The sequence below is a fragment of the Falsirhodobacter sp. 1013 genome (assembly GCF_051195255.1).
GTDB lineage: Bacteria > Pseudomonadota > Alphaproteobacteria > Rhodobacterales > Rhodobacteraceae > Falsirhodobacter.
This window is the reverse complement of the sequence record NZ_JBNJLK010000022.1, coordinates 1-41,438: the sequence shown is the minus strand read 5'-3', so window position 1 is coordinate 41,438 and position 41,438 is coordinate 1. Positions and strand designations below refer to the sequence as shown.

The following is a 41,438-nucleotide window of genomic DNA, read 5'->3' as shown; positions in this document are numbered from 1 at the left end:
GGAGCCGGAGCAGCCGTAAAGGGTCTTGTTGATCAGAGTGTAGGTGGCGCCGCCGCCGCACTTGATCAGGCCGGACAGCAGGAACTTCGGGCGGCGTGCGAGATCGCGGCGCAGGGGAGCATCCTCCGGCGCGGCGAAGTTCATCATCTCCCGCACGGCATCCTGCCGCGCCTTCACGCGTTGCCAGAGGTCATCGTCGATGATCCGCAGGTGCTCGACATACTCAATCACCCATCGAGGGCTATCCGGATACACCCGGTCCGCAGTTCGAGGCACAAGACCAACGGGCGCGGCAGGCGGAAGCGGCGGGTTTTGGCGCGCTCTGGCTACGCGACGTTCCATTCGAGGATCCCACCTTCGGCGATCTGGGACAGATCCATGATCCGATGGTCTACGCAGGTTGGCTTGCCGCTCATACGAAAGAAATTGCGATCGGGACCGCCGGTATCGTTGCCCCCCTTCGCAACCCCGTTGAAGTCGCCAAGCAGGCCGCAAGCCTTGATGGCTTGACGGGTGGACGGTTCCTTCTTGGGCTGTCGAGCGGCGACCGGCCTACCGAGTATCCGGCATTCGGCGTCCGTTCGAGGACCGCGCAGACCGGCTGCGTGAGGCGCGGACGCTGATCGGCGTTCTGACCGAAAGGTCTTATCCCTCGTTCGAAACACGGCATTTCGGCAGGTTGACGGGAAATCTCGATCTCGTCCCGAAACCCGTTTCAGGCTCCAGGTTGCCCATCCTCGCCATCGGGCGTGGCGGGCAGACCATCGATTGGATCGCCGAAAACATGGACGGCTGGATCTGGCATTACAGCGACCCGCGCCGTCTAGCGGAGGTGATTGCCCTTTGGCGCGAGGCGGCAGGCCCCGCAAAGCCTTATGGCTATGGGACGTTCTTCCATCTCGACCGGGACGCCGACGCTCCTTTGCAACCGGGTCGCTGGCTGGCCGGAGGCCGGAAGGCACTTACCGACTTTTGGCTGCGGCAACGGGACGAGGGGGTCGCTCATGTCGCCCTCAATCTCAAGCCCATGCGACGGGCTGCGTCCGAAATGCTCGACGAGTTCGGCGATCATATCATTCCCCGGCTGCTGCATTAAAGCCGCCCATCTCAAAAAGGAACACCCATGTCCCGCAAGTATGTTTTCAACCGCACCGGCGGTCCTGACGTCCTCGAACTCGTTGATGTGGACGTGCCGCAACCTGCCACGGGCGAGGTGCGCATTCGTGTGAAGGCGATTGGTCTGAACCGCGCCGAAATCATGTATCGCACCGGCGCCTATGTCATCGAACCCACTTATCCGGCACAGCTTGGATATGAGGCGGCAGGCATCGTTGATGCGGTCGGTGCAGGCGTCAGCCATCTTGCACCAGGTGATACGGTCAGCGTGATCCCCGGCTTTGCCTTCACGGATTACGGCATGTATGGCGAACTGGTGAATGCGCCCGCCCGTGTCGTGGTCAAGCATCCCGATGCGATCGGCTTCGAGCAGGCGGCGGCAAGCTGGATGATGTTCGTCACGGCTTATGGCGCACTGATCGAATACGGTTCGCTGGCCGCAGGCGATACAGTGCTGGTCCGTGCCGCATCCAGCAGCGTGGGCCTTGCCGCCATTCAGATTGCCAACATGGTGGGCGCACGCCCTATCGCGATCACCCGGGGCACATCGAAGCGCGACGCTTTGCTGGAGGCTGGCGCGTCGGCGGTCATCTGCACGGAAGAGCAGGACATCGTCGCGGAAGTTGCCCGCCTCACCGACGGCAAGGGTGCGAAGATCGCGTTCGATCCCGCAGGTGGCGCCGAGGCCAGTAAGCTCATCCGCTCGCTCCACCAGGACGGTATTTTCTTCCAGTATGGCGCTCTGGAACATGGCGACATCCCGGTTCCGGTGATGGACCTGCTGGGCAAGCACCTGACGATCCGCGGCTACGAACTGTTCGAGATCACTACTGATGACGAGAAGCTCGAACGTGCCAAGGAGTTTGTCACGGCGGGGCTCGCCTCTGGGAAGCTTTCGGCGAAGATCGACCGCGTGTTCGAGTTCACGGAAATGGCTGCGGCCCATGCCCATCTCGAAAGCAACACGCAGGTCGGCAAGGTCGTCGTGCGAGTTTGATAGAAGACAGGCCGCCCTGAATTCAAGGGTGGCTTGTCAGCTCATGAGCGGCTTTGGCGGAGGACTGCCCCCGATCGACATTCTGTTGCGGTCGCTTCATATGGCCGAAAAGGCAATCGGTTTCCGCGAGAACATCGAGGCTCTGATAGCCGCCATGGCGCTGCACGAGGTCCATCCGGTCATCGAAAAGGTGCATTCCCCGGCGGACTAGCGGGACGCCTACCGCTGGCTCGCCAGCGGTAATCATGTCAGCCAGGTCGTGATCGACGTCGCCAACTTATCGTCCGCCGTCGGGTCGCGGTGGAGTTTCTGGGAGGCACGAATGGCAGCATAGGACTCGAGCGCCGATACTGCCCTAACTGTGTCTGGTGTCGGCCGTGCGTTGAGGACAGGACTAGCGGACTCTCAGGACCGGGAGCGCTTACCGGCCGTCTCACATCGCAGGAACGCCCAATCCACCAGCGCCTCGATGGAGGGGCCGAGCGCCTTTCCCATGTCGGTCAGGGCATATTCCACGCGCGGGGGCACCTCCGGATAGGCGGTCCGGATCACAATGCCGTCCTTTTCCAGCTCCTTAAGCTGCTGGATGAGCATCTTTTGGTTCACGCCGTCGATGCGGCGCTCCAGTTGAGAGAACCGCAGCGGGGCCCTGGCCGCGAAGAGCTGGACGATGATGACGATCTTCCACTTGCCTTCGAGCACCCGCAGCGTCTCGCTGGTGGCGGCCGCCCAGACGAGCTGCTGTTTCGGATCATCGCATCGCCAGTCGCGTTCCATGACTTACCTTTGAGTGTGTTACCGACTTTTTAGTGGGTTCTTGCCGATATCTTACCTGTTGCTCAAATAGCGGTCATGACGCGGCCTTGTAAGGCCGCCTGAACATTGCAAAGGGCATGACATGAAAATCGGCATCCTCGGCACCGGCCATATCGGCAAGACGCTGGTGAAGGAACTGAGCGCAGCAGGACATGACGTCAAAGTGGCCAACTCGCGCGGGCCGGAAACGATTGATGCCGAACTCCTGACTGCCGGAGCGCGGGCCGTCACGACGCAGGAGGCGCTGCGCGATGTCGAGGTGGTTATCCTCTCCATCCCCCTCAACGCCATTCCGAAGATCGCACCCCTTGTTGCAGACCTGCCCGACGAGACGGTGGTGATCGACACGTCGAACTACTACCCATTCCGTGACACCAAGATTGATGCGATCGAAGCGGGTCAGGTGGAAAGCCTGTGGGTCGCGGAACAGCTCGGTCGTCCCATCGCCAAGGCATGGAATGCGATCGGTTCGGCGTCGCTGGGACGTAAGGGAAAGCCGAAAGGGGATGCTGGACGCATTGCAATTCCGGTCGCGGCCGACCGGAATCGCGACCGCGAGGTGGCGATGGCCTTGGTTGAGGACACCGGTCTGGACGCCGTCCATTCCGGCACGCTTGCGGACTCGTGGCGCCAACAACCCGGTGCGCCGGTCTATTGCACCGACCTGATGCACGACGAGATCGAGGGGGCTCTGTCCGCAGCCGAACGCGCTCGGCTGCCCGCTCGCAGGGATTTGGGCGTCGCCGTGATGCAGGAGCGGCTAGGGGATGGCACGACCAATCCCGATGAGGAATGGGGCGTCCGGCTGGTCCGCGCCATCAACATGTAAGCGATCTTCGCACCCACACAGACAACAGAAGGCGACACGACATGAAAGCTGTAAGATGGACCTCCGGCGACAAGCCGGACCTTGAACTGCATGACGAGGCGACCCCAACACCGGGTGCCTACGACGTCCTGATCCGCGTCGAAGCGGCCTCGCTGAATTTCCGCGATCAGGCGATCCTGGACGGGGCCTATGGCGGCCCGACACAGCCCAATGGCGTTCCGCTCTCAGATGGTGCGGGCGAGGTTGTCGCCGTCGGGGACAGGGTGACCCGCGCCAAGGTCGGGGATCGCGTAGCGGCCTCCTGTCACCCGCATTGGATCGGCGGCCCCCCGCGTCCCGAATACCAGATGGACAGCCTCGGGATGACCACGGACGGCATGCTGGCCGAGAATATTCTGGTTCACGAGAACGCGGTCGTGCATATCCCCGCCTACATGTCCTACATTGAAGCGGCCTCGCTGCCCTGCGCTGCCGTGACCGCATGGACTGCCCTCAACCTGTCCTCTCCGCTTCAACCGGGCCAGACCGTGCTGGTGCAGGGCACGGGCGGAGTGGCGCTCTTCGCATTGCAGGTGGCCCGCATGTTCGGTGCCCGTGTCTTCGCCATCACGTCCACCGAGGCGAAGGCTGAAAAGCTCAAGGAGCTGGGGGCGGAGGCGGTCGTCAACTACCGCGCCTTCCCTGACTGGGAGAAAGAGATCCTCGAGCTGACCGGCGGCAAGGGCGTGGACAAGGTGATCGACATCGCTGGCGAGAAGACCATCGTGAAATCCGCCGCCGCGACCCGGAAGGGCGGTGACATCTCTATCGTCGGCTTCACAAGCGGCTTTGGCGGAGGGCTGCCCCCGATTGACATCCTGTCTCGGTCGCTGCACGTGGCCGGAACGGCGATTGGCCCCCGCGAGAACTTCGAGGCCCTGCTGGCCGCCATGGCACAGCACGACGTCCATCCCGTCATCGACAAGGTGTATCCGTTTGCGGACTACCGCGACGCCTACCGACGTCTCGCCAGCGGTGATCATGTCGGCAAGGTCGTGATCGACGTAGCCCACTAAGCGCCCGCCGTCACCTGAGGATGGGAGCGCGATCCTGTCTTCAGGCACGAACGCCGGCTCAGGGCTCTTCATGTCAATTCTGGGAAAAAACCGACATTCGCCGTGAAAAGTAATTTCTCTGAGCAGGTGCCGACAGTCTACCTCCGCAATGAGACATCGGTCATTGGACGCAGATAGGCACGTCGCTTCCTCAATCAGCCAGCACTCTTCCATTCGACCGGCGTGACGTAGATGATACTGCCGTCTACGCTGACCATCACATCACCGTCCTGAACGTTGACCTGCACCTTCATGGAGCGGCTGGCGTGTTTTCCAAGTGCAGCGGACTCCTCCTCGGATATCTTCACGACCTGAAGGTTGGCAAACCGAGTGGTGCTGCTCCTGATCTTCTCCCACCAGATCTCGGTCGTTCGTCCACCGTAGCAATAGACGATGACCTCTTTGGATTTGCTGCAGGACTGCCGGACGACTTTTTCGCTTGGAAGCCCCAGGGCAACCCAGAGTTCAAGTTCTCCGCTCAGGGTCTTCTGCCAGATGTCCGGCTCGTCATCCGTCGAGAGGCCTTTGGTCATCTCCAACTGCTCGTGGGCGTTCAGGGCAAAAGCGAGAACGCGCACCATCAACCGCTCGTCCGTCTCCGAGGGATGTTTGGCAACGGTCAGCTTATGGGTCGCATAGTAGTGGCGATCCATGTCGGACACGGAAAGTTCGACTTTGTGGATGGTGGATTTCTGCGCCATGATCTGGCCCTGTATGATGAAGATCGGATGCTTAAGACGTGCGACGGCCCAATGAAAGCGGAAAGGAACCCGTGATGATACGTGAGTTTCAGCACTCGACTGCCGTTGCGAGGCCCGACCCGATGTCTAACTGTTCTTGCCCTCGATGTTTTGTCGGGGGACTTCGAGACAGATGAACCACACCGCCGAAGATCTGAGAACCTGTCTGACGTCGGGTGCCACGGCCAGTGGCGTGCTCCGCGACTGGTGTGTGCGGCATTTCGGGCCCGGGAGTCTTATGGCGCAGGTTCTGGAAGACCGCGCGGCCGAGGATGGCCGACGGCACCGGCGCGTGGAACTGCTCTGGCAGGACACAGCTGTTTCCAGTGCTGTGAACATCTATCTGCCTGGGGGGCTGCCTGAGGATGTTCGGCACCGGATGCTGCATACGGCTGTGCCTTTCGGAGTGCTGCTCGCAAGCGCCGGACTCGTGCGACGCACGACTCGTGCGCGGCTGCTCCCCATAGAGGGTCCGTATGTTCTTGAGGTTCACGCCACACTGGCCCTACCGGGACAAGGGGATGTGGCTTTTGTTCGTGAATTTTACCGCAGCACACTTATCGGCTGATGGCGTTGGCGCTGCCGCAAACTGATGAAGCGCCATACGCGCTATCCTTGCTTGTCATCCAGAAAGGACGAGCGGCCACTCGGACACATTCTAGTAGCGGATGGGACGAAGCTGCCGTTCTCATACATCAAATTATGTCACGCATGCAATTCCATCACCACGCTGCATACAGCAGCGGCATCTCCTTGTCGTGATACTATTTAACTTGCCTAAAGCACAGATTCGGGGAAAAGCTATCTCAAGCGCATTACCAAAATTGGCTTTTTTTCACCCAAGAGTGGAGTTGTCTCGAATGAAAACAGAAGCGGATTATTTCCGCGAGCTTATCAAGCTATGTAGAAAACCTGGGTTTGCGCACGCAATATCATATTTTTGCTGCAGAGACAACTGGATTGGCTTCAAGGCCCAAGTCACCGGCGAGGAAATTGCAAAAAAGAAAACTCCGCAACGCCTCATAAGAACTGAGATCGGGACTTTGATCGCGGGCCTTTTAGGAGGTCAAGGATCGACTGCCATCCCTAGCGTTCAAGAAATGGCAGAATACATACTAGGATCGCAGAAATTACTCGAAGATATTCATAACTGCATGATTAGAGACGCTTTTTCGAGTTTTCAGCCAGGTATTTCTCCCGTTTTTACTGGAGAGGGAATGAGGGAGGCAGCATTCTATTCAACAGAAAGTGCTTTCTTGTTTCAATATATAGATCTTGCGGAACTGCGCTACGCAAATGATGATAAATGGCTGTCTGACAATATGGGATTTACCGCAAAGCACGCCAAGACGATAGCAAATGCCATATCTGAAATTCAGTCGAGAAAGGGCATAGATCAGGTAAAGCGCCTCAGAGACACTCCTCCTGAACGTCGGACGATGCTCCCGGCATTCGAACTTGAAATAGCGGAGGTGGTTCAAGCTTCCGGTCTTTCGCGCGATATTGTTGACGCGTTCTTCAGAATGTTTTCTTGTGATGTTAACTTCGAAAACGAAAAATTTACTTCAGTCACAGAATTTAGCGTGACGTCGGTAAGGCCAATACTAATATTGGAAGAAAAATTCTACCTTTTCCAGACCGTTAGCCTTGCAGAAGCAATTTATGAATCTCCAGCCCATTGGATGTATCAGGACAAGGAGTATAGGGCACAGGCATCTAAGCACAAAGGTGCATTCACGGAGCAAGTTACTTATGATTTCTTGTGTCGGATATTCGGCAAGGAGCACGTTTATCAGAATCTGGATATCTACGATGGTGCGAAAAAGGTCGGTGAAATCGATGTATACGTCTCCTTCGGTGAGATCGGCATCGTATGTCAATGCAAGTCCCAGAAGCTGACAGCCGCCTCTCGAAGTGGAAATTTAGCGAGGATTCATAAGGACTTTCAACTCGCGATCCAAGACGCTTACGACCAGTGTCGGAGCTGTTTCGACGGACTGGGAATGCGAGGTGTGGTTTTGAAAGATGCCGGTGGAAATAAGCTAGAGCTCAGAAAACCTGATCGAGTATTTCCAATTTCCGTGATCTCGGATCATTATCCAGCCTTAAGCATACAAGTTAACAGCTTCCTTAAGACTGACCCAATCCATGGCTTTGAAAATCCTCTTTGCATTGACCTCTTCACATTAGATGTTCTTTCCGAAATAGTTTCTTCCCCCATTCGGGTTCTGGCCTACCTTGAGAGGCGATCCCTATATTACGGCCGGGTTATGACTACAAATGAACTGGCCGTATTGGGCCACTTCCTGAAAGTCAACCTTTGGTTCGATGACCAGTGCGATATCCTGAACTTAGACGACAGTTTGGCGAGTGACATTGATGCAGCAATGATTGTTCGTAGAGAGGGCATGCCAGGTAATGATACCCCCGAAGGACTGTTAACTCGTTACAGAGATACTTTCGTTGGTCGTGCAATTGATAGTGTTGACCGAAATCCAAACGCGCTCTGTGTGGAGCTCGGTCTAACTTTACTGGAGATCGGCGAAGATGGTGTGAATACTATAGAGGCTCTCGTCAAAAAACTGGCAAGGAAAGGACACGGTGACGTCACTCTGCCCATGGAGAACCGCTCATCAGGCTTAACTATTCATTGCAACAGCCACCCTCAGTTTATCGCCGAACCCTCATTGCGGGAGCACATGGTGCGGCGAAAGTATTACCAGCGAGCAGATAAGTGGCTGGGCCTTGCCGTAGACTCATGTAATATGCAGATACGGTTTGGTGCTTATTTGCGGCAAAAGCACGTATTTGATTATGCGCTGGAAGGATCAATGGCTTCAGCCCCAAGCTTGGTGAAGACAGAAGATTTCTTGAAGAGGAGGGGGCCTCGAGACATCGGGCGCAACGATCAGTGCATTTGCGGAAGCGGAAAAAAGTTCAAGAAATGCTGCGGTAATTTCTAATTTACTTTTTGTATATGGATTTCGTTGGATATTCGCTCAACTGGACATCCCTTATGCGCTCTCGAGTGTCCGCTAAGGGGCTTTCGCGTCGCCAAGCAATGAATGGCGTTCGCTCTGGATGAAGCGCCAGCTTCGGAGCACGCTTCTGCCACCTGTCGACATCATGGCGCATCCCTTGTGCCATCCGATCTGGGGCTTTCACGTCTTGGGCGGCACTTTCGTGGCGCTTTCCAACCAAACGTTCAGAAGGGGCTTCCAAAGCAACCGAACGATCAATCACTCTTCGGAAGTCGCATGCAGGCGAAACTTAAGGATGACGGTGTCACCCATGTCAGTCGGCATTGCCTGACAAGTCAATTATCCCGCATGATCGCTTGCGTTGCTCGTTCGCATCATCGGTTCAGCCGCCATCATTTGCAGACGGCCCGTTGCGAATTTCACGAATGCATCGGCTCCTTCGCTCGCCTTCGGTCCCAACGGCTGGACGAAGGACAGCCGGTTCGGCAGGGTGGGAACGAAGGGGCGCACCTCAATGTCGAGGTCGACGCATTCCTGCACCAGCAACCCGTTTACGATGGACACGCCCAGCCCTGCGGCAACGAGGCCGCAAGCCGTGGAAACGGAATGCGCTTCGGCCACGACATCCTGCACGATACCGGCCGATTGGAAAGCAAGATCGACATCGCGGCGTGGCGCGCGCCGCCATCCCAGAAGCACAAGAGGGACGCCGCTGAGGTTCTGAACCCTTATCTCGGCAAAGCTGGCCAGTGGATGCCCCTTGGGCATGATGCACACGGAGGGCGCGGCAATCACGCCACCCAGCTGAAACCCCGGTTCACTGAACGGCAACCGCAGCAGACCGATGTCCACGCGACCGTCGCGCAGCATACGCTCCGTCGCGTCATAGGGGCCGCTCGTCACGTCGAAGCGGAAGCCGGGGTTGGTGGCACAGAATTCGGCGATGAGCTGGGGAAGAATGGTGCGGGTGATGCTTGACGGCACGGATACAGTGATGAGTGCACGTGTGCGCTGACCACTGCGCATCCCTTGAGCGGCCTCTTGCAACAGAAACGCCCGTTCCAGCACATCGCTTGCAAGGCGCTCCAGCTGCTTGCTTCCGTCCGATGGAATCAGGCGTGCAGGGTCCCGAACGAACAGCTGCAGATCGATATCTTCCTCAAGTTGCACAAGTCGTCTGCTCACTGCTGATTGGGAAATGCCTAAATATCGGGCAGCTTCCTGTGTCGATCCAGTTTCCATGACGGCTCGAAACGCTTCAAGATCTGTAAGTTTCATTCTCTGAACTCCCGCAGCCTCCGACATCCATCCCGACACAAAATCTTTACATCATGGCATGTTGAAGATCATCCCGCTTCCTAAGTTATGACGTTTTCGCCCTCCCGTAAGCAAGGCAATGCGCGACTCGCATAGATCAATTCGCTTTCTTCATACTATTGCGCGACAGGAATCATTGCCTGCCTTCTCAGTGAAAGCCCCGTATCCAGAAAAGGAACGTAGCCGTGTCCATGCCTCCTCCCGCTTCCTTGTCATGATCGCTTTCGTCATACGCCGGCTCATGCAGTCGATGCTCGTTCTGCTGGTCACGTCGGTCATCGTTTTTGCAGGCGTCTATGCCATCGGCGATCCGTTGGAGATCCTGCTGCCTGCCGATGCCACGATGGCCGAACGGGCACAGGTCACCCGCTCCCTCGGCCTCGATCAGCCGCTGCCGATGCAGTATTTAGGCTTCCTGTCGCGCGCGCTGCAGGGGGATCTGGGCACCTCCTTCGTCTACAACCAGCCATCGATCGACGTTATCCTGCAGCGACTTCCGGCGACGCTGGAACTGGCATTCTGCGCACTGTTCCTGTCGCTGGTCCTCGGTATTCCGCTGGGTCTTCTGGCTGGGCTGCGGCCGAACACCCTGACGGAGGAGACGGTGATGACCGGCTCCATCCTTGGGTTCTCTCTGCCAAACTTCTGGCAAGGCATGATGCTGATCATGATCTTCGCGGTGTTTCTGGGTTGGTTGCCCTCCACGGGCCGCGGCCAGACCGGCACCATTCTCGGGATAGAGACCAGCCTTGCGACCATGGACGGCATCCGCCACCTGATCCTGCCCGCCTTGAATCTGTCGCTGGCCAAGATCGCGCTGGTCATCCGCCTGACACGGTCGGGCGTGCAGGAAACGATGCCGCTCGATTACATCAAGTTCGCCCGTGCGCGGGGCCTCTCTTCGCGCCGGATCGTGTTGGTGCATGTGCTCAAGAACATCATGATTCCGATCATCACCGTCGTCGGGGTGGAGTTCGGATCGCTGATCGCCTTTGCCGTGGTGACGGAGACGATCTTCGCCTGGCCCGGCGTCGGCAAGCTGATCATCGACAGCATCAATATCCTCGATCGCCCCGTCGTCGTCGCCTACATCCTCGTGATCGTGACGATGTTCATCTGCATCAACCTGATCGTGGACATCCTCTACTCGCTCCTCGATCCCCGTATCAGGAGCCGCCGCTGATGACCGCCTTGTCCCCTCCACGCCGCCTGATTGGCGATGGCGTGCTGAAAACTTCGCTTCAAGGTATCCTGCGCAGCCCCAAGGCGACCGTTGCCCTGGTGATGTGCATCCTGCTGGTAGGCGCCGCAGTCTTCGCGCCGTTGCTGGCACCACAGAACCCTTACGACCTGATGCAGATCGACCTCTTCGACAGCAAGCTGCCGCCGATGTCCGACGGGTTTTCCGGTATGACCTATGTCCTTGGCACTGACGGCCAAGGCCGCGACATGCTCTCGGCCATGCTCTACGGGCTGCGGACCTCGCTTGCGGTGGGGCTGATCGCGGGTGTGATGGCACTGGCCATCGGCGCGACGCTTGGCCTTCTGTCGGCTCAGGTCGGCGGGCGGCTCGACGCCGTTCTCATGCGGTTCGTGGACCTCATGCTCGGCTTTCCGACAATCCTTGTGGCTCTGATGATCCTTGCGGTCTTCGGTCAGGGGACCTTGAAGGTTATCCTCGCACTGGTTTTCGTGCAGTGGGCCTACTTTGCCCGTGCCGCCCGCGCGGCCGCGCTGGTGGAGGTGAACAAGGACTATATCGAGGCCGCCCGCTGTCTTGGCCTGTCGCGCGCCCGTATCCTGTTCGGGCACCTTTTGCCGAACTGCCTGCCGCCCCTGATCGTGATCGGCACGATCCAGGTGGCCAGCGCCATCGCGGCAGAGGCGACTCTTTCCTTCCTCGGCATCGGCCTGCCCATCACCGAGCCATCACTGGGGCTGCTGATCTCAAATGGTTATCAAGTGCTGCTGGCGGGCCTTTACTGGATCAGCGTGTTCCCGGGCCTTCTGCTACTGACGCTTGTGTTCTCCATCAATATCGTGGGCGATCGCCTGCGCGAGGTGTTCAACCCGAGGCTGGTAAAATGAACAAGACCCCCGTGTTGGAACTACGCGATCTGAAGACGCATTTCTTTACACCCGCAGGTGTCATCAAATCGGTCGACGGCGTGTCGCTGACCGTGGGGCGGGGGGAAATCCTCGGCCTCGTGGGGGAAAGCGGATCGGGCAAGTCGATCACCGGCTTCTCCGTCCTCGGGCTGGTGGACGCGCCGGGCCGGAATGCAGGCGGGCAAATCCTGTTCAAGGGCGAGGATCTGGTTGGCATGCCCGAACGCCGGGTCAGGACGCTGCGCGGCAACCGCATCGCGATGATCTTCCAGGATCCGATGATGACGCTGAATCCCGTTCTTTCGGTCAAGACCCATATGGTCGAAACCGTGCTGGCCCATGAACGGGTCAGTCGTGTAGAGGCCCTTCGACGCTCGGTGGAGGCACTGGCCATGGTCGGGATCCCCCAGCCCGAGCTGCGCATCGAAAGCTACCCGCACGAATTTTCGGGCGGAATGCGCCAGCGCGTGGCCATTGCCATCGCGCTGCTGCACAAGCCTGACCTCATCATCGCGGACGAGCCAACCACGGCACTGGACGTGACGATCCAGAGCCAGATCCTCGCGCAGGTGCAGACGCTATGCCGCGAGCTTGGAATGGGACTGATCTGGATCAGCCACGACCTGGGGGTGGTGGCTGGATTGGCCGACCGGATTGCCGTGATGTATGCTGGCAAGATCGTAGAACAGGGCACTGTGGACGAGGTTCTGGATACGCCTCGCCATCCCTACACCAAAGGGCTGATCGCGTCGGCACCCATTGCCAACGAACGCGGCGCGCCCCTGCGGTCCATCCGCGGGTCGGCCCCGCCGCCGCTGAGCCGACCTGAAGGCTGCGCGTTCCGCACACGCTGCGATTTCGCCACCGATGTCTGCCGGAACGAACCTGCGGAGACGAAGGAAGGCATGCACGCCTTCCGCTGCTTCCACCCCCTGGGATCGGAGACCCGCCCATGACCGTTCCTTTCGCCGAGGCGGTCAACGTCTCCAAACACTTCACGACCGAGCCCGATTTTGCAGAGAAGATCGCGATCCGGCTGGGAGCGGCCAGCCCGCGCCGCACGGTGCATGCCTTGGACGGTGTCGACCTGTCGATCGCCAAGGGCGAGGTCGTGGGCCTTGTCGGGGAATCCGGATGCGGCAAATCCACCCTTGGCCGTGTGATCGCCGGAATGCTGCCGGCAACCGAAGGCGAAGTGAAGCTGAACGGTCAGAGCCGTGCCTCCCTCTCCGGCAAGGCAGCGCGGCACGCACGATTGAACACCCAGATCATCTTTCAGGATCCGATGTCGTCGCTCAATCCGCGCAAGAAGGTGACGGAGATCATCGGCGAGGCCCCCCTTGCGCATGGCCTGATCCGGCGCGGGGAAAAAGAGGCGCTGGTCACGCGTCTGCTGGAAACGGTCGGCCTCGATCCGTCCATGCGTGACCGCTATCCACACCAGTTTTCCGGTGGTCAACGGCAACGCCTGGGGATCGCTCGTGCGCTGGCCGTGAACCCGCAATTCCTTGTCTGCGACGAAAGCATCGCGGCGCTCGACATCTCTATTCAAGCGCAAGTGCTGAACCTGTTCATCCGCCTCAAGGATGAATTCGACCTGACATACCTGTTCATCAGCCACGATCTGAGCGTGGTGCACCACATCTCGGACCGGGTGGTGATCATGTATCTGGGGCGCATCGTCGAAAGCGGTCCGACCGCCGCGATCTTCGCCGAACCGAACCACCCCTATACGGCAGCGCTCTTGTCCGAAGTGCCGCGCATCGACCGCCGCCACCGCGCCTTCAGTCCGGTCAAGGGAGAGATACCCTCGCCTCTCGCCCCGCCGCCGGGATGCCATTTCCACCCCCGCTGCCCCTTCGCCATGGACCGCTGCCGCACGGAACGCCCGGCGCTGCGCGATCTCGGGGCAAGGCGGCACTCTGCCTGCCACCTCAACGATATGGGCGAACGCCCGCGCTTCACGCAAACCGACACCATGGGAGTCTGACAACGATGACGCTTTTCAGAAACGTTGCCCTTGCGGGGCTGATGCTCGCCTCGACCGCCTTGACGGCGATGGCGCAGGATCTGGTAATCGGCCGCTCGACCGAGCCGTCGGCGATCGACCCGCAGTTCTCGCGCACCGGCAACAATCAGATGACGGCCGACAATATCTTCGGCACGCTGCTGTCCACCGACGAGAACCTGCAGATGCACCCCGCGCTGGCCACCGAATGGAGCAACACGGACGAGCTGACCTGGGACATAACCCTACGCGAGGGCGTGACGTTCCACGACGGGTCCGCGTTCACCGCCGATGATGTGATCTTCTCGTTGGAGCGGACGGACGAGGTTCCGAACAGCCCCGCGCCGTTCACCGATAACGTCAGCTCCATCGCCTCGATGGAAAAGACCGGCGATCACAGCATCCGCATCGTCACGAAGGCCCCGAACCCCGCCTTGATGGAGCAGGTGGGCCGCGTGTTCATCATCTCCAAGGCTGCGGCCGAGGGCGCGACGCTGGACGACTTCAACTCGGGCAAAGCAGCAATCGGCACCGGCCCCTACCGCTTCGTGTCATGGAAACCTGCGGAATCCCTCACGATCGAGCGGTTCGACGATTACTGGGGCGACAAGCCGGAATTCGCCACCGTCGAATATCGTTTCATCACCAATGATGCTGCGCGCTCGGCTGCACTCCTGTCAGGTTCTGTCGACCTGATCGACGCGGTGTCCCCGTCCGATGTGGCGACACTTGAGCGCAATACCAACATCAAGGTCTACGGGATTGAATCGGGACGTTTGATCTATCTTGGCCTGTCGATGCGCGACAGCGCGCCCGGAGTGACGGATCTCGCAGGCGCGCCGCTTGACAGCAACCCCTTCGACGACGCGCGCGTGCGCAAGGCCGTCTCCATGATGATCGACCGTCAGTTGATCATCGACCGCATTCTCGGCGGCGCTGGTGTGGCCTCGGCGCAGATCGTGCCCTCGGTGCTGGGCGGCTATGCCGAGGACCTGAAGGCCGTGCCTGCCGATCCGGCAGCGGCGAAGGCCCTGTTGGTTGAGGCGGGCTATCCGGATGGTTTCGGCATCACGATCTACTCCTCGAACAACCGTTTCCCCGGAGACGGCGATCTGGCGCAGGCCCTCGGTCAGATGCTCGCACGCGGCGGGCTGAAGGTGAACGGGGTGGAAACGCTGTCCTACAACGTCTATGCCGCCGCCGCCTCCAAGGGCGAATACGGTGCCTTCGTCTTCTCGCTCGGCTCCTCCACCCCGAACTCCGAGGCCAACCTGCGCTCGCTCCTGCAGACCTACAATGCGGACGAGGGCACGGGCGGCTTCAATCGCACCCGCTACAGCAACGCCGACTTCGACAAGGCGCTGCAGGACGCAATGCAGGAATTCGACTCCACCACCCGCAACGAGAAGCTGGCGGCCGCGACTCGCATCGCCATGGAAGACCAGGCGTTGGTTCCGCTGTATTTCCAGAAGGTCTACTGGGCCTCGAACACCGAGATCGACTTCATCCCCAACCTGGCTGAGCGCACCGTCGCTAGCGATGTCCGGAGCGCTGCAGAGTGAAGATCGAGACCCTGACCCTCGCGTCGGCCACGCCCGTGGCCGATGATGTCGTCGTCCACCGCGACGTGATGGTGCGGATGCGCGACGGCGTGCATCTGGCCACCGACATCTACCGCCCCGCCGGCGTCGAGACACCGTTGCCGGTCATCTTCGAGCGCACCCCCTATGACAAGTCGGGCACCCCACGCACCGAGTTCAGCGTGAACGCCCCGACCCCGATGTCACGCCCCAATCTCGCGATCTATCTGGCCCGCAAGGGCTATGCGGTCATCTGGCAGGATTGCCGGGGCCGCTACAAGTCCGAGGGCGTGTTCACCAAATACCTGTCCGAAGGAGAGGACGGTTTCGACGCGATGAAATGGATCGCGTCCCAGCCTTGGCAGAATGGACGCGTGGGCACCATGGGCCTGTCCTATGATGCGCATACGCAGATGGCGATGGCTTGCCTGAACCCACCCGGGCTTACTTGCATGGCAGTGGATTCGGGTGGCTTTTCCAACGCCTTCACCTGCGGCATCCGGCAGGGTGGAGCCTTCGAGATGAAACAGGCCACCTGGGCCTATCACCGCGGGATCGAGGCGGGCGATGCCACCGCCGCCCGCGCCATCGAGGCCGAAAACCTGCACGACTGGTTTGGCGCGATGCCTTGGACGAAGGGCCGCTCTCCCGTCCGGTGGAACCCGGAATACGAGGATTACCTGCTGGAGCAGTGGCAGAACGGCACCTTCGACGACTTCTGGAAGAAGGTCGGCATCTACGCCGCGGGCTATTACGATGTGTTCCCCAAGGTGCCCACGATCTTCATGTCGAGCTGGTATGACGCCTATGTCCACACCACGCTGGAGAACTTCACCGGTCTGAAGGGCGATCCCGACCGCCCACTGGCGCTGATCATGGGCCCGTGGACGCATGGCAACCGGTCCCGCAGCCTGTTCGGAGATGTTGATTTCGGGCCGGAGGCGACCTTCGATGGCCAGATCGACGAAAGCTGGCTCGCCTATCGCGAGAAGTGGTTCCTGCGCTGGCTGAAGGATGACCAGTCTGCCCAACAAGCAGGGCGCGTGCACCTGTTCCTGATGGGCACTGGACCGGGCGGCAAGACCGCAGCGGGTAATCTGAACCACGGCGGCCGGTGGATCGAAAGCACCGACTGGCCGCTGCCCGAAGCGCAGCCTCTTGATCTGTATCTGACGCCGCAGATGTCACTTGCACGCGATCCAGTAGCTCAAGGCACGATCAGCTACGACTATGATCCCGCCCATCCGGTCCCGACCATCGGTGGATCCCTGACCTCGGGCGAGCCGATCTTCACCGGCGGCGGCTTCAATCAGGTGGAAGCTGAAGAGTTCTACGGCTGCACCCGCCCGGGAATGCCCTTGAATGCTCGCCTTGACGTGCTGTCCTTCGAGACGGAGCCGCTGGCCGAGGACACCGCCGTCGCGGGGCCTGTGGAGGTAGAGCTCTGGGTGTCGACCGACGCGCCTGATACCGATTTCACCGCAAAGCTTGTGGACGTGTATCCCCCGTGCGAAGATTATCCGCGCGGCTATGCCCTGAACATCACGGACGGCATCTTCCGCTGCCGCTACCGCAACGGCTTCGACAGGCCAGAGCTGGTGACAAACGGCGAGACGTTCCGCATCTCGATCACCCCTTTCGCGACGGCCAACGTTTTCAAGAAGGGACACCGCATCCGGCTCGACATCTCCTCGTCGAATTTTCCGAAGTATGATGTGAATCCGAACACCGGTGAACCAGAAGGCACAAGCAGACGGCGTCAAATCGCCCTGAATACCATTCACATGGGGGCGAAGAGGCCGTCGCGGATCAAGCTGGCTGTCATTCCGGCCGGGACCTGAGACGAAATACCAGTCCGGCTGGCGGCAGACATGGCGTCTGCCGCCAGCCACCGGACGCTTTCACATCTGCCGGGACAGGCAATACAGTCGTGCAGATCGGTCGGGCGCGATCCAGCTTGCGCTCCAACGCATATCCGGCCGGAATGATAAGACGTCATCGTCACGCATGAACCGATGCCGGATCCCATATGCGCGATACTTAGTTTGCCTACACGACAGCCACGATATGACCGCATCAACGCCTCTCTATTTCGACATCTGCCTATTCGTTTCATCCACATGCTCCACGTGAACAAGGGAGGGGAAGACATGTTCAAGGTCGCACTTGCCGCCATTCTGTCAACTGTCGGGACCGCGGGCCTGATCCACGCTCAGGATGTTGGCCTCGTCAACTCCGGCACGCCTGAGCCGGAGTGTCGGGCGCGCGTCAACTTCGACCGTAATGCCGACATGCCGGGTTACGGCGATGATGCTGGCATCTGCCAGCCCTTCATGCCGACCAATCAGCTGGTTCCTGCAGATTTCGCGGGCGAGAATTTCTATGTCGAGGAATTTACGGACGCGCGGATCCGTGAACGCTGGGAAGATTGCAAACTGGACGAGGCTTGTGCGGCCGCAGCCCGAAAAGGCGCGCAGAATTTTGCCAAGTTCGAACCAAGAGATACCGGCACTCTCAATTCGATCGGCAAGATCGATCAGGAGGGAGACGTCGACCTTGCAGGCATTCGTCGCCCTGCGTTCTTTGCAGAAAAGCCCTATGCCGAACCGATCGGGCAGGCAGAACAGCATACCTATACCGTCGAATTCACCGTTCCCCCGACTGCCTATGAACAGCGTCAGCTGGATAAGACGGACGATATCAAGCTTCGCGGCTGGTATCTCGTAGGGGCAGGGGTGACGCACGATGCGGAACCTCTCCGGCGCGCCCTCGTGATCCTGAACAATGGCGGCGGAAACGAGATCACCGCGATTGACGAGCCGGGTTTCGAAGGCGTCGTTTATGACGAGGAGACGAAGGGCTTCGTGCAGGGTGGCAACGGCGCATCCGAAGAACCGGGAATGCGGCACTGGCGCGGTTTCGCCCATGCTTTGCATGCGGCTGGTTTCGACGTGCTGATCACTGACCGGCGCGGCAACGGAATCTCAGGCGGTGTCCACGGCTACGATACGGCCGAACAGGCGAATGACATCTTTCGAGAGCTGGAGCAGCTTGCATCGGGCGAAGGGTTGCGTGTCCTGACGCCGGACGGAAACCTGCTGACAGGTATGGACTCATCGAACGCGGTCATGGCCGGCGCCGACCCTGCCGCGATGCCCGTCGTGATCGGTGGATATTCACGCGGCTCCTATGCCACCGCGTGGGCCATGCACAAGAACTTCGTCGAAAACTGCGACCGGAATGGCGCAGGTGGGACCTGTGCGCCGCCGATCGGGAATGCGAACATCAAGGGCGCGATCCTCTATGGCCCGAATACGGCCGGGTTGGGATACCGCGTGGCGGGGCATGATATGGTCGAAGCGGCGCTGCGGACGGAATTTGATACGACCTACTACGTGGACTCGGATGTCTTTGCCAATGTTGGCAAATGGCCTGCACTTCAGATCGTGCGGGGAACGTGGGATTACGTCGAAGGGCTGGAGGGATCCTTTGCCGCCTATAGTAACGCGCAGGAACCCAAAGACATCTTCGTGTTTCATGGACCGCATGCGCTTTCGACCCAGCATCCGGAAAACATGAGGCTGGTGGGAGAACGCTTCGTCGCCTTCGCCAAGGCTGCCGTTCTTGGTCAGCCTCAGGTTGATGGCGCAAACCGTCCTGCTGACCTGAAGGAGCTGGTCCTTTCCGCACCACCTTATTGGGAGATCACGACGGATCCCCAGAGCCTGCGTGTCCAGTCGCAGTGACGTCCGGTGGTGTTTGGGTCCATGCTTGACGGCTGCCCATCCTCGCAAGCGTTCAGCCTTGGCATACTGTGGATCGCCTGAAATGGTCATGAATTCGATCGGAAAGAGCTTGGCAAAGGCATGGGCGGGGGGACCGCACGGTTTCACACTCTAGACGCCAAGCAGTCGCTAGAACTTCCCCCTAAGCTGTTCAAGGATTAGAGGGAGTTCATGAACATCAGACCATCGCGGACAACCGAGGTAGGTTACTGCGGCTGCAGGCTCCCGCAACCATCGACACAGACTCCGAAGAGTCAGCAGCCCCGACACACCGTCGGGGCTTTCTGGGTTCGTGCATGGTGCCCCGGACCTGAAGGGCGGCCGACACGCCGTCTTCCGCAAGGCGCAGGATGCCTGCCAAGTCGCCCACCAATTCCATGCGGTGTCCGCCCGGCGCACCCACCTTCGGGATCATCCGCACCTCCGAAATCAAACCCCGCAGGATCTCCGACGCCTCACGCTTCATGCTCGGCGCCTGAAGCGCTTCCGACAGGCGCCCGATCTCCGACCGATAACGTGCGCCAAGGCTCGGGTGAAGCCGCAGGGCAGGGGGCTCGGGGCGGTCCGCCAGCGTTTGGCCAAACTCGATCTTCCGGGCTTCCAGCCCGTCCATCTTCGCCTTCATCGACGGGTAATACATGCCGTCCTCGATCGCCCGGAGCAGGCTCGCGATCTTCGTCTCGATCTTCGCCAGCTCGCGCTCTGCCTTGACCCGATCCGCTTCGGCATTGCCGGCGGCTGCGTTGAAGGCGCGGCGATATTCCTCCGCGAAGGCCACGATCAGTTCGGGATGCAGGAGCCGCTCGCGCAGGCCGCCGAGGACCCGTGCCTCGACGTCCTCCTTCGTGATGGTCGCCCGATTGGTGCAGTGGGTCGCTCCCTTGTTCCGTGCGCCGCTGCAGCCGTAGCGGGTGTGGTTCAGCAGCGAGTAGCCCGAACCGCAGCACGCGCAGGTGAGAAGACCTGAGAGCAGGTATTCCGGGCGCCGCGCGCGGCCGATGTCGGGACGCTCCATCTTGACGCCCGCCGGGTTCATTGCCTCGCGGATCGCCCCTTGCCGGTCCTTTACCCTCTGCCAGAGCGTTTCGTCGATGATGCGGAGTTCGGGGACCTGTTCGGTGATCCACGCCTCGGGTGGGTTCGGCCGCGCTTGGCGCTTGCCGGTCTCGGGGTCCTTCACGAACCTCTGCCGGTTCCAGACCAGCTGCCCAATGGGCGTTGTTGCAGAACTCGGGGTTGAAGCGTGATGTCCCCTGACCCCGCTGACCTTATGCCACGCGTTCGATCTCGGCGGTGCCGAGTGCGCTGAAGCGGTTCATGAGGGCGATGCGGATGTGGATCTCAGCGGTCTGGCGGTCGGGGTCTCTTGGGGCGATCCGCTCGCCGAAGGATTCGAGGCAGCGCATTCTGGCCTCGATCCGACTTCGGACATGATAGCCGGACCACGGTTTCCAGTTGGCCCGACCGAAGCGCTTGGTTGCCCGGAGGATGTCGTTGCGGGCACGGGCGGCCGGGCATTCCTCCTTCCAGAGGCGTCCGTTCCGACGGATCGGGATGACGGCCGTGCCGCCTCGGTCCAGAATGGCGGCGTGACACCGGCGGGTGTCGAAGGCCCCGTCGCCGGTCACGGTGCCGATCTGCTCCTCTGGCGGGATCTGGCTCAGCAGGTCGGGCAGCACCGGGCTGTCGCCTTCGCGGCTCGAGGTGAACTCCACCGCCCGGATGTTGCCGGTGGCCGTGTCCATCGCCAGATGAACCTTGCGGTATTGGCGCCTGCGGCGTGTGCCATGCTTGCGGGCCAGCCAATCACCATCGCCAAGGAACTTGATCCCGGTGCTGTCGACCAGAAGGTTCAGCGGCCCCGTTGCACGACGGTGGGATATGTCGACCACCAGAGATCTCTGCCGCCGGCTCAGGGTGGAGAAGTCTGGCACCGGCCAGTCAAGACCCGCCATCTTTAGGACGCTGGATACCATCCCGGTCGTCTGCCGCAGCGGCAGGCCGAAGAGCACTTTCACCATCAGGCAGAACTGGATTGCCGCATCAGAGAACACCGGCGGACGACCTGGACGCCCCGCTCTGGTGGCCAGCCAGACCATGTCCTTGTCCAGCCAGATCAGCAGCGATCCGCGCCGCCTCAACGCCTCATTATAGGAGGACCAGTTCGTCGTGCGGTAACGGGCAGCTTCGGGTTTGCTCATGTCGAGACGCTTACCCTACCAGGCCAGCCGCGTGAATCCTCCGGCAGCCCCAGTTCTGCAACAACGCCGGTGCAGAAGCTGATCGAACTTGGCGTGGGCAATGCCCATCTTCTGACGGTAGGCACGGCTATGGACGGACCCGTCGCCGGTTTCGGCCGCCGGTTTTGGTCCTGGTTGAACGGCAAGGCGCCTCTTGACATCTCGGCGATGCAATCTATTGGGGTGCGCAGCCTTGCCTATAGCGGCCGCTATCTGCTGGTGCCTTATACGATGCGGCTTCTGGCCAAGGTGGTAAAATCCGCGCCAGGTGCGGCGGAGGCTCGCATGGAGATTACCCTGGCGGTAGCTGACAAGTCACGGGACGCACCCCGGTTCCAGCACGACACCTTCCCCTCCGATACCACGCGACGCGAAGTTATGAGGCAGATGTTGACTGGGGCGCAGGTCAACCTGCTTTCAAAGTCGCAAATGGATCATGGCAGAAGCTTGACGATCACATTGAACGATGGGCGCCAACTCACACTCCATCTAGATCAGGGCTTCGGGGGCTGGAGGGTCGATGGAACGCATCGGCATGATTTCGGGGCAGCAGAAGCTGCGCAGGTACCCTGCCGCGACACTTCTACTTTGTCGAACCCGCGCCGTTTTCCGGTTGATGACAACAGTTCGATTAGCTTCTGCGGGGCGGGTTCGTGACCAGCAACGGACAGGCAGTGACGGTTTGAAACCTCCCCGAACTACCGGAACTTGATCTGCGCCAGTTGCAGTTCCGAATTCGCCGCGATCGTCGGCTTGTAGTCCAGACGCGGCGACACCCGGGTGAAGCCGACCATATGGAACATCGGCACACTCGCAATGATGTCACGCTCCGCCACACGGAACACTTCTGCCCATCTTGCGGACCGGCCATCGCCTGTGGCTGTCGTCGCATCGGCGATCATCTGGTCCAACTCAGGATCATTGAGAACCGACTGGATGCCGCCCGATGCATATTTGATGTAAGCGGAGAAGACAGGATCGCCCGTTGCGTTGTCATGCATCGCTCCGAGGAGGGTGGGCACGCCGTCCTGATTGAAGGGACGAACATAGTAAGTGTTGTGGACGGATACTTCGCTCATCTGCAGCCTGACATTCAGACCGACGTCCTTCCACATGGCCATCATGGCTTCCATCGTCTCGGTGACATTGGGGAACACCCCGCTGCGGGCGACAATCAGGATCTCGGTATCCACCGGAACACCATCCGCCTTGGCAGCTTCGACCAGTTCGGTCGCACGTTTTGGGTCGAACGGCCAAGGCTCCATTTCCTTGTCGTAGCCGATGGTGGTCGGCACGACGAGTTGACTTGCCATCTGCGATTCTGTGGGCAGCAGGGTGCCGATGAAGGCCTCCTTGTCGATGGCGAGGTTCAATGCCTCGCGGATGCGGATATCGTCGAGGGGCGCAGTGCGCGTGTCGATCCGCATGTAGGTGGTTTCCGCGTTTGGATAGGCAAAGTCGGTATCGGGGTTGTTCGCATCCTGCATGGCAAGTGACGGCACGATGTCGGCCTCGCCGATCTCGACCATCGCGGCAGCGACGGCGCTGTCATTGCGCCAGACATACATGGCGTGCTCGACCTCGGGCTCTTCGCCCCAATAATCGGGGTTGCGCTTCAAGATGATCGATTGGCCGACATTCCACGTCTCGAAGATATAGGGGCCAGTTCCGATCGGCTTGCGGGTCAACTCGTTCTCGGGAGTCACAGCAGCCGAAGTGATCGGCATGATCGACATCAGAAGCGGCAGGATCGGCGAAGGCGGGTTCGTCGTGATGTTGATCGTATGATCGTCTGATGCCTCAACCGTGAATTCCATAGCGCCGAACTTGCCGCCAACCTCGCAAGTCAGGTTTTGGTTCTTGTTGCGCGTCAGCGTGAATGCCACGTCTTGGGCCGTAAATTCAGTGCCATCATGCCACCTGACGCCTTCGCGCAGCTTGAACTGCCACGTGTCATCATCGATCTGGCTCCACCCGGTCGCGAGGCGGGGCTTCAGTCCGCCATTGACGTAATCGAATTCGACCATCATCTCGTTGACGTTCTCCGATACGACACGGCCCGTTGTCTGGCGCGCCGCCATACATGGGTCCACGATATCGACAGTCTGAGGAAGCACGATCGTCACGCTTCTGTCCTGCGCGAGTGCAGGCAGTGCCATGCCTGATGCCAGCACTGCAGCTCCCACAATTTGGTAATGTCTCATTGAATTCTCTCCCCCTTGGCCTTCCTCCAGCGGCGGGGTGGCCAGCCTCGCAACCATCGCGTATCGAGGTTTCGACGGTCTACCGCTACGCAAATAGTAGCGTCGACCCTGCTCCGCGCTGTTTGCTGAAAGCATGGCCTGCAACCTGTGGATGAACAAGGTTGCGACAGTTGAATCGTAACGCAAGACAATATCTTTGCACAGCGCAAGAACCATGACGCGGCTTCGAGGCGCGCGTGGCGCTGGAAGCCCTGAGGAGAGAGTACCCCGGTCAGAACTGGCCTCGAAATACCTCATGATGCCGTCAATCAGGGCCATGACCGTGATCTGCTCGTGCCGATGGCACGGGCGGCCGAGGATGCGCTTCATCACGACCCCATGCATGTGCTGGCCGACAAGGGCTACTTCAGCGGACGGTAGATCCTGATCTGCCACGCGGCGGGGATTACTACGACGATCCCGCGTCCCGGGACGTCGGGCAATCGGATCAAGGGTCTGTATGTAAAGCCCAACTTCGCCGACGAATTCGATGCAGATGTTACCGCGGCGTCGTGGCCAGCGCCGGGGCGGCAAGCGTGGTCAGAAGAAGGGTGCGGCGGGGGATGGCGTCGACACTACAACGAAGACCGACCCCACAGCGCGATCGGATATAACGTCCCGATCGCCCTGCAATATCTTGGCGACGCAGCCAGCCCGTCGCCATGACCAAGCCGGAAAACTCCAGTATCCGACGGTCCAAGGTTGGGGAGCAGTGCACAAGCCTTAGTGCGAATTCCCTCGCACATCGGGGCCGAACTCTGGCTGCGCCTGCCTGACTTTAAGTCGCTGTCATCACCGTGACGGGCAGGCTGTTCTGGCCGGATGAACGTTGCTCGGATGTTTCGTCCGGACTTGCCCCAGGAGGATCTCATGCCCGTTCTGCCCGCCCTCAACATGCGCTCCATTCCCACCCGGATTATACGCGGCGGCTCGTCCAAGGGGATCTACCTCGACCGCGCCGACCTGCCCGAGCCCGGAATTGCGCGGGACGAGATCGTTCTGCGGGTCTTCGGCTCGCCCGACCGCCGGCAGATCGACGGGTTGGGCGGCGCCGACAAGCTGACCAGCAAGGTGGCGATCATGGGCGCGCCGACCCGGGCGGATTGCGACGTGAACTATCTCTTCGGTCAGGTGAACACCGAGCTGCCCCGCGTCGACTGGAAGGCGAACTGCGGCAATCTTTCCGCTGGCGCGGCGCTCTACGGCGCGCTGACAGGGGCCGGGAGGATGGAGGGCGGCCGGATGCAGGTCAACGTGCACCAGGTCAACACCGGCCGACGGCTGGTGACCCATGTGCCGATGCGCGACGGCTTCCCGGCGGTCGAGGGCGATTTCGTCATCGGCGGCGTGCCCGGCACAGGTCCACGGATCGACGTGGATTTCGGTGATTTCGCCGGGTCGGCGCTTGGCGGTTCGGTGCTGCCCACCGGCAATGCGGTGGACAGGGTCGACATCCCGGGCCTCGGCCCGCTGGAAGTCAGCGTGATCGACATGGCCAACCTGCTGTTCTTTGTCCGCGCTGGCGACATCGGCATGGACACCTCGGCCTCGATCTACGACATGCAGGCGGATCTGGCGCTGGTCGGGCGGTTGGAAGCGGTGCGCAAGGCGGTGTCGGCGCATATCGGCTTCATCACCGGCCCGGATGCCGATCAGGAGCTGCGGGTCAGCACAAACCCGCTGATCTTCGCGGTGGCCCCGCCGATGGCCTATGGTGCGACCAACGGTCAGGCGGTGGCGGTTGGCGACCATGATCTCTCCGCCCGCTCCCTGGCACGCTACGAGTTCTCCAAGGCCTACCCGGGTTCAGGCGCCGCCGGAACCGCCGTGGCCGCCGGGATCCCCGGCACGCTGGTGCAGGAGGCCGTCGCCGATCTCGGGCAGGCGCGCGGGATCTACGACCTGCGGGTCGGCCATCCGGGGGGCGTGCTGCGCGTCGCCGCAGAGGTGCGCGCCGAGGATGGCGGCGTTGCTGCAAGATCTGGACAGAAGAGCCGGACAGATTCATCCTGAACCCGATCCAGAAGATGTCGGGGTAGAACACCTAGAAACTGCCTGAGATTAGCAGGCATGCGCAGCTCGGCTGCGTAACGCCCGAGGGTTGCTTTGAGCGGGCATGATATGGCGGTTAACTCACTTCGAAGCTGAGCGTGTCATCGTGGTGCAAGCGCCAGTATTCGGCCCAGATTTGTTGGGTGAGCGGCCCGACTTGGCCATCAGCGACCGGCGCACCGTCCAGTTCGGTGATCGGCATGATGCCCCCGGCAGTAGAGCAAAAGAACAGCTCATCCGCCTCGTAAAGTGCTTCAACCGGGGTTTCGCTCAACTGCACATCTAACTGCAGATTACGGGCAATCTCCATCACCGTCTTGCGGGTGACGCCCTCAAGCACGCCGCGTCGCGCGGTCATCAGGGTTTTGCCCTTGAGCATCACGACATTGTAACCCGCGCCTTCGGTGACATTGGCATCGCCATCCGTCAGGATCGGATACATAACGCCCCGCTCGCGTGCCTCGAGCAAGCCACGTGTCAAGTCGCCCCATTGCAGGTTCTTCACGGTAGGGTCCATCGCACCGGGCGGGGTCCGGCGCACGCTTCGGGTGACCACCGCCTTGCCGCCCGTAGCCTGGGTATCTGGGTCCATGATCCAGACATAGGGCATCAGCATCAGATAGGTGTGATTGGCGCAATCCTCGGGTGAGGTGGCACGTACATTGTTGAAGCCGCGCGTGGTGATCATCACCACATAGGCATCTCGAATACCCGAGACTTTCGCCATCTCGATCAGGCGCGACCGCATCTCGTCGCGTGGCATCGGTGAGAGCAGCTTTAGTTTCGCACAGCTTGCAAAGAAGCGGTCCAGATGGTCATCAAGGCGAAAATAGCGCCCGTCCCAGATCGCGGGTACATCATAGGTCAGATCCGACCGCAAAAAGCCTTGGTCCAGCATCGGCACCCGCGCCTCATAGAGGGGCGTATATTCCCCAAAAGAGCAAGCGATACCTTTGACCCAAGGGTTGGTATCGGCGCCAGCTTGCAAGGCGGCAAGACGTGCGCGGTAGGCATCGATGACGGTATCGGTGAAGGACATGGAATTTACCTATTTAGAAGAAGCCAGCGCGGGCCAGGACGAGTGATCGGTGACGCGCGTCACCAAGAGCCACGATCTCAGCCATGGTGGTGTCGGATATCTCCAGCGCGCGCTCGATCTGCGATGCCATAGGCGGTGCAGAGAAACATGTTGTGGTGGATGAAGTGGCCCCACTCTTCAAGGTGGCGAGCAGCAGGCATTGTGGCTGCGTCACGTTGGAAGATGTGAAGGGTCAACCTTCAGTGAGAGTGACCGTCTGGTTGACGTTCCAACCGATCGGCACATCCGAGCCTTTGGCCAGCAGACAGTCACCTGGATGCGAGGGCACTCGCACCATCAGCCCGGTGTCGGTACCTTTGAGCTTCAGCTTGTAGCGGAAGCTGCCAGTGGTGAAGAGCGACTCTTCCACCGTGGCCAGGAAGCTGTTGTCACAGTCCAGGGCCGCTTGGCCGAGGCGGATATTTTCGGGGCGGATACAGAGTCTGTGGCGCGAGCCCCTGCGCTTGGGCAGCGGTACTTTGATTTCGGGCCCATTGTGCGCCTTGGCCATGCCATGGCCTTCGGTGGAAGCGCGCGGGTGCTCGGCCAGCTCGATCATAGTCATCTCACCAAGAAATCCTGCCACGAAAGCGGTGGTCGGCGTGTCGTAAAGATCACGAGGGCTGCCGATTTGCTCGAGACGGCCTTGGTTCAGCACGGCAAGACGATCAGCCAGAAAAGCGGCCTCTTGCTGGTCATGGGTGACGTAAACCATGGTTACGCCAAGCGTACGCTGGAAGGCCTTGATTTCTTCCTGCATCTCTTCGCGCAGGTTTTTATCCAAGGCGCCAAGCGGCTCATCCATCAACAGCAGGCGCGGCTTGTAAACCGAGGCCCGCGCGAGTGCCACGCGCTGCTGCTGACCACCAGATAGTTGCGAGGGACGGCGGTTCGCCATGGCCTCGAGGCGTACCATGACAAGGGCACGTTCGACCTCTTGCTTGATCACTGTCTTGGGCAGCTTTCGCATTATCAGCGGGAAGGCGATGTTTTCGGCCACGGTGCGATGCGGGAACAAGGCGTAGCTTTGAAATACCATGCCGATATTGCGCTGATAGGGCGGCGTGGTCGAGATACCTTGGCCGTCGAGCAGCACTTGGCCCTCCGAAGGCAGCACGAAACCCGCAAGGATCGACAGCAACGTCGACTTACCCGAGCCCGAAGGCCCTATCATCGCGAAAAGCTCTCCCCGCTCGATGGTCAAAGTCGTGCTCTGCAGCACCCGCGTCGTGCCGTAATCCTTAGCTATCTCGTGAAATTCCACGCGGGCGCCGTGGACCTCACCTACGGGTGCGGTTGCGGCAAATGTCGTCATCATGTCTACCATCATACATGTTTTCTTTCGCCAACAAGACGGGCATTGCGCTGGTTGATCCAGCCCGCGATCCCGATCAGAACCACGGTGCACACCAGTAAAGTCACCGAGGCCGCGGTGATGACCGGAGTCATCTGGAAGTTCAGCTGCTCCCACAGCAAGCGCGGCATGGTGCGCGTGGTCGAGCTGGTAAGGAACATCGACAGGATCAGCTCATCGAAGGAGAAGGTGAAGGCGAAGATAAAGCCCACCAGAATACCCGGATGGATGAGCGGGAAGGTCACATGCCAGAAGGTGTTCCAGCCATTGGCGCCAAGAGTGGCGGCGGCTTGTTCCAGCTGCTCAGGGCAGCCACGCAGGCTGGCCGAGACCGAGATGAACACCAAAGGCATGGCCACCACAGCATGGGCCAAGACGATGCCAAGCAAGGTGCCTTGCAAACCGACCTTCACCATCAGCGGATAAAGGCCTAGCGCCAGCACGATCTGCGGCAGGATAATCGGCGCAATCATCATCATGGCGAGCACCTTCGGCCAAGGCAGATTGGCGCGAGCCATGGCCAAGGCCGCCAACGTGCCGCAAAGAGAGGCCAATGCCGCCGAGGGGATGCCGATCTTAAGGCTGTTGCCGATGGCATAGTGATAATCGATGGTCGAGAAGAAGGTTTCGTACCAGCGCCATGAGAAGCCCTTGGGCGGGAAGCTAAGGAAGCTTTCGCTTGAGAACGATAGTGGAATGATCACGACGGTGGGGATGACAAGATAGGCCAGCACCAAGACCGTGAAGCCGATGGCGGTCCAGCGGGTAACGCTCCAAACAGTGGGCGGGGCATGGGGAGTGGTGCGACTCATCTTGGCCTCCGGAATGCAGCTTGGGCGGCGCGCAGACGCTCGATCACGAGGAAAAACACGCAGGTCGATACCAGCAACAGCGTGGCCAGGGCCGACGCCAGCGGCCAGTCCAGTTGACGAGACGCTTGCTGCTCGATCATCACGGCAACCATCATGCCATCACCACCCAGAAGTGCCGGCGTGATGTAGAAGCCAAGCGTGGTGATGAACACCAATGCCGAGCCCGCAAGCACACCTGGGCCGGAAAGCGGCAGGTAGACTTGCAGGAACTGCTTGAGCGGATTGGCTCCGAGGATCGAAGCAGCGAGCATCAGGCCGGGGTTGATGTTGCGCATGGCATTTATCAGGGGCAGCGCCATGAACGGCAGCATCACCTGGACCATCGCGAGGTGAACCCCAAGCTCGGTGTTCGCAAGGCGAAGTGGGCGGTCGATCAGGCCGACGCCCAGGAGCACATCATTCACCACGCCTTTGCGCTGGAGCATAACCAGCCAGGAATACGAGCGGATCACCGCACTGGTCCAAAACGGCACCAGCACCATCGAAATCAGCACCAGCTGCAAGGTGGCTCGGGCATTGGCGATGAAATAGGCCACTGGATAGGCAAGGATCAGAGACAGAAGCGTCACCGCCACCGCAACGCGGAAGGTATAGAAAAGCGAGGCGAGCGAGCCGCCACTGGTCAGAATGCGGCGATAGGCATCGAAGGTCCCATCGGGCGAAGCGAAGCTTTGGCCGATGATGGCGACCAGCGGCACGAGGAAAAGAAAGAACAGCAAAAGCAGCGAAGGTACCATGAGCCAGGCCTTCGACGAAAGCCCGGCTTGCAGGCGGGCGAGGCGGCCGGCACGTTGCGCCGACCCTCCGATGATATCGAGAGGCTCGGCGCTCATCCGGCCAGCCACTCGTTGAAGCGCGCGAAGATCTCGCTGCCGTGCTCGGACCAGTAACCGACGTTCTGCACCACCGCATCTTTGCCGTTGTCGCCAAAGTTCGGCATAAGAGCTTGAGTTTCCGGCGGCAGCAGATCGAGGGCCGCAGTTATGGTCGGGCCGTAGGGGATGTTCTGCGCCATGATGGCCTGGTTTTTGGCTTGCATGACGTTGGCGATGTACCGCATCGCGTGATCTTTGTTTTTTGCGCCCTTTGGGATGACCCAGGCATCGCACATCCAGACGGCTTGCTCGAAGCCGTAGTCGACAGGCGCGCCGTCGACCTTGGGCTGGTGCACGCGGCCGGTCCAAACCATCGACAGATCGACCTCATTCGAGATCAGGTGCTGCGCCGATTGAGCGCCCGAGGTCCACCACGTCAGGTCCGGTTTGATCTTGTCCAGCATGGCGAAGGCCTTGTCGAGATCGAGCGGATAAAGATCAGCCGGCGCGACGCCCGCAGCCAAGCAAGCGGACTCCAGCGTGCCCATCGCGTATTTCCACAGACCGCGCTGACCCGGACGAGCCTCGGTGTCGTAGAACTCGGCCCAGTTTTTCGGGCGGCTTTCCGCGCTGAAGCTGTTGGTGTTCCAAGCGATGACCGTCGGCGCGATATCCGAAAGCACGTAGCACGAGGAATGCGCCCAATCCGGCACGCCCGTGATGTCGATCACCGAGAAGTCCAGCTCTTCAAGCAGGCCCGCGCGCTGCAGCACGGCGGCCTCACCGGAGTCGAGTGCCACCACATCGATGTCCACGGCGCCAGCATCGACCATGGCCTTGACGCGGCCGGTGTCAGCATAGGGGGCGGTGAGGGTTTTGATGCCGGTTTGCATTTCGAACGTGTCGAAATAGGCTTTGCGATAGGCCTCCTCAAGCGCGCCTCCCGAGCTCGACACGGTCAGGGTTTCGAGCGTGTTCGCGCGCAATATCGAGGGGGCAGCAAGCATGGCTGTGCCTGCGCTCGCTCCGGCGAGGAGCTGGCGGCGGTTGAGCATGAACAGGCCATTATCGGTGGTCTTGAACATCTGGTAAATCCTCTGTCGAAAACTTTGTTTTTTCGTAGTTTTCTCAGTTCAAGCGCCCGCCATTTCTCGCCTTGGCGGGGTGCAGCAAGCGATCGTCTCGCCCGCTGCCTGTTCAATCCGCATCCCTGGGCTGGACGCCTTGGAGATGCGGGAAAAGCCTTTGTTTCAGATCCCTGCGCGCAGGTTCTCGCGGAAGGTCTTGCCCGCGTATTCTTTGCGATAGACGCCACGGCGCTGCAGCTCGGGCACCACCATCTTGACGAACTGTTCATAGGCCACCGGCGAGACCGACGGGCAGATGATGAAGCCGTCACAGGCTTCCGAGCGGAAGTGGTCTTCCATGTAGTCGGCGATTTGCGTCGGCGTGCCTACCAGCTGCGGGACCAACTGGGTTTGAGCGAAGTTCCGTGCGGCTTCGCGCAGCGTCATGCCCTTGGAGCCGCCCATGATGGAATCCATCACGCCGCGCGAACCTTGGGTGATCTCCATGTCCACCAGCTGCTTATCGAGCGGATAGCTCGACAGGTCGATGCCGATGTGGTTCGACATCTCAGCCAGACCCAGTTCGGTCGAGGCCAGCGAGTTGATGTAATCTTGCTTCTCTCGGGCGATCGACTCCGTCTCGCCAATCACTATATCGGTGGCGGGCAGAATGGCCAGGTGGTCGGGGTTACGGCCTGCATTCGACACGCGGCCCTTCAGGTCGCGGTAGAATTCCTGCATCGAGGCTTTGTCGTTTTGCAAGGTGAACACCACCTCGGCCCAACGCGCCGCGCATTCCCGGCCACGTTCGGACGATCCAGCCTGCATGATCACAGGGCGGCCCTGAGGCGAGCGCGGCACGGTCAGCGGACCACGGGTCTTAACCCATTTGCCTTGGTAGTTGACATGCTTGATTTTCGAAGGATCGCCCCAAGCGCCCGTGATCGGATCGCCAATGATGGCATCCTCGTCCCACGAATCCCACAGCGCGTGGCAGGCTTCCAGAACCTCGTCAGCGTGATCGTAACGCAGCGAGCGGTCCATCAGCTGGTCCATGCCATAGTTCTGGGCTTCAAGACCGCTGGCCGAGGTGACAACGTTCCATGCCGCACGGCCGCCCGAAACATGGTCCAAGGTGGCAAGGGTGCGCGCGATGTCGAACGGGTGCCGGAAGGCGGTCGAGATGGTAAGCGACAGGCCGATATGCTTGGTCTTGCGTGCCATCGCGGACAGAAGCGGCAGCGGGTCGAGCAGGAAGATCTGGCCGGGTTCCTTGATGTTGGCATTCCAGGTGCCACCAAAGGTCTCGAACAGGGCTTGCACATCAACGAAGAACAAGCCGTCGAAGAGCCCTTTTTCCAAGGTCTGGGCGATGTGCTCGTAACGCTCGATGTTCAGCGCATCAAGGGCATCACTTTCGGGGTGCTTCCAAGCCCCGTTGGAATGCCAGGTCGGGCCGGCAATGCAATAGCCGACGAAGTGCATGGAACGCGACAATGCTTTTTATCCCTCTCTCAGCCGCTCTGGCTATCCGCTCCCCATCACTCGGTCCGGGGCAAATGGTCGAATTAATTCGAGAAAGGCATGGGACAGTTGAGCGCGCAAACGAAACTTGGTGTTCCCCAAGCAGATTGGCGAAGTTGTTGGGGAGTGATCAGAAAAGCATCAGCTGTGCTGGCGTTAGGGCGGCTTATGAAGGACAGTGTCTTTCTGCCCCAGGCTGAAGCGACGCGTTCAGGCGCGACGGGGCAGATATTCTGGGAGATAGCAACGCAGGTAGGACACGACCGCGCGCGTTGATTCATCAAGAAAATATTCGGTGATGTATCCATGACGCGTGAAAGAATGACCGTGAACTGCATCGGCCATAAGGCCGCCATTGGCGAACCGCTGATCCAGTCCCTCGATGGAGGGCAGCACGAAGTAGCTGTCCAGCACACCCAGGCGGGCGCGGGCCAATCGCAGATAGGACGCCGCATTCACTTGCTGCATCTCGTCGCTGATATGTCGACCTAGCAGTAGGCGTAACGCAGAACGATGCTGGTTCAGGTAGTCGGCCGAGCTGTGCAGGCGAATGCGGACAAAATCTTGCCAGCTCTCGGGCGGCGCAACCAGGCGGCTGCCCATCGTCTTGTCGAACCACTTCAGATGCTGCTTGGCCACCGCGATGAAGGCCGCCTCACGGTTCGGGAAAAAATGATAAATCGAGCTGACGGGTATGCCGGCGCGCTGAGCGATCTGTTGCAGCGTGACTGTTTCAAGGTCTTGCTCGCTCACCAAAGCGTCCGTGGCGTCGATCAGCAAGCGCAGCCGCTCTTCGCCGCGCTTGCGGCGCACGATTGGCCGAGGCGTCTCGTCAGTGCCGATCTGATTCATGCGGCTCCCAAGAATGATGAAATGTTAAGTGCAACGGCTATGGTACGGATCGAGGAACAAGGTGATCATACCAAGGTGTCCAATCGCGATAATAAAATTAATTCGATCTTTCGGGAAGGATATGCTACTAGGCTTCTCGAAGCGGCTCCTTAGAAAGCTCATCTTGCTTACAGGACCCATCCGGATGCCCGCCGTCGTCCGCCAGAACATTCATTTCTCCTGATCCATCAGATGCCGCCTCGGCATCACCCGCACAGACACTGAAGATGGCTGCGTGAATTCTACGGCCAAATCCCGTCACACTTGGGAGGACGACCGCTAAGTTTGGCTGGCATCGGAAAGTTCCTGATGGTGAATGGACGTGCAGATATTGGGACAGCAGCGCATCTGGCGTTGAAGCCGTCAAGGGCCGATCCAGTCGCTTCCTGTCCACGCGGAAGGCGTTCAGGCATGAAAGACGCCTGCGGCCCAAGCGAGGCGGAGCGGCTCTTCAGGATGACACCTATGGATCTACGCTGGATCGGATCTCCTACGGACGCTTTCCTCTTCAGGGCACTATGTGTGGTGGAAGACCCTGTCCAGAAGACGTGCATGACCCCGCTTCGGATCGCCTCGATCATCCTCGTGCTCGCGGCCGCGTCGGACAGCATCAACTACGTCTTCCTGAAGCTGCTATCATCGATCGGGATCATGGTGACCGCTCTGGTGAGCGCAATCCTCATCCTGCAGTCGATCACCTTCACCCCGCATTCCATCTTGCAGGCGGACAGATCCGCTGCCTGCCCGGTCCGACGCTGATGGTGCCGTCGCCTTCAAGGATCATGAAGGCAACCTGGCTGATCCACTCCGCTCTGGACGGGCGGGCCGCATTCGTTGCTTCCGGTAACCCGATGCAGTTTCATCGCCCCATGGCAAAATTCGCCATCCCGCGCGATGAGAGCAGGTTCCGACCCTGACCAGTTTGGCAAATTCCGGCGATCAAAGGATAGATGACAGGGTGGACCCCCGAGTGACCGTCACGACCAGATCGAATCCGTTGAGCTTTACCAGCGTGCGCTTGCCGGAGACGCGCAAGAATACCACCGGCAATCGCATAGGCGAGCGCGCCAACAAGGATGGTGCGCCGGATGCCTTGCCAGTTTTGAAAGAACATCTCTGCCCCATTCATGGATTTCCCCTTTAGTTGTCATCGTCAATGCGGCTCACGGCAGGACGTTCAGTAGAAGCAGACGACAGCGGCCGAAACGCCTGCTCCTACCGCAACGCCGAGCGCCCCGGTTGCAAGGAATTCAAGTCAGGCGTCTGCTTCGATTCCGTTCGCATCGGCCCATTTGTCGCGATGGTGGTCGCGGAACAATGCCTTGCCCAGCGACACGCACATCGCCACCATCACGAAGGTGAAGGGCAGCGCACCGATGATCATCGCGTTCTGCAGCACGACCAGGCCACCGCCGCCCGCAAGGATCAGCGCAGCGATCACAAGCGTCAGCAGGACGCCCCAGACGATGCGGTGGCGCACGTCGGTCTCCTCCTCGCCCCCCGCCATGATCGTGTTGATCACCAGCAGCCCCGAATCCGCAGAGGTCACGAGGAAGGTCAGGATCAGGACGACGCACATGACGGCGACGATACCGTAGACCTGATCGCCGACGATGAACTGCAGCGTCGCGAACAGCTTGTTGGTGGACGAGGCATCGATGATCGCGCCGTCCGCCAAGCCCGAAAGCTCCAGATCGACAGACGTGCCGCCGAGGATGGTCATCCAGACAAAGCAGACCAGCGACGGCATCACGACCGCACCGAGCACGAATTCCCGCACCGTCCGCCCGCGCGAGATGCGCGCGAGGAACAGGCCCACGAAGGGCGAAAACGCGATCCACCATGCCCAGTAGAAGGTCGTGGAGCTTGTCTGCCACTGTCCAAGCTCGGTGGTGGCGCCATAGGCGCCGAACGACAGGGCGGGGAAGTGCAGCACGTAGTCGACAAAGGCGCTGCCATAGGTCGTCATCGCGAAGACGAAGGAGCCGAAGACCACGAAGACCAGCAGCAGCGCCGTGGACAGGACGAGATTCAGGTTCGACAGGTATTTCACCCCACGCCCCACACCCGATACGGCCGACAGCGTCGACAGGATCATCACCACGACCAGCGCGACGATCAGGCCTACGGCCGAAGGCGCCGGCGGGCCTCCGTTTTGGCCCGGCTGCAGCAGCCACTCCATCCCCGAGATGGAATAGAACCCCTCCACCAGCTGGCTGATGCCAAAACCGATGGTGACGGCCACGCCAAGGATCGTGGCGATCACGCCCAGGATGTCGACGACATGACCAAGGGTGCCGTTCAGTTGGCGGCCGAACAGTGGTGTCAGCGCGGTGCGGATCGTCAGCGGCATGTCACGGGTATAGGCGTAATAGGCCAGGCACAGACCGGTCACGACATAGATGCCCCATGCGTGCAGGCCGTAATGCATGAAGGTATAGCGGTAGGCGGACTGGACCGCCTCGGACGAGTAGGCAGCGACGTTGCCCTTGATGATCTCGGGATTTTGGCCCCAGTTGTTGATTGGCTCGGCCGTGGCATAGACCATGAGACCCACGCCCAGGCCCGCTCCGAACATCATCGCAAACCATGAGAATGCAGAGAATTCAGGCTTCTCGTCCGCTTTCCCCAACCTGCGTCGCCCGGAGGACGGAACCGCGGCCACGATCAGCAGGAACCAGGCAAACAGACCCACCGCGACGATGTAGAACAGGTTGAACACGCCGAGGATCTCGGTGTTTACGAGCGAGAGAATCGCCTCGGCACTGCCGGGGCGGAGCAAGGCCCAGACAGTCAGCAGTGCGAAGGCGATCTTTGCCGTCAGCGCGATGGGAAGGGAATATCCTTCATAGAAGCCAGAGTTGGCTGTTTGGATGTCGAGGTCGGTGAAGGGAGGTTTCAATTCAGTCATACGGTCTTCCGGAATGGACCTTTCGAGGTTGGGGTGCGTAAGGCATCGTCATGGGGATATGTCGTGACCGTGGGGGGCGCGGTGTCAGGCCCTGAGAGGGCAACCGTTGCGCCATGCAAGATGCGCCGCGCCATCTGGCGCGTTCTGTGACTGCGGAGGAGGGGGTATTGTCCGAGCCGTCTCGTCGATGACGATCCGCAAGGGACCGTCCATGTCTGGGTCAACCAACATGACGGACTTTATAGCGGCATCGGCCAGAAAAACAACCGCCACCCGGATCTTACGCTGTGCCTGCCGCCTTAGGAATGCCAGACATCATCAGGCAAGGTCCGTGATATACCAGCGAAGGAACCCGCATCCTGCTCTTTCAGATGCAGATGAGGGGCAGGCATGTGAACTCCTCCTTCATGCAAGATGCCGGTCTTGCACCAGGGTCGCCGTTCGAACTTGAATCCTTTGTCGAGGATGCATGTTGTCACCAAGTTGAAACGTCGCGGGTTCGGCAAAGGAGAAGGGTCGCGGGACGGCGGCCGGAGCGGTGAGCCAGCCCCGGCCCGCTCTCTCCATGAAGGGCCGCAGGGACGGGGCTGGCGGGGGTCGGGGAAGGGCGCGCCGGGGCGACCGGCGATCATTGTGCAGGCGGCAATCCTTCGCTAAGCGGCGCCTGTCGTTGGAGGGCATCATGGTGATCAGCAGACAAGCCGCGGAACATTACACATGGGGGGAGAACTGCGACGGCTGGATCCTGGTGCCGGGCAACGATCTGCTTGTCATCGAAGAACGCATGCCGGCGAACACGAGCGAGGTTCGTCATTATCATGCAACATCCCGGCAGTTCTTCTACGTTCTCTCGGGCACTCTGACCATGGAATTGGATGGCTCCTCCCACTCGGTGCCAGCGCGCGCCGGGATCGAAATTCCGCCGAACTCTCCTCATCAAGCTCGGAACGACACCGGCTCCGACGTCATGTTTTTGGTCATCTCGACGCCAACTTCTCGCAACGATCGAATAGCCGCACCCACCCTGTAAGTGCCTCGGAGCGGTCCCCGGATGGGCTCAAGGTGACGTCGCCGCCTGTCCATCTGCGACCGCGACTTTGCGCTTTGCAGTCCTTGCCGCCCCGGAACTCCCGCCATCATTGCGGCGGCCGGTCGGGGTGTAGACCGTCGCTTGCTTGCCCGACCGCAACGGTTCGGGCGCCGTCTGCTGAAGCTCCATGGCGCCAAGGCGGCGTTCGTTCTCGGTAAACGCGCCGGGGGTCACGCGCTGCTGGTCCTTGTCGAAGATCCTGTGGGGCAGGGAGATACCCTTCCAGCGCAGGTCGATCCGGCCTTCCACAAAGGCGAACATGACCTGCGGCGGCAGCCGAGCAGCGTGGTATCCCCGGCAGATACCGCCGGACCCTCTTGTTCATGTTCCCCACCGACCCTTTCTGCCACGGCGCCTGAGGATCGCAAAACCACGATCTCGTGCCCATGCCGCTCCCGAGCTCCCGCCAGGACACGAACTCCAGCCCCCGGTCGAAGGTGATCGACCGGCGCGCCTCGGCGGGCAGGGGCGACATTTCCCGGATCAGCCGGTCCAAGATGCGTCGGGATTTGCGGCCCGCATTGCGCGTCAGGACCGTGTATCGGGTCTTGCGCTCGACCAGCGTCGCCACATCGGCGTCTCCTTGGCCCCATTCAAAGATCATCAGGTTACCCCCCCAGTTGCCGAACTGGCTGCGGTGGTTCACCTCCACGGGCCGCATGTGGATGCTGATCTCCTTTGGGAAAACTGGGTTCCGCGGCTTGCGGGCATAGCGAAACCTCCGCTTTCGCCTGCGCTCCGGCAGAAGCCGCGCCGGTTCAGCAGCCTTGCCGGGGGCGGATTGCACATGCCGGTAGGTTGTCTCTTGGCAGAGTCTGAGCGGGGCATCCGCGTCGACCCGAAGCCGTCCGGTGATCTGCTCTGGACTCCAGCCTCCGCGCAGACGGCCAATGGCCGCGTCTCGAAGTTCGGGCAGGCGCGCGAGTATACGCCGCGCATCCGCCAGCGCCTGTGCGCTCATGTGCCAGTAGCCGTCCGCTTGTGGCACATCGATGTCATGCCACAAGTTTCGCCGGATCTCCGCCGGATCGTCGAGCGATCACGGCCGAGGATCTGAGCTATCCGTGTTCGCGGCGTCTTTGCCTGCAGCAGCAGCGCGATCGTGCGCGCTTCGTCAGGGTCGTGAAGGTACGTCTCACGGCGGCCTCCTGTTTTGCATCAGAAAGTGCGCGGTGGGGCATCCCGAAATGGAACTGCCCCGCGGACATACGTAAAATGCGATAATCTTCCTTCGTGATACTACAGGGCCTTCGTTTTGCAGTCATTGCCGCCAAGAGACCTTGCAAACCTTCCTCAACTGCAAGGCAGGTGGCCAGACCGAGGATCTGGCTGGCGAGCCTCGACACCACATCCGCCTGCCACCGACCACTTTCGGCATCCGAGATCAGGAACGGGCTGGGTTCGCACCCGTATCATATGCGGCATCAAAGAACTCGAGCTCCAGCGACACCGCCCTCAGGAAGAAGTCGCGGGAGATGTCCGGAGCTGCCGGTCCTGTCCGGTCGAGTTCCGCGCGCAAGAATGCCACGAATTGCTGAAATTCGGGATTGTTGTGAAGCGTGATCCATTCGGCATGCACGAAGTTCTCGGGCAATACCTCCGGGGCACGTGATGCCCAGTCCCAATACAGCCCTTCGGCGACGTTCAGCACGGCAAGCACGGCTGGATAAGAGCCGGTCGCGGCGGCCTCCCTCATGATCAACTGGAAGCCTTTGGTCGCTTCAGCATCAGGGGTGGCGGCCCGGTCCTTGTCTGCCACGCCCAGGCTCTCGAACGCCCGCAGGAAGTAGGTGTTCTCCTCCCCGGACACCATGCCAGCGAAGCGCCCGAAGCGAAGTCGTGCGTCGAACGTGTCGGCCGAAGCCATCGCCGCGCCGAGCAGCGTCAGGAAGCTGTCGAGAAAACGGTGATCCTGAACAAGATAAGAGGTCATTACCCTGTCCGAGACGGTTCCCGCGAACAATTCGCTGACGAACCGGTGCTGCACGGCCATCGTCCAAGCCGGTTCACTGGCCTGTCGGAGCATCTCGGTAAAACGTTCGGTCATGGTGCTGCCCTTTCTTGGCTGGCAGCGAGACCGCAGGTTCTTGACATTGGTCGGCCTCGCAAAGAGGCCGGCAAAGGCAGGCGCGTCACCCATCCCTTCGCCGGCATGATCCGGATCAGGTTCGAAGGGTCACCGCGCTGCTGATGCGAGCGGTTTCTCAGCCCCTTGTCGGGGCACCCCCTGGTGATCTTCCCTATAGTCGGACGTCTTCCCGATGTCACCATCTCTGTCTGACGTATCTCCAAGTAGGCAGTGAAGGAACGTCCGCTCCCGGGCGATTGTTTTGAAAGGCACCTGTTGATCGGCGGGTCTGGGGCTGATGCGCTTTCACTCGTAGGCGGTGGAGGTGATCGGGATGATGGGATCGCGGCAGGTGGCGCAGGGCGCTCTGTTCTAGCAGTTCTCCCTCGAGGATCACGTCCCGCAGGACCACCTGATCCGGGCCATCGACCGGTTCGTGGATCTGGGCGGCATCCGCCAGCACCTCGCGCCGTTCTACAGCAGCACGGGCCGCCCTTCCGTCGATCCCGAGCGGATGATCCGCATGCTGCTGATCGTCTACGGCTTCGGCATCCGGTCCGAGCGGCGGATCTGCGAGGAGGTCCATCTGAACCTGGCCTACCGCTGGTTCTGCCGGCTGGATCTGAACACGGCGGTGCCGGACCAGTCGACCTTCTCCAAGAATGGGCACGGGCGCTTCCGCGACAGCGATCTTCTGCGCGAAGTCTTCGAGACGGTCGTGCGCCGCGGCATCGCCGAAGGGCTGGTGGGCGGCCGCGACTTCGCCACCGACGCGAGCCTGATCCGCGCCGATGCCGGCAAGATGTATTCCATGTCGCAAGAACTGTGGCAGGGCGGGCAGATCGACGAGGAGACGGCACCCCGCGCCGTGCGCGAGTATCCGGAGACACTGGACGATGCCGCCTTCGGTGCGGCCAGCGAGGTGCGGCCGAAGTTCGTCTCCTGCAGCGATCCGGCGAGCCAATGGACCGCCGCCATGAACGCTCCCGCGATCTTCGCCTATTCCACCAATGACCTGATCGACACCGACAACGCGGTGATCGTGGATGTCGAAGCCAGCCGGTCGATCCGGCAGGCGGAGGTCAGCGCCACCCGCACCATGATCGCCCGCACGAAGGACCGGTTCGATCTGCAGCCGGAACGTCTGGCGGCCGACACCGCCTATGGATCAGCCGAAATGCTGGCCTGGCTGGACGAGCGCGAGATCACCCAGCACATCCCCGTCTTCGACAAGACCGAGCGCACCGACGGCACCTTCCCGAACACCGTCTTCGCCTTCGATCCTGTGGCCGACGAACACACATGCCCCCGGTGACCGGAAGCTGAAGAAGTATTGGCGGGACCTTGGCAGGGCGCGCCCGGCTTACGGCGAAAACGGCTTCCGCAAACACTATGCCAGCAAGGCGGACTGCGGCACCTGCGACCTCAAGGCCCGCTGCACGCCAAACCAGGCCACGCGCACGATCTCCCGCCACCGCCATGAGGTCGTCCGCGACAAGGTCCGGGCCTTCGCCGGAACCAGTGCCTACCTCGAGAGCACGCAACGGCGAAAGAAGGTCGAGATGCTCTTCGCCCACCTCAAGCGCATCCTGCGCCTCGGCCGCTTGCGCCTGCACGGCCCAAACGGCGCCAAGGACAAGTTCCACCTCGCCGCAACCGCCCAGAACCTCCGCACACCGACAAAACTGGTCCCCGGTCGCCCCGCACGTGGCATGACGGGAGCGCGCAGGCCGATCTCAGCGCGACGTCATCGCAGGATCCGCGCCGAGTTTGTAGACACAATCGGGATGTGCCGGCTGCTCCCCCAGCGTTGTGTTATCCTGAACGGGATCACCGCATCGAAAGGAGAAGCAGCCATGCG

The 41,438-nt window shown here is 60.6% G+C and carries 33 protein-coding genes, 5 pseudogenes and 1 riboswitch; of the genes and pseudogenes, 20 read left to right on the top strand and 18 right to left on the bottom strand.

Translation table 11 applies throughout. From position 1 onward, the window contains the following. Window positions 1-231, bottom strand: a pseudogene (locus ACSHZY_RS17485) (recombinase family protein); the annotation flags it as partial. A 2-nt stretch (window positions 232-233) separates the two neighbouring features. On the opposite strand from ACSHZY_RS17485, the pseudogene ACSHZY_RS17480 reads away from it, so the two are divergent. Both ACSHZY_RS17480 and ACSHZY_RS17475 read left to right on the top strand, forming a co-directional pair. Further along, a pseudogene (locus tag ACSHZY_RS17480) lies at window positions 234-1,096 on the top strand (TIGR03571 family LLM class oxidoreductase). A 27-nt stretch (window positions 1,097-1,123) separates the two neighbouring features. Then, a complete protein-coding gene (locus tag ACSHZY_RS17475) occupies window positions 1,124-2,113 on the top strand; it encodes a zinc-dependent alcohol dehydrogenase family protein (RefSeq protein WP_435171313.1) in 990 nt (329 codons plus the stop codon). 405 nt (window positions 2,114-2,518) lie between these two features. Here the strand turns inward: ACSHZY_RS17475 and ACSHZY_RS17470 are convergent, their stop codons facing one another. After that, a complete protein-coding gene (locus ACSHZY_RS17470) occupies window positions 2,519-2,890 on the bottom strand; it encodes a winged helix-turn-helix transcriptional regulator (RefSeq protein WP_435171311.1) in 372 nt (123 codons plus the stop codon). Window positions 2,891-3,011: 121 nt separating this feature from the next. On the opposite strand from ACSHZY_RS17470, the gene ACSHZY_RS17465 reads away from it, so the two are divergent. Together ACSHZY_RS17465 and ACSHZY_RS17460 are read left to right on the top strand one after the other, a co-directional pair. Further along, on the top strand, window positions 3,012-3,758 hold the full coding sequence (locus tag ACSHZY_RS17465; protein WP_435171309.1) for an NADPH-dependent F420 reductase: 747 nt from the start codon (window positions 3,012-3,014) through the stop codon (window positions 3,756-3,758). A gap of 41 nt (window positions 3,759-3,799) precedes the next feature. Continuing rightward, window positions 3,800-4,813, top strand: coding sequence for a zinc-dependent alcohol dehydrogenase family protein (locus ACSHZY_RS17460; protein WP_435171307.1), 1,014 nt, complete (start codon window positions 3,800-3,802; stop codon window positions 4,811-4,813). A 194-nt stretch (window positions 4,814-5,007) separates the two neighbouring features. Here ACSHZY_RS17460 and ACSHZY_RS17455 read toward each other — a convergent pair whose 3' ends face one another. Beyond that, window positions 5,008-5,553, bottom strand: coding sequence for a YaeQ family protein (locus tag ACSHZY_RS17455; protein ID WP_435171305.1), 546 nt, complete (start codon window positions 5,551-5,553; stop codon window positions 5,008-5,010). A 172-nt stretch (window positions 5,554-5,725) separates the two neighbouring features. Between ACSHZY_RS17455 and ACSHZY_RS17450 the strand changes: the two genes are divergently transcribed. Together ACSHZY_RS17450 and ACSHZY_RS17445 are read left to right on the top strand one after the other, a co-directional pair. Beyond that, window positions 5,726-6,160 (top strand): hypothetical protein, encoded by a 435-nt coding sequence (locus ACSHZY_RS17450; RefSeq protein ID WP_435171303.1) that lies wholly within the window; start codon window positions 5,726-5,728, stop codon window positions 6,158-6,160. A 292-nt stretch (window positions 6,161-6,452) separates the two neighbouring features. Then, window positions 6,453-8,555: a YecA family protein gene (locus ACSHZY_RS17445; RefSeq protein ID WP_435171301.1), complete on the top strand. Its 2,103-nt coding sequence runs from the start codon at window positions 6,453-6,455 to the stop codon at window positions 8,553-8,555. A gap of 357 nt (window positions 8,556-8,912) precedes the next feature. Here the strand turns inward: ACSHZY_RS17445 and ACSHZY_RS17440 are convergent, their stop codons facing one another. Then, window positions 8,913-9,851, bottom strand: coding sequence for a LysR family transcriptional regulator (locus ACSHZY_RS17440; RefSeq protein ID WP_435171299.1), 939 nt, complete (start codon window positions 9,849-9,851; stop codon window positions 8,913-8,915). 253 nt (window positions 9,852-10,104) lie between these two features. Between ACSHZY_RS17440 and ACSHZY_RS17435 the strand changes: the two genes are divergently transcribed. The 7 genes from ACSHZY_RS17435 to ACSHZY_RS17405 all read left to right on the top strand — a co-directional run bounded on the left by ACSHZY_RS17435 (window position 10,105) and on the right by ACSHZY_RS17405 (window position 19,333). After that, a complete protein-coding gene (locus ACSHZY_RS17435; RefSeq protein ID WP_435171315.1) occupies window positions 10,105-11,073 on the top strand; it encodes an ABC transporter permease in 969 nt (322 codons plus the stop codon). Further along, window positions 11,073-11,978, top strand: a complete 906-nt coding sequence (locus ACSHZY_RS17430) for an ABC transporter permease (protein WP_435171297.1) — start codon at window positions 11,073-11,075, stop codon at window positions 11,976-11,978. The genes ACSHZY_RS17435 and ACSHZY_RS17430 overlap by 1 nt, the downstream gene beginning before the upstream one ends. Further along, window positions 11,975-12,955: an ABC transporter ATP-binding protein gene (locus ACSHZY_RS17425; protein WP_435171295.1), complete on the top strand. Its 981-nt coding sequence runs from the start codon at window positions 11,975-11,977 to the stop codon at window positions 12,953-12,955. Before ACSHZY_RS17430 ends, ACSHZY_RS17425 begins: the two co-directional genes overlap by 4 nt. Next, a complete protein-coding gene (locus ACSHZY_RS17420) occupies window positions 12,952-13,989 on the top strand; it encodes an ABC transporter ATP-binding protein (RefSeq protein WP_435171293.1) in 1,038 nt (345 codons plus the stop codon). Before ACSHZY_RS17425 ends, ACSHZY_RS17420 begins: the two co-directional genes overlap by 4 nt. A 5-nt stretch (window positions 13,990-13,994) precedes the next feature. Then, window positions 13,995-15,569 carry an ABC transporter substrate-binding protein gene (locus ACSHZY_RS17415; RefSeq protein WP_435171291.1) on the top strand — a complete coding sequence of 525 codons (1,575 nt, stop codon included), beginning with the start codon at window positions 13,995-13,997 and terminating at the stop codon, window positions 15,567-15,569. Then, a complete protein-coding gene (locus tag ACSHZY_RS17410; protein ID WP_435171289.1) occupies window positions 15,566-17,428 on the top strand; it encodes a CocE/NonD family hydrolase in 1,863 nt (620 codons plus the stop codon). The genes ACSHZY_RS17415 and ACSHZY_RS17410 overlap by 4 nt, the downstream gene beginning before the upstream one ends. Before the next feature lie 309 nt (window positions 17,429-17,737). Continuing rightward, complete coding sequence (locus ACSHZY_RS17405; protein ID WP_435171287.1) at window positions 17,738-19,333, top strand: alpha/beta hydrolase family protein; 1,596 nt, start codon at window positions 17,738-17,740, stop codon at window positions 19,331-19,333. A 217-nt stretch (window positions 19,334-19,550) separates the two neighbouring features. On the opposite strand, the gene ACSHZY_RS17400 is transcribed toward ACSHZY_RS17405, so the two are convergent. Next, complete coding sequence (locus ACSHZY_RS17400) at window positions 19,551-20,552, bottom strand: recombinase zinc beta ribbon domain-containing protein (RefSeq protein ID WP_435171285.1); 1,002 nt, start codon at window positions 20,550-20,552, stop codon at window positions 19,551-19,553. An 88-nt stretch (window positions 20,553-20,640) separates the two neighbouring features. After that, entirely contained in the window at window positions 20,641-21,573 is a 933-nt protein-coding gene (locus ACSHZY_RS17395) for an IS5 family transposase (protein WP_435171283.1), read from the bottom strand. A 69-nt stretch (window positions 21,574-21,642) separates the two neighbouring features. Between ACSHZY_RS17395 and ACSHZY_RS17390 the strand changes: the two genes are divergently transcribed. Beyond that, a complete protein-coding gene (locus ACSHZY_RS17390; protein WP_435171281.1) occupies window positions 21,643-22,269 on the top strand; it encodes a hypothetical protein in 627 nt (208 codons plus the stop codon). Between the two features lie 41 nt (window positions 22,270-22,310). Here the strand turns inward: ACSHZY_RS17390 and ACSHZY_RS17385 are convergent, their stop codons facing one another. Then, window positions 22,311-24,185, bottom strand: a complete 1,875-nt coding sequence (locus ACSHZY_RS17385; protein ID WP_435171279.1) for an ABC transporter substrate-binding protein — start codon at window positions 24,183-24,185, stop codon at window positions 22,311-22,313. Between ACSHZY_RS17385 and ACSHZY_RS17380 the strand changes: the two are divergent. Continuing rightward, window positions 24,093-24,356 (top strand): annotated as a pseudogene (locus ACSHZY_RS17380) (IS5/IS1182 family transposase); the annotation flags it as partial. The gene ACSHZY_RS17385 and the pseudogene ACSHZY_RS17380 overlap by 93 nt on opposite strands. 369 nt (window positions 24,357-24,725) lie before the next feature. Further along, window positions 24,726-25,868 (top strand): PrpF domain-containing protein, encoded by a 1,143-nt coding sequence (locus tag ACSHZY_RS17375; RefSeq protein ID WP_435171277.1) that lies wholly within the window; start codon window positions 24,726-24,728, stop codon window positions 25,866-25,868. 115 nt (window positions 25,869-25,983) lie between these two features. Here ACSHZY_RS17375 and ACSHZY_RS17370 read toward each other — a convergent pair whose 3' ends face one another. From ACSHZY_RS17370 to ACSHZY_RS17340, 7 genes are all read right to left on the bottom strand, one after another. Beyond that, the gene (locus ACSHZY_RS17370) at window positions 25,984-26,946 is read right to left on the bottom strand and encodes an aminotransferase class IV (protein WP_435171275.1); all 963 of its coding nucleotides are present in this window, start codon (window positions 26,944-26,946) and stop codon (window positions 25,984-25,986) included. A gap of 232 nt (window positions 26,947-27,178) precedes the next feature. Beyond that, window positions 27,179-28,303 (bottom strand): ABC transporter ATP-binding protein, encoded by a 1,125-nt coding sequence (locus ACSHZY_RS17365; RefSeq protein ID WP_435171273.1) that lies wholly within the window; start codon window positions 28,301-28,303, stop codon window positions 27,179-27,181. An 8-nt stretch (window positions 28,304-28,311) separates the two neighbouring features. Further along, the gene (locus tag ACSHZY_RS17360; protein WP_435171271.1) at window positions 28,312-29,151 is read right to left on the bottom strand and encodes an ABC transporter permease; all 840 of its coding nucleotides are present in this window, start codon (window positions 29,149-29,151) and stop codon (window positions 28,312-28,314) included. Continuing rightward, window positions 29,148-30,044, bottom strand: a complete 897-nt coding sequence (locus tag ACSHZY_RS17355; RefSeq protein WP_435171269.1) for an ABC transporter permease — start codon at window positions 30,042-30,044, stop codon at window positions 29,148-29,150. The genes ACSHZY_RS17360 and ACSHZY_RS17355 overlap by 4 nt, the downstream gene beginning before the upstream one ends. Next, window positions 30,041-31,111, bottom strand: coding sequence for an ABC transporter substrate-binding protein (locus ACSHZY_RS17350; protein WP_435171267.1), 1,071 nt, complete (start codon window positions 31,109-31,111; stop codon window positions 30,041-30,043). Before ACSHZY_RS17350 ends, ACSHZY_RS17355 begins: the two co-directional genes overlap by 4 nt. A gap of 165 nt (window positions 31,112-31,276) precedes the next feature. Then, entirely contained in the window at window positions 31,277-32,578 is a 1,302-nt protein-coding gene (locus tag ACSHZY_RS17345; RefSeq protein ID WP_435171265.1) for an LLM class flavin-dependent oxidoreductase, read from the bottom strand. Window positions 32,579-32,827: 249 nt separating this feature from the next. Then, window positions 32,828-33,469: a TetR/AcrR family transcriptional regulator gene (locus tag ACSHZY_RS17340; protein WP_435171264.1), complete on the bottom strand. Its 642-nt coding sequence runs from the start codon at window positions 33,467-33,469 to the stop codon at window positions 32,828-32,830. A gap of 591 nt (window positions 33,470-34,060) precedes the next feature. Here ACSHZY_RS17340 and ACSHZY_RS17335 point away from each other — a divergent pair. Both ACSHZY_RS17335 and ACSHZY_RS17330 read left to right on the top strand, forming a co-directional pair. Next, complete coding sequence (locus ACSHZY_RS17335; RefSeq protein ID WP_435171262.1) at window positions 34,061-34,267, top strand: hypothetical protein; 207 nt, start codon at window positions 34,061-34,063, stop codon at window positions 34,265-34,267. A gap of 211 nt (window positions 34,268-34,478) precedes the next feature. Beyond that, a complete protein-coding gene (locus ACSHZY_RS17330; RefSeq protein ID WP_435171261.1) occupies window positions 34,479-34,652 on the top strand; it encodes a hypothetical protein in 174 nt (57 codons plus the stop codon). A gap of 111 nt (window positions 34,653-34,763) precedes the next feature. On the opposite strand, the gene ACSHZY_RS17325 is transcribed toward ACSHZY_RS17330, so the two are convergent. Further along, window positions 34,764-36,419, bottom strand: a complete 1,656-nt coding sequence (locus ACSHZY_RS17325; RefSeq protein WP_435171259.1) for a BCCT family transporter — start codon at window positions 36,417-36,419, stop codon at window positions 34,764-34,766. 682 nt (window positions 36,420-37,101) lie between these two features. Here ACSHZY_RS17325 and ACSHZY_RS17320 point away from each other — a divergent pair. Then, on the top strand, window positions 37,102-37,449 hold the full coding sequence (locus ACSHZY_RS17320) for a cupin domain-containing protein (RefSeq protein ID WP_435171257.1): 348 nt from the start codon (window positions 37,102-37,104) through the stop codon (window positions 37,447-37,449). Between the two features lie 27 nt (window positions 37,450-37,476). Here ACSHZY_RS17320 and ACSHZY_RS17315 read toward each other — a convergent pair whose 3' ends face one another. The 3 genes and pseudogenes from ACSHZY_RS17315 to ACSHZY_RS17305 all read right to left on the bottom strand — a co-directional run bounded on the left by ACSHZY_RS17315 (window position 37,477) and on the right by ACSHZY_RS17305 (window position 39,556). Next, a complete protein-coding gene (locus tag ACSHZY_RS17315; protein ID WP_435171317.1) occupies window positions 37,477-37,770 on the bottom strand; it encodes a hypothetical protein in 294 nt (97 codons plus the stop codon). Next, window positions 37,680-38,610, bottom strand: a pseudogene (locus ACSHZY_RS17310) (IS30 family transposase). The gene ACSHZY_RS17315 and the pseudogene ACSHZY_RS17310 overlap by 91 nt, the downstream one beginning before the upstream one ends. A 283-nt stretch (window positions 38,611-38,893) precedes the next feature. After that, window positions 38,894-39,556, bottom strand: a complete 663-nt coding sequence (locus tag ACSHZY_RS17305) for a TenA family protein (protein WP_435171255.1) — start codon at window positions 39,554-39,556, stop codon at window positions 38,894-38,896. A gap of 74 nt (window positions 39,557-39,630) precedes the next feature. After that, a riboswitch (TPP riboswitch) is annotated at window positions 39,631-39,747 on the bottom strand. Window positions 39,748-39,911: 164 nt separating this feature from the next. On the opposite strand from ACSHZY_RS17305, the pseudogene ACSHZY_RS17300 reads away from it, so the two are divergent. Beyond that, window positions 39,912-41,271: pseudogene (locus ACSHZY_RS17300) on the top strand (transposase); the annotation flags it as partial. Window positions 41,272-41,438: the final 167 nt, after the last annotated feature.

Bases quoted from the DNA above. Each gene is read 5' to 3' on its own strand.
- ACSHZY_RS17440 (WP_435171299.1), bottom strand. From the start codon at position 9,851: ATGAAACTTACAGATCTTGAAGCGTTTCGAGCCGTCATGGAAACTGGA.
- ACSHZY_RS17335 (WP_435171262.1), top strand. From the start codon at position 34,061: ATGACCCCGCTTCGGATCGCCTCGATCATCCTCGTGCTCGCGGCCGCG.
- ACSHZY_RS17420 (WP_435171293.1), top strand. From the start codon at position 12,952: ATGACCGTTCCTTTCGCCGAGGCGGTCAACGTCTCCAAACACTTCACG.
- ACSHZY_RS17405 (WP_435171287.1), top strand. From the start codon at position 17,738: ATGTTCAAGGTCGCACTTGCCGCCATTCTGTCAACTGTCGGGACCGCG.
- ACSHZY_RS17430 (WP_435171297.1), top strand. From the start codon at position 11,073: ATGACCGCCTTGTCCCCTCCACGCCGCCTGATTGGCGATGGCGTGCTG.
- ACSHZY_RS17355 (WP_435171269.1), bottom strand. From the start codon at position 30,044: ATGAGCGCCGAGCCTCTCGATATCATCGGAGGGTCGGCGCAACGTGCC.
- ACSHZY_RS17435 (WP_435171315.1), top strand. From the start codon at position 10,105: ATGATCGCTTTCGTCATACGCCGGCTCATGCAGTCGATGCTCGTTCTG.
- ACSHZY_RS17360 (WP_435171271.1), bottom strand. From the start codon at position 29,151: ATGAGTCGCACCACTCCCCATGCCCCGCCCACTGTTTGGAGCGTTACC.
- ACSHZY_RS17350 (WP_435171267.1), bottom strand. From the start codon at position 31,111: ATGTTCAAGACCACCGATAATGGCCTGTTCATGCTCAACCGCCGCCAG.
- ACSHZY_RS17345 (WP_435171265.1), bottom strand. From the start codon at position 32,578: ATGCACTTCGTCGGCTATTGCATTGCCGGCCCGACCTGGCATTCCAAC.
- ACSHZY_RS17375 (WP_435171277.1), top strand. From the start codon at position 24,726: ATGCCCGTTCTGCCCGCCCTCAACATGCGCTCCATTCCCACCCGGATT.
- ACSHZY_RS17320 (WP_435171257.1), top strand. From the start codon at position 37,102: ATGGTGATCAGCAGACAAGCCGCGGAACATTACACATGGGGGGAGAAC.
- ACSHZY_RS17465 (WP_435171309.1), top strand. From the start codon at position 3,012: ATGAAAATCGGCATCCTCGGCACCGGCCATATCGGCAAGACGCTGGTG.
- ACSHZY_RS17365 (WP_435171273.1), bottom strand. From the start codon at position 28,303: ATGATGACGACATTTGCCGCAACCGCACCCGTAGGTGAGGTCCACGGC.
- ACSHZY_RS17475 (WP_435171313.1), top strand. From the start codon at position 1,124: ATGTCCCGCAAGTATGTTTTCAACCGCACCGGCGGTCCTGACGTCCTC.
- ACSHZY_RS17460 (WP_435171307.1), top strand. From the start codon at position 3,800: ATGAAAGCTGTAAGATGGACCTCCGGCGACAAGCCGGACCTTGAACTG.
- ACSHZY_RS17445 (WP_435171301.1), top strand. From the start codon at position 6,453: ATGAAAACAGAAGCGGATTATTTCCGCGAGCTTATCAAGCTATGTAGA.
- ACSHZY_RS17340 (WP_435171264.1), bottom strand. From the start codon at position 33,469: ATGAATCAGATCGGCACTGACGAGACGCCTCGGCCAATCGTGCGCCGC.
- ACSHZY_RS17385 (WP_435171279.1), bottom strand. From the start codon at position 24,185: ATGAAGCGCATCCTCGGCCGCCCGTGCCATCGGCACGAGCAGATCACG.
- ACSHZY_RS17315 (WP_435171317.1), bottom strand. From the start codon at position 37,770: ATGTTCGCCTTTGTGGAAGGCCGGATCGACCTGCGCTGGAAGGGTATC.
- ACSHZY_RS17425 (WP_435171295.1), top strand. From the start codon at position 11,975: ATGAACAAGACCCCCGTGTTGGAACTACGCGATCTGAAGACGCATTTC.
- ACSHZY_RS17450 (WP_435171303.1), top strand. From the start codon at position 5,726: ATGAACCACACCGCCGAAGATCTGAGAACCTGTCTGACGTCGGGTGCC.
- ACSHZY_RS17395 (WP_435171283.1), bottom strand. From the start codon at position 21,573: ATGAGCAAACCCGAAGCTGCCCGTTACCGCACGACGAACTGGTCCTCC.
- ACSHZY_RS17370 (WP_435171275.1), bottom strand. From the start codon at position 26,946: ATGTCCTTCACCGATACCGTCATCGATGCCTACCGCGCACGTCTTGCC.
- ACSHZY_RS17470 (WP_435171311.1), bottom strand. From the start codon at position 2,890: ATGGAACGCGACTGGCGATGCGATGATCCGAAACAGCAGCTCGTCTGG.
- ACSHZY_RS17415 (WP_435171291.1), top strand. From the start codon at position 13,995: ATGACGCTTTTCAGAAACGTTGCCCTTGCGGGGCTGATGCTCGCCTCG.
- ACSHZY_RS17455 (WP_435171305.1), bottom strand. From the start codon at position 5,553: ATGGCGCAGAAATCCACCATCCACAAAGTCGAACTTTCCGTGTCCGAC.
- ACSHZY_RS17305 (WP_435171255.1), bottom strand. From the start codon at position 39,556: ATGACCGAACGTTTTACCGAGATGCTCCGACAGGCCAGTGAACCGGCT.
- ACSHZY_RS17325 (WP_435171259.1), bottom strand. From the start codon at position 36,419: ATGACTGAATTGAAACCTCCCTTCACCGACCTCGACATCCAAACAGCC.